Raw genomic sequence first — 57,671 nt, forward strand, 5'->3', positions numbered from 1 at the left:
TAATACCGATGCTTGTCCGAATGAAGCAGGAACCAATAATGGATGTACTTATACGCCAGTAGTTTTTAGCAATGAAAACTATGTGTTTAGTAGAACCTATAGAAAAGCAATGACAAGTCCATCAGAAATTACTAGTTCAAGCGATGTTTTAGAGAGTGTTGCTTATTTTGATGGATTAGGAAGAGGGAAGCAAAATATAGGTATCCGTCAAGGAACTAGTGGAAAGGATATTGTTACCCATATGGAATATGATGCATACGGACGTCAAACCAAAGAGTATCTGCCTTATGCAGCAACTACTCAAAACGGACAGATAAGAGCAGGGGATGTAGCAACAGAAACTAAAGGTTATTATCAAGCTAATTATAGTGAAGATTTTGCAGGAGTATCTTTACCTAATGTAAATGCCTATTCAGAAAAAGTATTAGAAAGTTCACCATTAGCCAGTGTATTAGAACAAGCAGCACCAGGACAAGATTGGCGTTTAGGAGGAGGACATGAAATAAAGTTCGACTACCAAGTGAATGTAAAGGATAAAGTAAAAGTTTTTGGAGTAGTAACAACGTTTGCAAGCAATACTTATACCCCAAGTTTAACAGGAGGAACCGCTTTTTATCCAGCAAGAACTTTGTATAAAACAGTTACCAAGGATGAGAATTGGACGTCAGGTTTAGATCATACTACCGAAGAGTTTAAGAACAAGCAAGGACAGGTAATTTTAAAACGTACCTATAACAATAGCCAAAAACACGATACTTATTATGTGTATGATGATTATGGAAACTTAACCTATGTGTTACCACCAAAAATGCAAGGTACTACAGCATTGTTAACTACAATAAACAATAAGTTAAACGACTTAGGGTACCAATATAAATATGATCATAGAAACCGTTTGATAGAAAAGAAGATACCAGGAAAAGATTGGGAGTATATTGTATATGATAATTTAGATAGACCAGTACTTACTCAAGATGCAAATTTACGAGCACAAAAGAATTGGTTATTTACCAAGTATGATGCCTTAGGAAGAGTTGTGTATACAGGAAATTATAACGATAATAGTAATAGAATAAGAATACAATTACAAGAGGTTTTAAATAACTTGACTTTAAATAATTTATATGAAGAGATTACAGGTTTAAATACTATAAGTGGTGCACCAGTATTTTATACATATAAATCATTTCCAAACACTAATGCAGTAACAATATATACAGTCAACTATTACGATACTTATCTAGATTTACCAGCAGGATTAACAGCTACAGTAACTACAAGTTATGGTAAAACATCAACAACAAATACAAAAGGATTAGCAACAGTAAGTAAAGTACGTGTATTAGGAACAAATAACTGGATAACTACAGTAACCTATTACGATGAAAAGGCACGTCCAATTTATGTGTATTCAAAGAATGACGAATTACAAACAGTAGATATTGTAGAGAGTAAGTTAGATGACTTTACAGGAAGAGTCTTGGAAACAAAGACTAGACATAAAAAGACAGGAAAAGCAGATATAGTAACAGTAGATAAGTTTTACTATGATAATTTAGACAGGCTAACCAAACAAACCCAAACTATAGGAAGTAGTACAGAGGTAATAGCAGAGAATAGTTATGATGAGTTAGGGCAGTTAGTAGAAAAGAAAGTAGGAGGAAAAATAACTCAGTCTAGATTGCAGGTAATTGATTACAAATACAATGTACGAGGATGGCTAAAAAACATTAATCAAGACACGAATAATGACAACGATTTATTTAACTTTAGCCTAAAGTATAACGACATAACAGATGCTAACAAACGTTTATATAACGGAAACATTAGCCAAACCAGTTGGAATACTTTAAATACAGATGCAAGTTCAAAAACATATACCTATACCTACGATGGATTGAACCGAATCTCAAGCGCAATCGGAGGTGGAAACTCAAATTACGACTTATCGAATGTTACCTATGATAAAATGGGTAATATTCTATCGCTTACAAGAAAAGGTCATTTAAATAGTGGAGCTACCTCTTTTGGGGTAATGGATAATTTATCATATACCTATGACAATGGGAATAAACTCTTAAAAGTTACTGATACAGGAAATAAAACCTATGGTTTTAAAGATGGTATAAACACAGGTAATGACTACACGTATGATATAAATGGTAATTTAATATCAGATACTAATAAGGGAATTACAAGTATAAAATATAATCATCTTAATATGCCTATTGAGATTAAGTTTAATAATTCTGATAATAGAAAAATAAACTATACTTATACGGCAGATGGTAAAACAATAAGAAAAGTTACTAATGATAATGGGAATATAACTAAAGTAGATTATGCAGGCAATTATGTATATGAAAATAACTCTTTGGACTTTTTTAATCACAAAGAAGGTTATTTTAATGTAACTTCTAGTAATAGTAATTTGAGTGGTAATTATGTTTTTCAATATTTAGACCATTTAGGTAATATAAGATTGTCTTACTCAGATTCAAATAACAATGGAGTAATATCTCAAGATGAAATTATTAAAGAAGATTCATATTATCCATTTGGTTTGAAAATGCGAGGTTTTAATAATATTACTACCAGTCATGGTAGTTCGATAGCTCAGAAGAAACTTTATAACGGAAAAATACTTGATGAAGATTTAGGCTTAAACTGGTATCATTATGGATTCAGAATGTATGATGTAGTTATAGGTAGATTCCCGAGTATAGACCCTGCTTCTGATAAATTCCCTCATGTTTCTACATATAATTATGCTGAAAATGAGCCTGTTGGTAGTATTGATTTATGGGGTTTACAAAGGTGGAAGGTTAATGGTAGGGAAAGGACTAGCCATTATAATAAAACTACAGTAAATATAAGAACAGGTGGTTTTGCAATGAGACATCCTCAAGCAGCTTTAAAAATAGGAAAGTATGAATCAGGCTCAAGTAATATCTCAACTACATCTGCTAATCTTGCTATAAATTCTGCCAAAGGAAAAAATATGTCTACTGGTATAGGAAGTCAAAGAAATGCTCTAAGACACGGAATCTGGTCTGCTTCAATTGCTGCGAAGTTTGGAGAAGGAATAGCAAAAAGAGCTACTAATGCCCATGAAGGTATAGGACTCTTAGCAAAATCAGAAATAAGCACAAATACAGGTTTCAATAGTAAAAATGAAGACTTTGCTGACAGTATTGTTGATTTATTAAATAATGAAATAGGAATTCAAATTGGTATTGATAATCCAGATGCGAGCCCTCAAGATTTAGCAAAAATAGTACTAAAAGAGTTCAAGAACGTTGGTTTTTATACTTTTACAACAAATAAAAAAGGAGAAATCAGAATAGCAAAAACTAGAATAACTACGAAGCAATATAATAATGCTCTGAAAACTTTACAACAAATAGAAGACAAAAAGAAAAAAGAAGCTTCCAATGATGAAAAAAAATAGCCTAATTAATTCAGTTAATAAGTATAACTTATTTATAATTATATTTTTAATAATTACTTCTTGTAGTAATGGATTTTGTGATGATATTTCTAAAACTATTAGTAAAGAGTATAAAGATTCTAAGGATATAAATATAATTGATATGGTAAATATATATCCTTTTGAATGGGATGAGTTAAGAATTTTTAAATCTTTTCATACTCCAAGAGATATTTCAGAAAGTTTAGGATTTGATTGTAATTGTGAACCTATATATGATGGGGATGCTATGTACTTATTTATAAAAAATGGACAAATAATCAGAAAAGGAACAGAGCAGTGCAATAATTTTATTTTTACTAATAGTAAAAACAGTAAAGTTTTTATAAATAAAGAAACATCAAAATTTGAAGTAAAAAAAGTTAAAGAAAATGGAAATTTCTTTTTTACTTTAACTCCATTAGTTAATGATTAATTAATAATTATAAAACCTATAAATCATACATATCCCCCCCGCTCCCGCACGATAGGTAAAGGAGTTAATTTTAATAGAGGTCATAATGATCATATACATATAGGTAAAGGAAATGGAAAAAATCGTTAAATTATCGTCATTATTTTTAATCATTTTAATTGCGTCTTTTTGTAGTAATGTTAAAAAAGAAAAAAAAGAAGGAAGTAGATTTGATAAATTTTACACAAAGAAAATAGGTTTTAAAAGTTTTAATTTAGATTCTTTGAATGTAGATTTAAATAGCTTGACAAAAGTTGATTCTTCAGATTCTATTTATAAAAAAGCAGGTTCAAAAAGTGCAGAATTTTTCTATTATTCAGTGTTAGATACTTCTCGTATTTTTGAATCAGTAGTTTATTTATATTCAAATGAAGGAAAAGAACAATGTTTAGAAATGGTCAATTATAAAAATGATGGAACTATTATTTCTACTCTCCCTTTATTTTGTTCTGGTGGTGATGCAGAAGAGTATTTTACTTTAGAGTCTGATTTTATTTCTAAAAATGAAATAAAACAAAGTAGAGCTGAAGGTTATTTTAACGATGAGGATTCTTTAATCGTAACAGATAGGTCTTTTTTTAAAGTTAGAATAAAAGATAACGGAACAATTAAAAAAGATTCTAATTAAAAGAATATTCGTTTGTTATAGTAACAACAATGGTATTATTACTCCAAGTACTGAAATTGTAGAAGAATCTAATTACTATCCTTTTGGATTAAAACATAAAGGGTATAACAATAACGTCTCATCCCTTGCAAACTCTACTGCGCAGAAGTTCGGGTATAATGGAGTAGAATTAAATGAAAGTTTAGGTCTTAACTTAATGGAAATGGACTTTAGACAGTATAATCCAGCTATTGGTAGATTTACTTCTATAGACCCAGTTGTGCATTGGAGTAATTCAACTTATAATGGATTTGATAATAATCCTGTATATTGGGCTGACCCAAGTGGTGCTGATTCAGCCAGTTCTATTATGGACGCATTTAATAAGTCTGGTAGTGGCACTACTACTTGGTACAATGATGGTAATGGTGGTTTAACAGATGAAGGACCTACTGACCCTAAAGAAGGAGAGTCAAGAGAGGTTAAAAAAGCGGTCTGTGGAGTAGGAAAAGATTGTGTTATAACATATACTGAATATTATCATAGTGGAGGAATAAAAGGTTCTAAGGCTGGATGGTATAGAGCAGGAGATTATATAGACAAAATTACTCCTTTAGCAATTACATTAGCTGGAGGAAATGATAATATAGGAGGAAGTTTAGCTTCTTTAAATTGGATTGATAACTTAGAAGCTTCTGATGGATTTTGGAATTTTTTAAATTCATATTCATCCTCTTTATCAGATTTTGTCCAAGTGAAGAAACACTTTATGACCACTGGAACAACTTATTCAATGGGGATAGATTCTCCATTTTTGTTAGGAGTTGGACTGTTAAAGAATATTGGGCTTGGTGGTGCTAGTGTAACTACAACAGATGGGTTTTTATTTAAAGGATTTACTATAAAAACACCAATTGATATACCTGTACAAAGATTTGGTAATTTAAATTTTGGAAGAGCAGATTTTTGGGGGTTAAGAATTGGAACTAGTCAGTTTGCTAATAGAACTTTTGGAGCTATTTTACCAGAATGGAATAGTCTTACTCAATTTACAAAAGGGGTAATACCTAAAGGTTCTCAAATTAAATTTGGATTTATTGGTCCTCAAGGATGGAAGTATCCAGGGGGTTCATTACAATTCATTGTTCGTTCAAAAGATGTAATAAATCAATCAAGTAAAATTATAAAAAGATGATAAACTTTGAAACTCCTATTGATTTTAATATAATAAAACAGGATGATGATACAAAAGTTGAATACTTTGACTTAATGGAATTATCTCAAGGAGGCCCAGAGGTAGGGGGAATAAAAATTAATAATGAAACAATTAAAAATTATCGTTTTGGAGGACCTTGTATTATCTCTAAAGAATATGTATATATTCCAGTTTATATAAAAAAGCTATGCGTATCTGGTTTTAGAATAGCTGAAATTAATATAAAAACACTTGAAGTGAGTTTTATAAGTAAAATTGAACGCTTTGTTGTGATAGATAAAGTAATAGATAATAATCTTTATTATTATTTAAATTTGGATAAAACTGTTTCAAAAACAATAAAATTAAAATAACACATCATGTCAGAATTCGAAATCAAAACAGATAAATCAGGACAATTTAGATTTAACTTAAAAGCTAGCTGGAAATGGACAAACTATTCTAGCTAGTGAAGCTGGTAGTATAGTAAAATAGGTCATGAGATATTTCATGATTGTAAAAGAATAAAAGTTAGTAGTTAGTAAAAATTCTAGCTACTGATTTTTCAAGTTCGTTGATATATAATGAGAGTTGAAAATTTCATAGAAGTGCTATAATCAGGGATTGTTATTCCAAGATGCAAATAAAGACAACGATCTATATAACGACATAACAGATGCTAACAAACGTTTGTATAACGGAAACATTAGCCAAACAAGTTGGAATACTTTAAATACAGATACAAGTTCAAAAACATATACCTATAGCTACGATGCGCTGAATAGAATTTTAGGAGCAACAGGAGTTAACGGATCTAATTATAATGTTTCGGGTATTACTTACGATAAAAACGGAAACATTTTAAGTTTGATTAGAAATGGACATACCAATGTAGGAGCAACTAGTTTTGGAGTAATGGACAACTTAGTGTATAGTTACGATAATGGTAACAAGTTAACCAAAGTATTAGACAATGGTAATGATGTTTATGGATTTAAAGATGGAGCTAATGTCACTACAGAGTATACCTATGATGACAATGGTAATAAGTTATTTATATTACATACTCTAGGTTAAAAGCATGAATAAATAAGAGAAAATGTAGGATTTAGTAGTTCCAATAATGTGTGTTTATATAAAATTTAATTTACATGAGATATATAGTCATTTTTTTACTCCTATTCACTAGCTGTAATAATCTAAAAAGTAAAGAAAATAAAAAAGAGATAGTAAATTTAAATAAGTCAAAAAAAGAGGATTGTATAAAAGATTTTGATACTTTTTTTGATAAATTCGGTAAGGATAGTGTTTTTCAAAAAAATAAAATTAAATACCCATTAAGATATTTAATAAGTGATTATGATTACGAACAAGAGAAAGATACTGTTGGAGTAGAATTAATTCGCAAGGAAGAAAATAAATATTTTGATTTTACTAAAGATAAAGACGCTATAAATAATGAATTTGATAAATATACTATCGAAATAGAAAAGAAGAGTGATAAAGAGATTTTGTATAAGCACTTAGGTTATGATAATGGAATATTTATTATACATAAATTTGTGTTTATTGATGGATGTTGGTTTTTAACTGAAATAGAAAATAAATCTTCTTAAATTTATTTTTTTAATGGAGTTATGGTAGCTAAGGAAAACCAATGTTTAAAACCTAGCTCTCGCATGATTGCATCGTGTGTCAAAAAGAAATAAAGAATTAATAAGATTAAATCTTTTATATAACTGAATAAGCGTAAGTAAGAAAAATGTTTGTGGTTATATAACCAGTAGTGAGGTTAAATCTTTTAAAATCAAAAGCTTTGTAGGTTATTTCAATAAAACTTCGTAAATTTGCACGCCTTTTTACAAGAACAGATTTATAAAAGGTGCAAAATATATTTATAAAAGTTTAATTTCTCTTTGAGTTGGTGTTGTTAAAAATCTGGCTAACAAAAAGATACAAAATTTATTTCAGACATGTCTGAAGAAACAAAAAAAGCTGCAGAAGCAGTAAACCCAGCAGAATTTTTAGCTAACTTTAACTGGCACAAATACGAAGAAGGTATTGATGAAGTTGATGAGTCTAAATTAAAAGAATTTGAAAAAGCCTTAGAAGGTACAGTAGGTTTCGTAAACGAGCGTGATGTAATCGAAGGTGAAGTAACAAGAATTACTGATAGAGATGCAATTATCGATATCAACTCAAAGTCTGAAGGAGTTATTTCTTTAAACGAATTCCGTTACAACCCAAATTTAGCTGTTGGTGATAGAGTTGAAGTATTAGTTGATAAAAGAGAAGATTCTTCTGGTCAATTAGTATTATCTCACAAAAAAGCACGTGTAATTAAAGCTTGGGATCGTGTTAACAATGCACACGAAACTGGAGAAATCGTTAACGGTTTTGTTAAGTGTAGAACTCGTGGAGGTATGATCGTTGATGTATTTGGTATTGAAGCATTCTTACCAGGTTCTCAAATTGATGTGAAGCCTATCCGTGACTACGATCAGTATGTAGAGAAAACTATGGAATTCAAAGTTGTAAAAATCAACCACGAATTTAAAAACGTAGTAGTATCTCATAAAGCATTAATCGAAGCTGATTTAGAAGATCAAAAACGTGAAATCATCGGTCAATTAGAAAAAGGACAAGTATTAGAAGGTGTTGTTAAAAACATTACTTCTTATGGTGTGTTTGTTGACTTAGGTGGTGTTGACGGATTAGTACATATTACTGATTTATCTTGGTCTCGTATCAACCACCCTAACGAGGTTGTTGAATTAGATCAAAAATTAAATGTTGTAATCTTAGACTTTGATGATAACAAGTCTAGAATCCAATTAGGATTAAAACAATTATCAGCTCACCCATGGGAAGCTTTAAATGCTGACTTAAAAGTTGGAGATAAAGTAAAAGGTAAAGTTGTTGTTTTAGCTGATTACGGTGCATTTGTAGAGGTTGAAGAAGGAGTTGAAGGATTAATTCACGTATCTGAAATGTCTTGGTCTACTCACTTACGTTCTGCTCAAGATTTCGTGAAAGTTGGTGATGAAGTAGAAGCTCAAATCTTAACATTAGATCGTGAAGATCGTAAGATGTCTTTAGGTATGAAGCAATTACACCCAGATCCATGGACAGATATTACTACTAAGTACCCTGTAGGTTCTACTCACACTGGTACTGTACGTAACTATACTAACTTCGGTGTATTCGTAGAATTAGAAGAAGGTATTGACGGATTAGTATATATCTCTGATTTATCTTGGACTAAGAAAATTAAGCACCCATCAGATTTCGTAACTGTTGGTGATAAGTTAGATGTTCAAGTATTAGAATTAGACGTTGAAAACCGTAAGTTAAACTTAGGTCACAAGCAAACTCAAGATAACCCTTGGGATGCTCACGAAGCTACGTATGCAATCGGATCAACTCACGAAGGTACTATTAAAGAAAAGAATGATAAAGGTGCTACAGTAGTATTCGCTGATGGAATTGAAGCATTTGCTCCAACTCGTTTCTTAGAAAAAGAAGACGGATCGAAATTAGCTAAAGGAGATACTGTACAGTTTATCGTAACTGAATTTAGTAAAGAATACCGTAGAATTGTTGTTTCTCATACTTCTATCTTTAGAGAAGAAGAAAAGAAAAACATCAAGGCTGCTGCTAAGAAAGCTGCTGATGTAGAGAAAACTACATTAGGTGATATCGGTGGATTAGCTGAGTTAAAGAAGAAAATGGAAGGAAAATAATTTTCTAAACATTTATACCTATAAAACCGCTACAATTGTAGCGGTTTTTTTATGCTCTTAATTGTAACATTTGTTACAGTTAAAGACGCTTAGTTTTTAAGTTAATTTCTTAAATACCATTATATTTGTATCCTAATAAAAATTAATATGACACTTATAAAATCAATATCAGGAATCAGAGGTACAATAGGGGGAGCTACAGGAGATAACCTTACACCGATTGATGCTGTCAAATTTGCTTCAGCATATGGAGCATTCATAAAAAAAAGAAATCCAGAAGCTGAAAAAATTAAAGTGGTTATAGGAAGAGATGCACGTATTTCTGGTAAAATGATAAGTAACCTAGTAGCCAATACTTTAGTTGGTTTAGGAATTAATGTAGTCGATTTAGGATTGTCTACAACACCAACGGTAGAAGTAGCAGTACCGTTAGAAAAAGCACAGGGAGGTATCATCTTAACTGCTTCTCATAATCCAAAACAATGGAATGCTTTAAAATTATTGAACGAAAAAGGGGAGTTTTTAAATGGAGCAGATGGTGAAGAGATATTAAAGTTAGCTGAAAGTGAAGATTTTTCTTTTGCTGAAGTTGATGATTTAGGTTCATACAAAAAGAATAAGAAGTATCTAAAAAAGCATATCAAAGAAGTTTTAAAATTAGATTTAGTAGACGTAAAAGCTATTAAAAAAGCTAAGTTTAAAGTAGTGGTAGATGGAGTTAATTCTACAGGTGGAGTGTTTATTCCAGCTTTATTAAAAGAATTAGGTGTAAAATGTATCGAATTATATTGTGAGCCAAATGGACAGTTCCCACACAATCCAGAGCCATTAAAAGAACACTTGACTGATATTTCAGAACTAGTAGTAAAAAAGAAAGCCGATTTAGGAATCGTTGTGGATCCAGATGTAGATCGTTTGGCATTAATTTCTGAAGACGGATCAATGTTTGGTGAAGAATATACACTAGTTGCTTGTGCCGATTATGTATTAGAAAGATTAGGTGGAGGAAATACCGTATCAAACTTATCATCATCAAGAGCATTAAGAGATGTTACAGAAAAGCACGGAGGAACATATACAGCATCTGCAGTAGGAGAAGTAAACGTAGTGCAAATGATGAAAGATACCGATACAGTAATTGGTGGAGAAGGAAATGGAGGAATTATTTATCCAGCTTCTCACTACGGAAGAGATTCATTAGTAGGAGTTGCTTTATTCTTATCGCATTTAGCACATAAAAAAATGTCTTGTAAAGAATTAAGAGATTCATATCCAAGTTACTTTATGAGTAAGAATAAAATCCAGTTAACACCACAAATTGATGTTGATAAGATTTTAGAAACAATGGCTGATAAGTATAAAAATGAAGAAGTAAATACCATAGATGGTGTAAAAATAGATTTTGCTGAAGAATGGGTACACTTACGTAAATCGAATACAGAGCCTATTATTCGAATTTATACAGAAGCAAAATCACAAGAAAAAGCAGATTCATTGGCCGAAAGAGTGATAGAAGAAATCAAAGCAATAATAAAATAAGAAAATAACAACGCGTTGAAATTAAGAATAGTGAGTTTATTAATGATGTTATTGACAGCATCATTAATAGTAGGGCAAGAGAAAGAAGAAAAAGTAAGAGAGAAAAAGAAAGTTACTAATAAAGGAAAGTTCTTTGTTTACTGGGGTTGGAACTGGGCAGATTATTCTGATTCTGATATCCGATTTAAAGGTGAAAACTACGATTTTACATTATCTAATGTAAGAGCAAAAGATAGACCAACTAAGTTTTCTTTTAGAGATTATTTTCACCCAGGGAGAATTACCATTCCACAAACAAACTATAGAATAGGATATTTCTTTAAAGAGAATTATACTATTTCTATAGGGGTTGATCATATGAAATATGTAATGGTAAATGATCAAGATGTAACCATAAACGGAAATATAAATGTAGGAAATGCAAAGTACGATGGTACTTATAACAATCAGACAATTAAGTTAACAGACGATTTCTTACGTTTTGAGCATACTGATGGTTTAAACTACGTAAATGTAGAAGTAAAACGATTTGACGATGTAAGTCACTGGTTTGGATTAAATATGGAGAACTTACAAATTAACTTAACAGAAGGAGTAGGTGCTGGTATTTTATTTCCAAGAAGTAACACAAAGTTATTAGAAAATGAAAGGTATGATGAGTTCCATTTATCGGGTTACGGAATGTCTATAGGAGCAGGTTTAAATATCGCTTTCTTAAAACACTTCTTTATACAAGCCGATTTAAAAGGTGGATACATCAATATGTCTGATATAAGAACAACAATGAATCCAGCAGATAGTGCTTCTCAAAGTTTTTACTTTTTTGAAAACACTATATTAATAGGAGGTAAGTTTAGACTATAATTAAACAAAAATTATTAATTGGTTAATATTCTAAATCTATTAGACTAGATAGTTTATTAATCTTAATTTTAACTGTAATACAATCTAATTATGAATTTAGAGCAATATTTTGATAAATTTAGAAAAAACATTGTAGGAATCGATCAAACCTACCAGTCGCCTTATGGTGAACAAAAAATGGTATATACAGATTGGACTGCTAGTGGTAGATTGTATAGACCTATTGAGGAACAGTTATTATACAAATTCGGACCATTTGTAGCCAATACACATACAGAAACATCAACTTCTGGTGCAGCTATGACCTTAGCATATCATGAAGCAAGAAATATCATAAAGCGTCATGTAAATGCATCAAAAGATGATGTTTTAATTACAGAAGGTTCTGGAATGACTGGAGTTGTAAACAAATTTCAACGAATTTTAGGTTTAAAAGTAACTGAAAGTTTAAAAGATCATACACAAGTTCCAGAGGAATTAAAACCTATTGTATTTGTGTCTCATATGGAGCATCATTCAAACCAAACATCGTGGATAGAAACAATTGCCGATGTTGTAGTAGTACCATGTAACGATGCGGGCTTGGTATGCTTAAAAAAGTTTGAAGAAACTATCCAGAAATACAAAGACAGACCAATTAAAATAGCTTCAATAGTAGCAGGTTCAAATGTAACAGGAATTAAAACAGAATATCATAAAGTAGCTGCATTGATACATAAATATGGTGGACTTTGTTTTGTTGATTTTGCTTGCTCAGCACCGTATGTTGATATCAACATGCACCCAGAAAAAGAAGATGAGTATTTAGATGCTATTTTCTTTTCTCCACACAAGTTTTTAGGAGGTCCTGGAAGTTCTGGAGTACTTATTTTTAATAAGAAATTATACAAAAATATGGTGCCAGATAACCCAGGAGGAGGTACGGTAAGTTACACAAATCCTTGGGGAGAACATGACTATTTTGATGATGTAGAAACACGTGAAGATGGTGGTACACCAGCTTTTTTACAAACAATTAAAATAGCTTTATCAATTCAGGTAAAAGACCAAATGGGAACTGAAAACATGAAAAAACGTGAGGATGAAATAAATCCAATCATTTTTGATTGTTTAGAGAACTTAGATGGCGTTCAAATATTAGCACCAAACCATAAAGATAGATTAAGTATCTTCTCGTTTTACTTTGAAAAGTATCACTTTAATTTAGTAGTAAAATTATTAAATGATCGATTTGGAATTCAAACAAGAGGAGGTTGTTCTTGTGCTGGTACTTATGGGCACTTTTTATTGAACGTAGATCAAAATACTTCACATAAAATAAAAGATCAAATATTAGAAGGATGTAACACAGAAAAACCAGGATGGGTACGTTTATCAGTACACCCAACCATTACAAATGAAGAGGTTGATTACATCTGTAATTCATTAAATACATTAGCTGATAATATAGAAGAGTGGTCGAAAGATTATACATATGATATGCAAAAAAACGATTACATTCATATATCAGCCACACCTATAGAAAAAGAGCTAGTGGCAAACTGGTTTTCTTTATAACAATATATGAAACAAATAGCATCTTCTTTTTTAGAAAATAATTATTCAACAATTAAAGAAAGTGAAATATCAGGTAGATGGATTACTTTAAAAGATATTGAACCACTATATGAAAAATTAACTACTTCTATTCAAAAGAAAGTAATAGGAGTATCAGAAGAAGGAAGAGATATTTATCAATTAAAATTTGGCTCAGGAAAAAGAAAAATTCTTATTTGGAGTCAAATGCATGGTAATGAGAGTACAGGAACCAAAGCACTATTTGATTTCTTAAACTTTATAAAAGATTTTTCAGATTCTGAAATAGTAAAAGCTATTGAAGAAAGCTGTGAGATAGTTATGATACCAATGTTAAATCCTGATGGAGCAGAGGTATATACTCGAGTTAATGCTAATAATATTGATTTAAATAGAGATGCTGTAGCGTTAGAAGCTAAAGAAAGCAAGCTGTTAAGAAAAGTATTAGACGCATTTAATCCAGAGTTTTGTTTTAATTTACACGACCAAAGAACCATTTTTGGTGTGGAAGGAACTAAAAATCCAGCGACAATTTCATTTTTAGCGCCATCGGAAGATATTTCAAGAAAAGTTACAAATGGGAGAAAAGAGACCATGAATGTAATTGTAGCTATGAATTCCTTATTGCAAGAGTTTATTCCAAATCATATTGGACGTTATACAGATGAATTTTACCCAACAGCAACAGGAGATAATTTTCAAAAGTTAGGGCACAATACAATTTTAATTGAAGCAGGACATTATCAGGAAGATTATGACCGAGAAATGGCGAGAAAATTTAATTTTTTCGCGCTATTACAGGGAATTTATCACATTTCTACAGCAAAAAACTTTGAAAATTATACCGATTATTTTTCTATTCCAAACAATATCAAGAACTTCTATGATGTAATTTATAGAACAAAAAATAATGAAAAAGATGTAGCATATCAGTATGTCGAGAAAGTAGAAAATGGTAAATTTGCACTCACCTTAACTAAAGAAAAGGAAGGAAATTTATCAACCTTTCTAGGTCATAAAGAATTCAATAAAAATAACTAAAAATTAAACTTTTGTTAAACTAAGTTGTTTTTATTTGTAAAAAAAACATATTTTAGCAGTATTACTTGAAGAAAACAAAAAAAATGAAGAAGTTCGTACTAGATGAAATCGATCACCAAATTTTAGACATTTTAATTGAAAATGCTCGTACTCCTTTTACAGACATAGCAAAGAAATTATTAGTATCGGCAGGTACTATTCATGTTCGTGTTAAAAAAATGGAAGATGAAGGAATTATTCAAGGATCTACATTAACCTTGAACTATGAAAAAATGGGATATTCGTTTATAGCCCATGTAGGTGTATTTTTAGAAAAAACATCTATGACACAACATGTTTTAGATAATTTACGCTTAATACCAAATGTAACAGTAGCATATGTTACAGCTGGTAAGTATAATATATTCTGTAAAGTAAGAGCTAAAAGCACAAACGATGCTAAAGATATTATTTATAGAATTGACGATATTCATGGTGTAAATCGTACTGAAACGATGATTTCTTTAGAAGAAAGTATCAATGACAAAAAGCGTTTAATGCACGCTATTTTCAAAGAAATTTAATTTTAGAATAAATTAATTAAAAAAGGGTTACATTTTAAATGTAACCCTTTTTTAATATTATTAGTTTTTAAATACTCCAATTAAACTTCTCGAAAAGAATATTCCAATCATTAGGAAGCTTAGTTTCTAATATCATTTCCTTGTTAGATATTGGGTGCTTAAATGTCAAAGAATACGCATGTAGAAAAAGATTCTCGCAATTAAAGTTTTCTATAAACATAGTATTATGATTCTTATCACCATATTTAGGATCACCAATTAAGGGGTGACTTATCTTATTCATATGAATACGCAATTGATGTAAGCGTCCTGTTTTTGGAGATAACTTAACTAAACTATATCTAGAAGTATCATAAGGCTTTACAGGGATGTCAAGAGTTATTTTATGAGTCAATTCTAATAAAGTCTCAGCATCTTTATGCACATTTGCATCTCTACCTTTTACTGGAGAATCAATTATTTTTGATTCAGGTGCATGTCCACGAACAATTCCATAATATGTTTTTTGAATTTCATTATTCGTAAACAATTCTTGGAATTTAGAAACATAAGAAGTTTCTTTTGCTAATAATATGATACCAGAAGTTTTTCTGTCTAATCTATGAATAGGGTAAAATTTCTTTCCAAATTGATTAAATAACAGTTGTAATAAAGAGTCTTCATCAGAAACATTTCTAGAATGATGTGCGTGATGTACAACAACATTATTAGGTTTAGATACACAAATAATATATTCGTCTTCAAAAAGTATGTCTAATGCCATAATTAGCTTTTTACCGCTTTAAGTTTAGTAGTTTTTAATAAAACTATTGATAAGGTACCACAAACTAGAAATCCAATAAATAGTGGAAGGGTAGTGGTAATAACAAATTTACCTATAAAAGTAGCTATAGGTACAGCCATTATTGTAGAAACAAATCCATTAATAGCCGCTCCAATACCAGCAATATGTCCTACAGGTTGCATAGCAAGTGCTCTTAAGTTTCCAAATAGAAAACCAATTGCAAAAAATTGTAAAGCAAAGAAGGTTAATAAAATTACAATACTTGGGTTTTCTTTTTGATAAAATAAAAAGATATATAAGATTGGAATTAAGGTAAAAACTATCAAAAAGACAGAAACCAATTTATACATACCAAATTTCATAACGAAAGTTCCATTTAAAAAAGTAGCAAAACCTACTGCTATTGCAAGTCCAGCGAAGATATATGGAAACTCATCTACTAAATGATATTGTTCTTGAAATATTTGTTGAGATGCACTTAAATACACCATAAAGGACCCAGTAATGAATCCAGAAATTAAAGTGAAAACAATGGCTTGTTTGTGCTTAATAAATTCTTTAGTACCAGTAATAAATAATTGGAAAGAAAATTTAATTTTATTCTCTTCCTTTAAAGTTTCTGGTTGACGTTTCCATAGCCAAAACATAACAATAACTCCAAAAATTAACTGACTATAAAATATAGATTTCCATCCGTAAATATCTAACATTAATTTACCTAATGCAGGAGCTACTACAGGAACCATGATAAAAATAACAACAATAAACGACATTATTTTAGCCATATAATCGCCACTAAAAGAGTCTCTAACCATAGCTATGCTTATTGTTCTTGGGGCAGATAGGCCAATTCCTTGAAGTATTCTACCAAAAACCATCATTTCAATAGAAGAGGCACTAACGCAAATAAAACTAGCAATGACAAAGAGTATAAAACCACCATAAATTATGGGTTTTCTACCTAAGCTATCGGAAATAGGACCAGATATTAACTGACCAAAACCTAAGCCTAAAAAAATCATTGTTACAAGTAATTGATTATCACTTGATGCTTGTTGGATATTAAGAGATAAACCTATTTGTTCTAAAGCAGGTAATAAAGCATCTATTGATAAAGCTACTAATGACATTAATGAGGCCATTAAAGCTATGAATTCTAATTTAGAATTATTTTCTTGTTTTTGCATTCGGCAAAAATACTGCGTTTATCTTCAGCATAATCATTTATAACCAAAAAAAGACCATTTTTATACAATGGTCTTTTTAAAACAAACAAATAGAAAAAACTACTCAATAATTTTTTCCAATAACCTAACTAAGTCTTTTATTTTTTCTTTATTTCTTACTGAAAGCTTTTTACCATTATACTTTAGCGTAGTGGTAGGTAAATCTCTGATTACTTCATTTTTTGTATTGAAATCTACTTTTTTAAGCTCTTCTTCAATTTCCTGTAATTGATTTTTAGAAAGAGAGAATTTATGTTCACCTTTTAAAGCTACATTTTGAAGCCCTTTATAAACTACTTCACCATTATTATAAATATACATATCAAATACAGGACATTTTCCCAAACATGATGATTTCCCGTAATATATAAAGGGAGTTTCTTTTATATTTTTAGAAACTGAACAGTTACTAAGAATAACAAAAAATAATATGTATAATAAGGACTGATTCATACTTAATAATTTAAAAAATGACGCCATCAAGAGGTAAATGATTGAAGGGTAGTGAAGGGTATTTACTCTCAACAGCGCCTTATAATGTATATTATTTAATGTCTACATTTAGTTTTATGAGGATTTCCAAAAGTGTTAGCTTGTTTCCACTTTCCAGGTTCAGGCAATTCAAATGCGTATGCTTTACCTTTTGCTCTTAGTTGTAAATTTTTTCTGATATGATTTCTAAATTCTAATAATTCGCTCTTTTCATACATTAGTAGAATTTTCTTTTCAGCAATTGAGTTTCCTGCTGGTTTTTCTTTTCTAGTAATGAAAGTAGCAAAGACTTCGGCAATGTCTTCAGGAGGATTTGTAGAAGCATATCGAGTCACAAATCTCTCTTGGTATTTACTGTAAAATTTTTGCTGAGAATCTTCATCTTTTTTTGCAGTTTGGAATTCTGTCCAGATATCTTTCCAATATTGTTTATGCAATTCATTTATATAAGAATTGTCTTTTGCACAACCTTCACCTGGAAAATAGTTTTTACAATTTTCGGCATTAATAGCCGCATTTAATTGTGTGTCGTTTAAAGTTAAAACATGTCCAAACTCATGAATTATAGTATAGGAAACTTCTCCACCTGCATTAAAACCACCTTGATAAGCATAATTAATGGCAATACCCATTTTCCAACTAGATAAATCTTTTTTTAATTGTACTACAAAACCAGCGCTTCCAGAAACTGAGCCATTGTAAATTAAAAATTCACCCATTTTTTTTCGTTGATTTAATGGGACTATTTTTTTTACCAAATCCCATATTTGTTTATGTTTAGCAACATCTTTCTGATATTCTAAATCTTGCCCAGTAACTTTATAATCTTTGATTTTTGAAATATTATCGCCATCAATTTTATATAAAGTAATTTCACCATCACTACCTTGTTCTTGACTACCAGTGTTTCCTGAATTTGAACCGTTAGAGTTACCAGTGGCATTAGAAGGGATTACAATAGTATCATCATTGTTACACGAGTTTATCACTAAAATTGATAAAACAATGAAAAGAGGTATAATTAATCTTTTGATTTTCTTCATAATGTTTAAATTTTAATTAGTAACTAAATCCGCGCGGTTATATAAGTTAAACAGCAATAACAAAATCTACCCTACTTAAAAAAATGCATCTATGATTTTTATCATAGAATAAAGAATAGTTTCTACTGAAATTTGTGCTTATAGATAATGTAAAATCGAATTATTATGAAAGTATTTAAATTTCTCTCAGCATTTTTACTGTTATTCTCATTAACAGGTTATGCACAACAATTACAAATTGATGCTGAAATACGTCCTCGTGCAGAATACAGACATGGTTTTAAAACGTTATTTCCAGATAACGAAAAAGCAGCTTTATTTACATCGCAAAGAACACGTGTAAATATTGATTATAGAATTGAGAAATTGAACTTTTATGTGAGTGTTCAAGATGTTAGAGTTTGGGGAGATGTACCTCAATTAAATTCAAGTGATTCAAATGGATTAAGTATACACCAAGCATGGGGAGAAATTATGTTAGACTCTAATTTTTCTTTAAAACTAGGGCGTCAAGAAATTGTTTACGATGATAGTAGAATGTTTGGTAATGTAGCTTGGGCACAGCAAGCTAGAAGTCATGATTTGGCGCTATTAAAATATAGAAAGAACACTTTTAAGTTAGATGTTGGTTTAGCGTTTAATCAGTCTAGAGAAAATATTATTGGTACAAACCTAACAACACCGAACACATATAAAGCATTACAGTATGCATGGATTCATAAAGATTTTGAGAATTTCTCAGGTAGCTTTTTATTCTTAAATAATGGACTACAGTCTACTTCTGGAATAAAATATAGCCAAACTGTTGGTACACATTTAAAAGCTAAAAGAAATAAATTAAATATAGCAGCTAATATCTTTTATCAGTTTGGAAACGATGTTAATAACAATGATTTAAGCGCTTATTTATTTGGTTTAGAATCAAACTACAAGGTAACAAACAAAACAACGGTAGGTTTAGGAATTGAGTTACAAAGCGGTAATGATTACAATATAGCAAGTGGAAAGAACAATGCTTTTAATCCTTTTTATGGAACAAACCACAAGTTTAATGGGTTTATGGACTATTTCTATGTTGGAAATCATATAAACAGTGTAGGGTTATTAGATATTTATGCTAAAGCAAATTTTAAATTAAATCCAAAATCTAATTTAACAGCATTTGTTCATAATTTTTCTGCTGCTGCCGATATCAATAGCACAGTTTCAAAACAGCTAGGAACAGAAGTAGATCTTGTTTATGGATATAGATTTACTAAAGAAATTGGAGTTAAAGCTGGGTATTCTCACTTATTTGCTTCAGAAGGAATGAGAGTATTAAAAGGAAACTTTGAAAATACCAACAACTGGGGATGGGTAATGGTAACTATTAATCCTGTATTATTTAAAACGAAAAATAAATAGTTATGGTAGTGTCAAGAGAAAAAACAGTAGCAGCGTATGTTACAGAAAATATTAAAACTGCACATATTTTCAAGAAGCATGGAATAGATTTTTGTTGTGGAGGAGCTGTTACAGTAGAAAAAGCTTGTAAAAAAAACAATGTTGACCAAGCAATTTTAGAAAAAGAGCTTTCTGAAGTAGATAAAGTGGTAGATAAATTACAAGACTTTGATAGTTGGAGCTTAGATTTTTTAATAGTTTATATCGAAAATCTTCATCATACATATGTAAGAGAAAGTCTTCCTTTATTATCTCAATATGCTAATAAAGTTGCAAAAGTTCATGGACATCATTATGAAGAAGTAGTTATAGTAAATAAGCTTTTTCATGAGGTAGCAAACGAGTTAATTTCTCACATGCAAAAAGAAGAGCAAATTCTATTTCCATTTATAAATCAGTTGGTAGATGCCAAAAAGAAAAAGGAAGTATATAAACGACCTCCATTTGGCACCGTAAATAATCCAATTAAAATGATGGAACATGAGCATGAAAATGCAGGAGGTGTTTTAAAGGAAATAGCTAGGTTAACAAACAATTATACACCACCAGAAGGAGCGTGTAATACGTTTAAAGCTTTATATGCTAAACTAGAAGAGTTTGAACAAGATTTACATCAGCATATACATTTAGAAAATAACATTTTACATCCAAAGGCTATTAAGTTAGAAAAAGAGTTAACAGCCTCTTAAAGATAAAAACAAAAGACTTGAATTTTAATCGCGAAATATTACCAAATAAAAAATCTAAATGGAGAAAAGTAGCTATTGTTTTAATAGGAATAGTTACAGGATTAGGTTTTTTTATGGCAAAAGAGGCTTCTTTAGTTTCTTATATGTCAGATGATCCCTTGGCATGTGTAAACTGTCATGTAATGACGCCTATGTACAATAGTTGGATGCATAGTTCGCATAGAGAGCAAGCTTCTTGTAATGATTGTCATGTACCACATGATAATGTTTTTAACAAATATTATTTCAAAGCTAAGGATGGTTTATTTCATGCTTCGGTTTTTACAGCAAGAGCAGAACCAGAGGTAATGTTTATGAGAGAAGCTTCACAAGAAGTAGTACAAAACAATTGTATAAGGTGTCATATACAACAAGTAACACAAGTAAAATACGACGGTTGGCTTGAAAATCATCAAGAAAATAGAACAGAACGTAAATGTTGGTCTTGTCATCAAGAACTTCCCCATGGTACGGTGCATGGAATTTCTACTATAAGAAATAACATTGCTCCAATACCCACAGATAATGTAGAAACGGTAATTCCAGAATGGCTTAATCAACAAATAAAAAAGTAACAAAACAATGAAAAACAAATTATTATTCTTAGTAACTGTAGTAGTCGTTTTTCTACTAGGGCTACTAGCTTCAAGCATTGTAAATAGAAAAAATGAAGCAAAGTATAAATACGTACCTCAGGTAGAAATTAGCGAAAATGAGCCTAGAAATGAAGAATGGGGTAAAAATTTTCCGGCAGAGTATCAATCTTTCTTACAAACTGAAAAAAGTGATTTTGAATCTTTTCAAGGAGGTTCAAAAATGAGAGATATGTTAGAAGAAGACACTCGTTTAGTAGTACTTTGGGCTGGTTATGGTTTTTCAAAAGATTATAGTCAAGGTCGTGGTCACCAAAATGCAGTGGTCGATTTACAAAACAGTTTAAGAACTGGGGGGCCTAAAGGAAAAGGAGATGGACCAATGCCAGCTACTTGTTGGACATGTAAAAGTCCTGATGTACCTAGGTTGATGAATGAAGTTGGAATTACAGAGTTTTATAAAGGAAAATGGGCCGATAAAGGACATGAAGTAATAAATCCAATAGGTTGTGCAGATTGTCACGATTCAAAAACAATGAAACTTACAATTACCAGACCAGCATTGGTAGAAGCTTTTGAAGCAATGGGTAAAGACATTAACAAAGCAACTCACCAAGAAATGCGTTCGTTAGTATGTGCACAGTGCCATGTTGAGTATTATTTTGATAAGAAAAAACCAGGTAAAGAAGGAGTTCCATATTTAACATTTCCATGGAAAAACGGAATGTCTGTTGAGGCAATGGAAAAGTATTATGATGATATGAATTTTAAAGATTGGACGCACAAATTAAGTAAAGCTCCAATGTTAAAAGCACAACATCCAGGGTATGAAACTTATTTAACAGGAGTACACGCAGATAGAGGGGTTTCTTGTGCCGATTGCCATATGCCTTATAAGAGTGAAGGTGGGCAGAAGTTTACCGATCATCATATACAATCTCCAATGAATAATGTAGCAAATTCATGTCAAGTTTGCCATAGAGAAGAAGCAGATAAATTAAAAGCAAATGTATATGAGCGTCAACAAAAATCTACAGAAGCAAGGTTAAAATTAGAAGATGCTTTAGTAAGAATGCATGTAGAAGCAAAAAAATGTTGGGATTTAGGAGCTACAGAAGAACAAATGAAAGATATTTTGATGGATATCCGTCATGCTCAATGGCGTTGGGATTATGCAGCAGCTTCACACGGGGCTTCTTTTCACTCGCCAGTAGAAACGGGTAGAGTTATAGCAAGTGGTTTGGACAAAGCTACAGAAGGACGTGTAAAATTAGCTCGTTTGTTAGCTGAATTAGGATACAATAAGCCTGTAGAAATGCCAGATATTTCTACTAAAGAAAAAGCACAAGCATATATAGGCTTAGACATGGAAAAACTTCATAAAGAAAAGGAAGAGTTTAAACAAAACTTACTTCCAAAATGGTTAGAAGAAGCAAAAGAAAGAGAAAAGACTTACGGAAGTAAAAAAGTTTCTTTGAATTAATTAAAACTTCAGTGTTTAGATGTTAAAAGATAATTTTTAGAGGTTAAACTTTAAAAATTATCTTTTTTAAATAAGTAAGATATGCAAAAACTATATAAAATTTTATCATCATCTTCATTAGCATTACTATTATTGCTAGTATTTGCAATTGCTATGGGAGTAGCTACCTTTGTTGAAAACGATTACGGAACAGCTGTTGCTTGGGCTAGTATTTATGATGCTTGGTGGTTTGAAATAGTAATGTTAGGACTAGCAATTAGTTTCTTTTTGCATATTTTTAAATACAATTTGTTAAGTAAGCGTAAGTGGGCTATTTTTCTTTTTCATCTTGCCTTTGTTATTGTTTTATTAGGAGCTGGAATAACACGCTACACTTCTTATAGCGGTATTATGCGTATTAGAGAAGGAGCAACTTCAAATGTAATTATTTCAGATACCAAACTATTATCAGCTACATTTATAAAGGACAATCAACGTAAAATGATTCAAGAAAAATTACAGTTTTCTCCTTTAAGAGATAATAGTTTTCATTTTCAAGAAAGTATAAAGAATACACCTATTTCAATTTCATTTAAAGAGTATGTAGCAGATGCATCTCCTGAAGTAATTACAGATAGCATTACAGGAGTTCCTTTACTTAAAATGGTTACAACGACAGGTAATGGAAGGAATACAATTTATTTGCAAAAAGGAGAAATAGAAAAGATAGGGAAACATCAGCATGAAGTTGGATTTGAAGCTAATAAAGAAGGAATTATTAATATTATAGAGGAAGATGGTAAGTTTAAAATGATTACTCCACATCCAATAGATTTCTTTATAATGTCAAATCAACAAGCTGGTAGAATTAAACATGATAGCTTACAAGAAATTAATTTAAGAACTTTATTTAGATCGGGCGATTTTTCATTTGTACCTACTTCATACCATCCAAAAGGGAAGTTTAAACTAATAAGTTCAGCAAAAAGCAAAACAGATAACGATGTTTCTTTAGACGATGCTCTTATTGTAAATCTAACTGTAGGAAAAGAAACACAAGAAGTAAACTTATTATACAGAGAAGGTTTTTTACCAATAAAACATCAAGTAGATTTTAAAGATGGAACGCAAGTTATTTTGTCTTACGGAGCTGGAGCAATTCAGACACCATTTTCTATAAAGTTAAATGATTTTCAACTAGAAAGATATCCAGGATCGTCTAGTCCATCAGCTTATGCAAGTGAAGTAACCGTAATAGATCAAAAAGAAAACTTTGATTATCGTATTTTTATGAATAACGTTTTAGATTATAAAGGATTTCGTTTTTTTCAAGCAAGTTATGATACAGACGAAAAAGGAACGGTACTTTCTGTTAATCACGATTTTTTAGGCACTTGGGTAACTTATTTGGGCTATTTATTAATGGGAATAGGGATGTTTTTTACTTTTTTTGGAAAGGCTTCACGTTTTCAATTTATAAATAAAAAATTAAAGAAATTGAAAACTAAAGCTACTATTATAGCGCTTCTTTTAATTACATTTAGTTCAACATTTGCTATAACTAAACAAGATTCTATTCCTAAAGAAATAACTATTGAAAGATTAGTTTCTTCCTTAGAAATAGATAAACAACAGTCAGAAATATTTGGACGTTTGTTAGTTCAAGATTTAGATGGTCGTATTAAACCTATTAATACATTGGCATCTGAATGTATTCGAAAAATTTCTCGAAAATCAAATTTTAAATACCCAATTGCTACTGGAACAACAAAATTGGATGTAAATCAAGTTTTTTTAGGAATGCACATGGTGCCACAATTATGGCAAAGAATTCCAATTATTAAAGCAGATGTTGATAAAACAGGAGATTTATTAAAAGATGTAATTCAAGGTAAGAATGGTTTATACTCATTTATTAGTTTTTTAGATAAAGAAGGAAATTACTTATTGTCAAATAAAGTAGAAGAAGCCAATAAAAAGAAACCAGCCGAACGTAATGAGTTTGATAAAGAGGTTTTAAAGATTGATGAGCGTTTTAATATTTTGTATAACTTATTTACAGGAAACTATTTAAAAATATTTCCTAAAAAAGGAGATGAGAATAATACATGGTATAGTTATAATCATCATTTTAATGATTTTACTGAAGAAGATGCACGTTTTACTAAAACAATTTTACCAAGCTATTTTAAAGATTTAGAGCAAGGAAAATATAAAGAAGCTTATCAAAAAATGCTTTATATTAAAAAGTATCAGGAAGTGTTAAGTGCTGATATTATTCCAACAGAAGAAAGAGTAGAAGCAGAGCTATGGTATAACAAAGCGAATATAAATTTTTGGTTGTTCCAAGTATTTTTCACTGTAGGACTTTTACTTCTAACCTTAGCCGTAGTAAAGATGTTTACTGAAAAGAGATGGATTAATTTTTTATGGAATGGATTAATTTTAATCACATTAGTATCTTTCTTATTCTTTACATTTAATATCATTTTAAGATGGTATATAGCTCAACACGCACCATGGAGTAATGGATATGAAATGCTCATTTTTGTAGCTTGGTGCTTACTTTTAAGTGGTTTGATAACTTTTAGAAAGTCAGATTTTTCATTGCCATTAGCTACTTTGTTTACTGGAGCTTTATTATTTGTAAGTTATTTGGATTGGTTAAATCCAGAGATAACTAACTTAATGCCTGTATTAAAATCGTATTGGTTAAAAATACACGTAGCTACAATTGTAAGTAGTTACGCACCATTAGCTTTATCGGCAGTTTTAGGAATCATGGCGTTGTTTTTAATGTTATTTAAAACAAAAAAGAACAAAACTATTATAGAGTTAAAAATTAAAGAACTTAGCTATATAAATGAACTTTCTATGACTATAGGATTGTTTACTTTATCTATAGGAACGTTTTTAGGAGGAGTATGGGCAAATGAAAGTTGGGGACGCTATTGGGCATGGGATCCAAAAGAAACCTGGGCATTAATTAGTATAATAGTTTATGCAATTGTTTTACACTTACGTTTTGTACCAAAGTTGAATAATTTCTTTGTTATCAATACAGCAAGTATGTTTGCTTTTTGGTCAATTATTATGACTTCTTTTGGTGTAAATTATTATTTATCAGGTTTACACAGTTATGCTTCAGGAGATCCTGTACCAATACCAAGTTTTGTGTATGTAATTCTATTTAGTATGATTTTATTAACTATTTTAGTAGTATACAAACGAAAACAATCGATAAAATAACATTATGAATTTCGAATTTTGTTAGAAAAATATAATAGAAAACTCCATAGTCAATAAAGATTATGGAGTTTTTAATTATAAGGGGAGGGGAAAAATGAAAAGTTTTATAACGAAAATCTTTTGGCAGCTTCTCGTTCTAATTCTTCTCTAAAATTTGGATGAGCAATAGAAATTAAAGCTTTTGCTCGTTGCTTTAAACTTTTACCAAATAAGTTAACTACTCCATATTCTGTTGCTACATAATGAACATGGGCTCTTGTTGTAGTAACACCAGCTCCTTCTTTTAAGAAAGGTGTAATTTTTGAAATTCCTTTAGGTGTCATTGATGGCATAGCAATAATAGCTTTTCCTTCTTTAGATAAAGATGCTCCACGGATAAAATCCATTTGACCACCTACACCAGAATACTGGTATTTACCAATAGTATCGGCACAAACTTGCCCAGTTAAATCAATTTCAATAGCACTATTAATAGCAGTTACTTTTGGATTTAATTTAATAAGTGAGGTATCGTTTGTATAACCAGCTTCTTTAAAGTGTACTAAAGGATTATCGTCAATAAAATCATATAGTTTTTGAGAACCTACAGCAAAACAAGTAACAATTTTACCAGTTTTAATTTCTTTCTCTTCACCTGTAATAATCCCTTTTTCTACTAAAGGAAGAATACCATCAGAAAACATTTCGGTATGAATTCCTAATCGTTTATGATTGGTTAGGTTATGAAGCACAGCATTTGGAATATTTCCAATCCCCATCTGTAAAGTAGCACCATCATCAATTAATCCAGCAACGTGTTTTCCTATTTGAGATTCAATTTCTGAAGGACTTCCAGTAATAGATTCATGTATTGGTGAATTTACTTCAACAGCATAATCAATGTTTTTAATATGGATTATTCCATCACCATGTGTTCTAGGTACATTTGGATTTATTTGAGCAATAACTACTTTGGCCGTTTGAATAGCTGGTAAAGTAATATCTACAGATACCCCTAAAGAACAGTATCCATGCTTATCTGGAGGAGAAACTTGAATAAAAGCTACATCTAAAGGATAAATTCCTCTTCTAAATAACCAGTGAATTTCACTCAAGAAAATAGGCACATAATCACCATTATTTGTGTTAACTCCTTTTCTAACATTGTTTCCTACAAAACAACTAATCAACTTAAAAGAATTAGAATAAGGTTCTTCTAAATATTTGGCTTGCCCATGTGTATGAATTTGAATAATTTCTACATTAGATAGCTCTTTATAACGCTCACATAAATTATCTATTAATACATTAGGAGTCATTGCTGCTCCTTGAAAAAATATTTTATCGTTAGATTTTACAATTGAAACTGCTTCTTCAGCGGTTACAATTTTCATCATATCTCTACTCATCATTTTGTTTTATTTATTGCAAAGTTCCGCCGAAAGCTGATGGTATAAAATGATAAAAATCATATTAGTTTTAAGATTATTTTTATCTCATATTCCGTATTTTTACAAGTATGCTATCATCAAATAATTTCTTGCAAAAACATAGTAAAATAGCTTTAGGTTATTTTTTTATCATAGCTTTTTTAGGCGTTTTATTGCGTTTTTTTTCTGTTTATGATTTATCGTTTACTTATCGGTTTGTAGTGCATACACACTCACATATTGCCTTATTAGGTTGGGTATATACAGCTATAACAACACTCATTTTTAAGATGTATTTGAGTGAATTAAATATAAAAAGTAAATATCAGAAAATATTTTGGGCAACTCAAGTAACCATCATAGGAATGTTAGTTACATTTCCATTTACCGGATATGCTTTATTTTCTATTATTTTTTCTACATTATTCTTAATTATTTCCTATGTTTATGCATATCTGATAATAAAAAACACATCTAAAGAGCAAAAAAGAACACAATCGTATAAATGTATTCGAATTGCTTTATGGTATATGATTATTTCTAGTATAGGTCCATGGGCTTTGGGAGTAATTATGAAAACAGCGGGAAGTGGTTCCGATTTATATAAGAACGCAATTTATTTTTACCTTCATTTTCAATACAATGGATGGTTTATTTTAGCATTGTTTGGTATTGGATTCTATATTTTAGAAAAACAAAATATTCGAATTTCTAAGAGCGTTTTTAATATATTCTTTTGGTTAATGAATCTAGGAGTTATTTTAACTTTTGGTATTTCATTATTATGGATGAAACCTCATCTTGGAGTTTATTTAGTTTCAGGATTAGGTGCTGTATTTCAATTAATATCATTTGTTTATTTAATATATAAACTAAGAGATTTTAAAGAAAAAATTAAAAAGTCATATTCAAGTTTTTTCCTTAAAACATTAAAAGTAGTAGTTCTTTTATTTTTCTTAAAACTAGTGTTTCAATTATTAGGAACAATTCCAGAAATAGCAAATAGAACTGCTTCGAACATAGATTTAGTTATAGGCTATTTACATTGGATTTTTTTAGGAGTAGTTAGTATTTGTTTACTACTGTTTTTGTATAGTTTTAAGCTTATAACATTGTCAAAAAGGAGTATTGTTTTTTATGTAGTTGGATTTCTTTTAACCGAAGTGCTAATTTTTTATAAAGAGCTAATTTCTTGGTTTAATCTATTACTAATTGATTTTTATTTCGAAGCTTTAGTTATTGTTAGTTTTATATTTTTTATAGCGATAACTTACATTTTTATGAGTCAGTTTAAACGAAAATAATAAAGACTAAAACATCTTTTTTATTACTTTTATATAAAAAAAGTGAATGTTATCAAATGCTTGTAAATACGCTATTCGATCAGTACTTTATTTAGCTATTCATAATGAAGAAAATAGTAGAGTAGGAGTTAAAAAAATTGCTGAAGAGTTAAGTGTACCTCAACCTTTCTTAGCAAAATTATTACAACAGCTTACAAAAAGTAAATTAGTTTCTTCTTCAAAAGGTCCAACAGGAGGTTTTTATTTGAATGAACTCAACTTTAAAAATACTGTTTGGGATATTATAAAAAGTATAGACGGAACCGATAAGTTTGATCAATGCTTTATGGGATTGTCTTCTTGTGACGATAAAAATCCTTGCCCCGTTCATTTTACAGTTGCTCCATTTAAAAAGAAATTAATGGACGATTTTAAAGACAAAACCATTAGAGAGTTTACAAAAGAGATAAAAATTAAAGGAAGACATATTTCTTTAAAACAATTAGATGTAAACTAATTCAAGTTAAAAGTCTTTCTTTTTTGATTTTAAAACAATTTTCCAAGTAGGTAAAACTACCCATAATATTAAAACAATACTTGAGAGTAACATTCCAAAGTTAGTTCCAAAGAACTTTTGAAACACAGCTCCTGTATAGCCTAATAAGGCTGAAATATCTAGTTTTAATAGAATTAATATTCTCGATAGGTCTACAGGATTAAAAAGTGTAGAGAATAGAGAAAATTGATCTAAAGGATACTCTTGAAAAACAATTAAAGAAATTAGAAATAAGCCGTCATAAATAACAGCTAAAAACAACCATAATAAAATAGCATAACCAAATCCTTTTATTTTGTTTTCATTAGCTAAACCAATATTAAATGCTAAAGCCACGAAAATAAAGGTTAAAAAAGCACCAATAGCTAATAAAGAAATAAAGTTAAAAATAGCAGAAGATTGTATTACTCCATAGGCTAAAAAAGGTATGCCTAAACCTAATACTAAACTTAGAGAAAGAGATAGAGAGACTCCAATATATTGTCCTAAAAATATGGTACTTCTTTTTAAAGGTTGTGCTAATAAAAGTTCTGTAAATTCCCTTGAATTATAATAGTACATAATTCCGAAAATGGTTCCTATTAAAGGAGTTAGTACAACTATAATATTCATTAAGGTAATCACAGCTTTAGAGGTGTCATTATTTAGAAATAATAAAACAAAACCAATAACTAGATAAAAGAAGAAATATACATAACTCCATCTACTTCGTAGTAAATCCGAAAAACTATATTTTAATATTTTAAGCATGTTCCTTAGTTAAAATGTTAGCAATTGCATGTTCTAAATCAGTTTGATTGGTTTGCTCTTTTAGTTGCTCAATTTTTCCTTTAAAGTGAATTTTTCCATCTAAAAGAAACACAATTTCATCAGACATTTCTTCAACAAAACTCATGATATGAGAAGTAATTAAAATGGTTTTTCCTTTTTTCTTTTCCCATTTAATCAATTCTTTTAAATGCAGTAATGAAATAGGGTCTAAACCAGTTGTAGGTTCATCTAATATTATTAAATCACTATTAAACATAAAGGTTAACACCAAGTTGACTTTTTGTTTGGTACCTCCAGATAAATTCCCAAGTTTTTGTTTTAAAAAAGGTTGCAACCCAAAGAGTTCTATTAAGCCAGAATCTAAAGCTTCTTTTGTACGAACATCTTTAATCATTTGAATTAACTCTGATACAGTAAGGTTCTCAGGGAAATTAGCAATTTGCGGTAGGTAATTTATGTTATTACGATAGGTGTGCTTTTTTAAAATATCCTTGTCGTTTATTTTAATAGTTCCCTTATCAGGAATTACCATTCCTAAGATACTTTTTATAAGCGTAGTTTTTCCAGAACCATTTGGACCTAGTATTGCAAAAATTCCTTTAGATTGAATATCTAAATCCAATTCTTTCAATACAGTAATTTTACCAAAAGTTTTATGTAAGTTTTTAATGTGTATCATTCTATTTTGTTCATTGATGGTTCTTTATCTACTAAATTATCTGGAGTAAATGCTGGTGATATTTTTTCAGAAAAATTGATAATATCTACAAACAAACTTCTTAACAATACTATTGCTTCTGGAGTCTTATTTACTACATAAGAAAAGAGTTTTACAGGTCTGTATGGTACATCTCCAATTCCGTTTTTATCTAAATCATAACCTGTATAAGAGCTCCAGTAATTGTTATTAAAACTATTGTCATTTAGTTTACTATTGTATGATAAATCGAAAGAATTGTTTAAAAAATTGTTTCTATAAAATTTATTAGCATAGCAAGCTCCGGCTATTTTTAAAGCCCATCCGTTACTAGTAAAAGTATTTTTAGAATAGTTAATTCTTGTAGATCCTTCAATATTAATTGCTGTAGTGTTTTCTTGAAAGGTATTGTTATTAATTTCAGCATCATAAATTTCTTTTAATAACAATCCATAGGAAGCTGTTCCCCAATTTTTTAAAAAGGTATTGTTGGTCATTGTTATAAACTTTGAAAACATTACTGCTACACCTGAACCGTTATTTTCAAAAGTATTATGATGATATTCATCGTTGTTAGAGAACATAAAATGTAACCCATATCGTAAGTTTTTAAAACTTGAATTATTAAGAACCTTACTATGGGTTACAAATTCAAAATAGATACCGTCTCTTAAATTATGAACTTTATTCTCTTCTATCAGAACATTAGAACTATGCCATAAGTGAATACCATTTCCCGATCCTGCTTCATCTTTAGCTTCACTAGAAATATGGTTATTTTTGATAAGTCCATGGTGAGATTTTTCAATTAAAATCCCGAAAAACACAGTTTTTAAACGAACATTTTCAATCTTAAAATACTTGCTTTTAGAAATATAGATAGCAGCAAAATCTTTGGTGTAACTTTTACCTACATTTTCTAAAGTAATTCCATTAATAGCAACACTATCTGAAGCTATTTTAAGAATGTATCCTTTTTTATTTCCATTAATAATGGCTTCTTTATTGCCTATAATAGTTAAAGGTTTATTTATAAATATATCATGTTCGTTATATACACCTTTTCCTAAATAAATGGAATCATGTTTAGAAGCTACTTTAACGGCTTCTTGTATTGTTTTAATTTTACAATTAGAACAAACACGTAGCTGTTGCGCATTCACAAACATTCCAGTAAATAGGAGGATACAAGTGATTATATGATATGTAACTTTTAGTTTCATTTAAAATAGTAAACCAGTTCTAAAACTAACTCCAACCAATACAAATAGAATACTTACAAGAGTAACTAGAATAATATGAGCAGCTAATGGTTTTAGTTTTCTTTTTGGGATTAAAAAAAAACGTGCATGAATGGCTAATGCTAATGTGGTTGCTAATAAGACTAGTTTTAGTATTATATGTTTAGAAAAATAAGACTCTAATGTAAACCAATTAGACAATTCAGGTACTCGAATTAAAGCCAATGATATACCACTAATAACCAGTACTAATAAAGCAGGTAAACCTATAGGTTCATAAGCCTTTTCAAAATTTTCAACTATTGAAAAATCATTCTTTTTTAAGGCTTTTGGGAGAAAACGAATAACCAAAATTAAATGGCCTCCAACCCAAATTGAAGCAGCAATAATATGTACAAAAATTAATAGTGAATACATTTTTAATGTGTTAAATAGCGTATTTAATACCTAACTGAAAAGATAAATCTTCGTCCATTTGAATACCATTGTAGTTTTCATAAATAGGAGCACCAGCTTCAATACCAATTCTAAAATTTTTAAGGCTCGAGTTTTGATTAAACATAAGATTAAAACCTAGAAATGTTTTTATTTTTTCGCCACCATAGTTATTGGTGTTTGCAGTAGGAACCATCATAGGGGTAAGCTCAGTATCTCTTCCTGATATTTTACCTTGAGAAATACCTAAAACTCTTCCGGAAATGCTAATCCAATTGGCAACTTTGTAAGCTCCCCAAATATTAATCTGTTGTGTGTTTCCTAATCTGTAATCTTGACTATTGGTTCCTGTTCTGAAGGTAAATAAAGGTTGTACTCCCCAAGAAATGTATTCGGTATTTCCTTTATAAGTTGCACCCAGGGTAATATCAAAAGTACCAGAACCTAGCTGCATAGCATAAGGAAGTTTGGCATTTTGCATCATAGGAGTATCATCTTTCTGTTTAATGTTACCAATTGGGATGTTTAATGTACCATTTAAGTGGATAGAAGTATTCATTTTATTATAAATGCTATACAATGCACCTAATTTTAAATCCCCAAATCCAGAAGAACTTGTAGAAAAATCTCTAAACATGGTATTACCGCCCATCATCATACGAGCTTTTAAATTCATCTTATTTCTAACAAAATTTTGCATTAGCATAAGAGTTAACTTATCAGAAGGGGCATACATTACTCCTAACATATACATATCCATAGTCATATTTTGTGGAGCAACCATGTATGTATTAAAAATAGAAGTGTTATTTATAGTAGAAGTTCCAGAACGATTCCCGTCCATTTCCATATTCATATAACGAAACGAAACCATAAACCCATTTTTTGAGTGTAAATGATCTCCCATTACACCAATTGGTGCATGTGCATCAGGTCTATTATGGTGCTCATGATGATGTTCTGTATCTCCAATTTTATTAGTATTAAAAGCATTTCTAATTTCTTGCCATGTATATAGTTTTCCTTTCTTAGTTTTTAGGATTAACTCAGCTTCTTTTTTAGTTTTAAAAGCAGATAAGTTAGCGCCCATAGGACTTTTAATAGCATTACTAATTAGATAAGTAGCTGTTATAGCATTAATTTGTTTACCACTGTTATAATCGGCAACTGTTAGGTTAGAAATAGAAGTTGTTTTTTGCTCTTTTAAATAATTAGCAAGGCATTCAATAGCATCAAAGTTTAGAACTTTATTAGTGTTTGTTGTTGCTTGAGCATTATGTAATTTATCTTTAATAAGCATATTACATTGAATACACTGATTATAAGAATCTTGGTTTTGAGAAATAGCTGTTTTATTTAGAAATAGAACAACAATTAGGCAAAACAAATAATATTTTGCTTTCATTTTTTTGATTGATTTTATTGTTGAATTCTAGTTATATTGTCTTAATTGAAGTGCTCTTTGATAGCTTCCCAATTAAATATGTTATTTCCATTAAGTTTAGCCTCGCTTTCAGTAGCGTAAGCTGATAAATATGCGCCCATAGGGCTTTTAATTTGTTTATTTATTAGATAAGTAGCCTCAGTAGCATTAATTAATTTTTCAGGCTTTGTATAGTCTGTTACTAAGATATGTGCTAAAGAGTTTTCTTCCTTGTTTTTAATATCGTTTAGCATACATTCCGTTGCATCGTATTTAGATGCTCTCCCTTTTTTAGTAACAATTTGTGCTGCGAATTTCTTCTCTACAATTGTCATCTTACAAAAGCTACAAGCGTCGGTACCATAATCAATTTTTTGAGGTTGCACTGTACAACTAGCTAATAAGAGTAAGGCAAATAAAAAGATAAAAGGCTTTATATAATTCATACTAATTCTTTTTGGTTTGTTTTTTTCCTATGAAATAAGAAGCAAGTGTTAATAACATACCTATAAACATAAAGTAAGCCCCTAATCTAGGATAAGAATGTGCTGTAAAGTTTAAGATTTCTTTAGTACCCAATAAAGGAGGTTGAAATCCCATAACAGAGCCATCAGGGTTGGTAAACTTCATAATTGCTTTTGGATCTAAATTATGCCCGTAGTCATATTCCCATAAGTAGAAATCGTACATACCCGCAATACCTAAAATAGTCATCACTATAAACCAACCTAAATACCATTTATAATTTGCTTTTAATCCTATAAGTACTCCTAAAGCTACCATAATTCCAATTACTATAGGAAAAACTTTAAATTCAGGAATAGTTTTAGGTATGTATTGCATTCCTACATAATGATTCATTAAATTGATATTTTTAATATCAAACTCATTAGTATCAGAAAACTTATTGATATAAATATCCATTCCAAGCGGAGTAGGGTATTGTGGAGCTTCTAAGGTAATATTCCAAAGAGGGAATATAAAGAGACCTAATAATAATAAAGCACCGGCTATCATTGTAATTTTAGGCTGTTTCATCTTTTGCTTATTTAATTTTTGATGAAAGGCTGCTTGAAAACATATTCAATCTCAAAACTCAAGCAGCCAGTCAATCAAAAAAAATTAATTACTCACCATCTAAAGACCAGGATAGTTCTATGTTAGAGCTTTTAGGGGATACTCTAACATATCCTTGCATCTCTTGATGCAGCGCCGAACAAAAATCAGTACAATAGAATGGCCAAACACCTACTTGTTTTGGTTCCCATAAAAATGTTTCAGTTTGTCCAGGCATAATTAATAATTCAGAAGTATTTGCACCAATCATGCTTACTCCATGGGGAACATCGTAATCTTGTTCTAAGTTGGTAATATGGAAGTATACTTTATCGCCTACTTTAATTCCTTCAATGTTGTCAGGGGCAAAGTGACTACGAATCATGGTCATGTATACATGTACAGTATTACCATCTCTAACTACTTTTGCATCTGCTTCGCTTTTAGTTACAAAAGGATGTTTATTATCTTCTAATTTGAAAAACTTTTTAGAACGTGGTTTTACTAAATCAGCAGGAATACCAGCAGCATAATGAGGCTCTCCAACAGTAGGGAAATCTAGTAATAGCTCCATTTTTTCTCCAGAAATGTCATATAACTGTGCCGACTGTGTTACTTCTGGACCTGTAGGTAAATAACGGTCTTTTGTTATTTTATTCATAACCAATACGTATTTACCAAATGGTTTGCGAGAGTTTCCTCCAGGAACCATTAAGTGTCCAGGTGAATAATAAGTAGGCTTTCTATCGATTACTTCCCATGAACCTAATTTCCATTTTACAACTTCAGAAGAAATAAAGAACGTAGTATAAGCATTTCCTTCATTATCAAACTCTGTATGTAAAGGTCCTAAACCTGCTTGCTTTACACTACCAGCATTAATAGCTTCAAAATTCAAAATTGGAATTCCGTATGCGTCACCATCAAAAGATTTATCTTCAATAGCTTTCATCATCTTACTGTAAGAGTGTACCGTTAAATCTGCTGATAATTTTCCACTACCTACAATGTATTCACCATCTGGACTCACATCACAACCGTGAGGAGATTTAGGGGTAGGTAAGAAGTAGATTGCTCCAGGTACTTCAGAAGGATCAATTACTAAAACTTCTTTTTTCATGGTAGATGTTGCTGAATGTGTATGCTCATCATATACATTATGGGCATAGTTAGCAGGCATCTTTTTTCCTCCTCCGTTTTTTACATAATCAGCTACTTTTTTCCAGTTAATAGCCGTAATAAAGTCTTTATCATTTTGTGAAGCATTTACTTCTAATAATGTATTTGCTTCTTCAGTATTGTAAGTGGTAAAGAAAAACCAATCTTTAGAATCTCCTCGTCCAGGATGTGCTTTGTCATAATCGAATCCAGGCATTAAAATTTGAAACTCTAAATCCATTCCTCCATCTTCTGGATTTACTTTAATAAATGATAAAGCTCCTTTAAAATTACCTTTGTATTCTTTAATAGGCATATCTCTTTGAGGGACTGGTATAGCAAAACGAGTTCCTGCTACTACGTATTCTGTATTTTCTGTTACATATGAGGAACTGTGGTTCCCTGCTGTATTAGGAATCTCAATAATTTCAGTAGTTTCAAAAGTAGACAAGTCTATCTTAGCAATACGAGGTGTATTGTTTCCATTGATAAATACAAATCGACCATCTAAAACACCATTGGTTTGAGAGATATCAGGGTGATGGGCATCATCCCAAGGAATAAAACCATGAGAAGTATTTAGCATTGGTTTTGTTTCTTCATTAAATCCCCAAGCTTTTTCAGCATCTACTGAAAATACAGGAATAACTTTAAATAATCTTCCAGAAGGTAATCCATAAACGGCTAGTTGTCCACTGAATCCACCAGAAACAAATGCATAAAATTCATCATGTTCTCCAGGTGCTACGTATACTTTTTCTGCATTATTTCCTGACAATACTCCTTTATTAGTTCCTTTTTTATTATTGTTTCCGCAACTAATCAAAAACAGTGATGATGAGATTATTGCAAGAAATATTTTAATTGTAGTTTTCATAAATTCTTGTTTTTGGTTATTATAAGGTTCTGAAATATTCTAATACAGCTCTTGATTCTTTTTCAGTTAAATTCTGATTTGCCATTGGAGAACCATTGAACTTGATTAGTAATTCTTTAGCTATAGGATCTTTTTTTACCATTTCTTCTGGGTTTAAAATCATATTCATAACCCATTCTGGAGAACGTCTTTCTAAGATACCTGTAGGGTTTGGTCCTATAAATTTTCTATTTACTCTATGACATGATGAACACTTATTTTTAAATAATAGTTTACCTTCTTCAGCCATTGCTGTATTAATTGTAGGATCTAATTTTAAAGATTTAACAGGACCTATTCCTTTGTTGTTTAAATCAATTGTTCCGCTTTCAGTAGCTTTTTTTACTACTTTTTTAGCAGGCGTTTTTTTTACTGCTTCTTTAGATACTGTTGAAGAATTATAAGAAGGTCTTTTTTTATCATTACCACCACAGCTTATGAAAACTATGATTAGAAGCGTTGTTAGTAGGTTTTGTAATTTCATATGCTAAATTGATTTTAGAGTTAGTTATCTTTAGGTACTAAGACATCTCCAATAACATGGACCCATCCGTTACTTACTTTTACCGATTTTAAAATTTTTGTATTTCCCACATACAAATCGTCACCTTGTTTTGTAACATCTAAATATTTACCAGATGCCATATATAGCTTTCTGTTTTTTCTAACATTTTTCTCCAAAGTTTTTATCGGGTAATTAGCTGGAGCTACATGGTTTTTGAGCACAAAAGCTAACTGTGATTTGTTTTCTGGTTTTAATAATGTTTCTACGGTTCCTTCTGGAAGTTTATCGAATGCTGTATTTATGGGAGCGAATACAGTTAATGGACCAGCATTTACAAGTGCATCTTCTACACCTGCGGCTTTTACAGCTACGACCAATGTTTTAAAATCATCTAAGGATTTTGCTACTTGTAAAGCATTAGCTTCAGAATCTTTATCAACTACTGCTGCTTGTCCTTTATGTACTGTTGTAGTAGCTTTTGTATCATTATTAGAAGCTTCATTTTTAGTCTCTTTACATGAGATAAAAAAGACCAAAAGTATAAATGATAGTAAGGGAATTTTTATTTTCATCTGTGTAAGATTTATAATTCTTGTACAAATTTATAGAGCAGTTTTAAGTTAAAATATGATTAATATCATATTAAAAGACTTTTTTATCTTTTATTGATTTATAATTAATCTATTTCGTGTAATTTTTTTAACTGTTTGTCTAAATACTTCCAACAATTCATATTAATTGTATCGAAAATATCAATCATTTTTTTTCCATAGGGGGTAAGTTTAGTTCCACCACCTTTTGAGCCTCCAGTACTTTTTATAACAATAGGTTTGTGGTTTGATTTATTAACAGAATCTATTAAATTCCAAGCCTTTTTATAAGACATTCCAAGTTCTTTAGCCGATTTTGATATAGAGTTAGTCCTATGAATAGATTTTAATAATTTTATTCTTCCTTCCCCTAAAAACATCTTGTTATCAGCCTCAATCCATATCCTACTTTTTATTTTATATATCATAATCAAATGTTTAATAGCTCAAAACTATTTTAAATAGTAAAAGCTAACTATGATATATATCACTCTTGCTTATTCTTATTTATACTAAAAATAAATTAATAAAATATTAAAGGTTTTACGCTTTACTAAGTGATTGAAATTTAAGATTCTGTAAGGGTTTCGTTATATTTATGGAGATATAACGTTTTGATAAACTGTTAGTTATGATAAATGTCATATGATTCCTATTGAGTATTTCTGTAATTTGTTAAACAATTAAATATCAATTTTCTATGCCTATTAAAAGTTATTTAGCACATCCACACGAAGGAAAAAAAGAAGAGCTTCAACAAGCAATTTCTGTTTTAAATGGCTGTGAAATTATACCTGCTGAAAATCAAAATGTTCTTGTAGTTGTTACAGAGACTAAAGATGATGCAGAAGATAAAAAGTTAAAAGAAGTTATAGAAACCATAAAGAGTTTAAAATTACTAGCCTTGGTTTCAGGATTTAATACACCAATAAAATAGATACCATATGAGCGCCTCATTATCAAGTAGACGAAGTTTTATAAAAAAAATGGCTGCTACTGCAGCAATGACAGCTGCAGCAGCTATGTTCCCTGGAATTATTTTTGCTAACGAGCAATTAGAAGGAGTAGAGGGAAGAAGTTTAGATTGGAAAAAAGGACCATGTCGTTTTTGCGGTGTAGGTTGTGGAATTCTAGTCGGAGTAGAAAATGGAAAAGCAGTTGCCGTTAAAGGTGATCCAAATTCTACAGTAAATAAAGGATTACTATGTGTAAAAGGATACCATCAAATAATGTGTATTCAAGCAAAAGATAGATTAGAGCATGCTTTAGTTAAGAAGAATGGAACCTATGTAAAAACACCACTTAATGAAGCTTTAGATATAGTAGCAAATAAGATGAAAGAAACCATTGAAAAACATGGTAAAGATTCTGTTGCAATGTATACTTCTGGACAATCTACAATACCCGAAGGCTATGTAGCTTCTAAATTCATGAAAGGAGCTATTGGTACTAATAATTTAGATTGTAATGCTCGTTTATGTATGGCAAGTGCTGTTGCTGGTTTCTTAACCACGTTTGGTGCAGATGAGCCTATGGGATGTTATGAAGATTTCGATTATGCTGATTACTATATAACTTGGGGTAATAATATGGCAGAAATGCATCCAGTTTTATTTTCTAGAATGTTAGAGCAAAAAAATATTAGAGGTGCTAAGATTATCGATTTTGCTACTAGAACAACGCGTTCGAGTATGGCAGCCGATAGATCTATATTATTTGAACCTCAAACAGATCTAGCAGTTGGTAATGCTATTTGTTATGAGATCATAAATAATGGTTGGGTAAATAAATCTTTTGTAGAGAAGTACTGTAACTTTAGTAAAGGACTTACCAAGATGGGCTATGGATTAGAAGATAAATATAAGTTTAACGATAAACCCACAAAAATAAACTTCGAAGAGTACAAGGCTTTTTTAGAAGACTATTCTCCAGAGAAAGTATCAAAACTAACGAAAGTTTCTGTAAAAGATATTAAGTATTTAGCTTCAATATATGGTGATCCAAACAAAAAAGTAATGTCATTATGGTGTATGGGAGTTAATCAACATACTAGAGGTACATGGATGAATAATATTATTTATAATATTCATTTATTAACAGGTAAAATTTCACAACCAGGTAATAGTCCTTTCTCTTTAACAGGTCAGCCTTCAGCTTGTGGTACTGCACGTGAGGTAGGAACATTTACTCACAAGTTGCCTAAAGGAGTTGTAATGAACCCTAAGCATAGAGCTAAAGCAGCTAAAATATGGAAAGTTCCAGTGGAGAAAATTCCAGCTAAACCTACATATCATGCTACGGAGATGTTTAGAGCCGTTGATAGAGGTGATATTAAATTTATATGGACACAGGCCGTAAATCCACTAGTGTCTTTACCAAGAACAAGTAGATTCCGTCCAGGTATGGAAAAAAAATCTTGTTTTGTAGTTGTATCAGATGTATTTCCAACTCCAACATCTGATGTTGCAGATGTTATTTTACCAGCATCTTGGCATATAGAAAAATCTGGGTTGTATGGAAATTCAGAACGAAGAACTCAACACTGGGATAAAATGGTAGAAGGACCTGGAGAAACAACTCCAGATGCTTGGATGTTTATAGAAGTAGCGAAACGTATGGGCTATGGTGATTTGTTTCCTTACTCAAGAGAAAACCATGTTGAAGAAATTTATAATGAATACCGTCAATTTCATGCAGGTAAAAAACATAATATGGCTCCAATTGAAGTTCTTAAAAAAGAATCAGGAGCAATATGGCCTTATGTAAATGGAAAATCGACACAATGGCGTTTTAATTCTAAATATGATCCTGCTTGTAGCAATGGAGAAGAATTCCATTTTTACGGAAAGCCAGATGGTAAAGCTGTAATATGGCAGCGTCCATACGAACCAGCGCCAGAAGTACCGGATAAAGAATATCCGTTTTGGTTAAATACAGGACGTGTAATTGAGCATTGGCATACAGGTTCTATGACACGTAGAATCCCTGTTTTGCATAAAGCAATGCCAAATGCCTATGTTGAGTTTCATCCAGAAGATGCAAATGCCTTAGGAATTAGAAATGGAGAAAAAGTTAAAGTTTCTTCTCGTAGAGGATCTTGTGTATTACCTGCATCAATAAACGAAAGAGGTTTACCAACTAAAGGTCAGGTTTTTGTTCCTTTCTTTGATGAAAACATGTTAATCAACGACGTTACTTTAGATGCTTTTTGTCCTATTTCTAAAGAGCCAGATTATAAAAAGTGTGCAGTTAAAGTAGAAAAAGTATAAGGTCATGAGAAAACGATTAGGTATTATATCTTTATTTGTAATTCTTTTTATTGCTTTTATTGCAATATGGAATTATAGCTATCAGACTGGAAGAGAGGATACATATGTTCTCATAAAAGAAAGGGGGTTAACTCCAATTATCCCATTAGAAAAAGGTGTTTTTAAACGTTCAGAGCATGCTTTAGATTATGTTGAAATGCCTGTAGATGAAACGCATCAACGAAGCATGAAAAACTATTATAATAATAGAGCCTTCTATGGTGCGCCACCAAGTATTCCTCATGATGTAAATAGTGAGAGAAACATGGGAGACAATAGTTGTTTAAAGTGTCACGAAAATGGAGGATATGTAGAGAAATTTAAAGCATACACGCCTGTTACTCCTCATCCCGAACTGGTAAATTGTCGTCAATGTCATGTTCCGCAGAAAAGTAATTCATTATTTGTAGCAAATAACTTTAAAAAAGGCACTATTCCTACAGTAGGTAATAATAATGCTTTATTGGGGAGTCCACCAGCAATTCCACATCAATTACAATTAAGAGAAAATTGTTTAGCGTGTCATGCAGGACCTAGTGCACCTAAAGAAATTAGAGTATCGCACCCAGAAAGAATTAATTGTCGTCAGTGTCACGTACCCAATAATAAAGTAACAGTAGATATAGGAAACTTTATCAGAAAAATGGAAAACTAATGAAGAAAAACAAATACATAAAATTAGTTAGTTACTTGTTTGTCATTGCTTTTTTAATGATTTCATGTAAACACAAAGAACACGAATATCATAGTATTACAGATAAGATAGAGGCAGAGAGTAAGCATTATAAAGGAGTATCGGTTTCATCAGAAAATTTTATTGATGGTTTAAACATGATTGAAGTAACAGAAAATGAAATCACGTTTAAAATACCTACAAGAAAAGATAAAATTAAATCTTTTAAATGCACAGAATGTCATACACAGCCTTTGGCTAAGATGAAATCTGGAGATATCAAAAAGGCGCATTGGAATATTAAACTAAATCATGCAAACTCTAATACAATGAATTGCATTACATGTCATAATAGCGATAATATGGATGAGTTAAGAAGTATTACTGGACATGGAATAGATTTTAATAAAAGTTACAAACTATGTAGTCAATGCCATCAAAAACAATATAAAGATTGGACTGGTGGAGCACATGGAAAAATAATTAATAGTTGGGCGCCACCTAGAGCATCAATGACATGTGTAAACTGTCATAATCCGCACTCACCGAGTTTTCATACTAAGTGGCCAGCACGATTTAATACACAAAAAGTTAAAGAACGTAAATAATTTAGGCATGAGCAATAACAATAAAAAATGGTTTACTCTAAACCTAAATAGCAGACATAAACAAAAATCAAATTCTTGCGGATGTGGTAAGACAGAAGGAGGATGTAATTCTAATTCTTCAAAGAAGGAACTTAGCAAAGAAGAATTCTTTGAAGCTGCAGTTGATGCATCTATAGGGGAAGAACGTCATAGAGATGGTTTTGAACAAGTTTTTGATGTGAAAATGGATAGGCGTAGTGCTTTTAAAAAGCTAACAGCAAGTTTATTAATAGGAGCTGGAGCGGTAACAACTTCTTGTAGTGTAACAACAAGTAGTGACACTAAAGAGAAAGCTCAAATAGACTGGGAAGAGCAATTTAAAGGAAACTATAAATTGATGACGGATGAAGAGAAGGACGCAACAGTGAATAGATTGGTTCGTTCTTACCAATTACGTACAGGAAAAACAATAAACATGTCTTCTAAAAATGCAGAAGAAGATGTGTTATTTGGATATGCATTTAATATATCAAAATGTCAGGGATATATGGATTGTGTAAGTGCCTGTGTTGAAGAAAATAATCAAGATAGAAATTCTCAAATGCAGTATATCCGAATTCATGAAATGAAGGATGGAAAAGGTTTTAATTTTAATGAAGCTGATGATAATTATTATCATGAAGTACCAGCAGAAGGACATTTCTATATGGGAACTCAATGTTTTCATTGTGATAATCCACCATGTGTTGAGGTTTGCCCAGTACAAGCAACTTGGAGAGAAAAAGATGGCTTAGTAGTAGTCGATTATGATTGGTGTGTAGGATGTAGATACTGTATGGCAGCTTGTCCATATGACGGACGTAGATTCAATTGGAGTAAGCCTGAAGTTCCTGAAGAAGAGATTAATAAAAATCAACATTACTTAGGAAATAGAATGCGTAAAAAAGGAGTCATGGAAAAATGTACTTTCTGTGTACAGCGTTCTAGAGCTGGTAAAAATCCAGCTTGTGTAGAGGCATGTCCTACGGGAGCTAGAATTTTTGGAAACCTATTAGATCCAAATAGCTCTATACGTTGGGTGCTAGAAAATAAAAAAGTATTCAGATTAAAAGAAGATTTAGGTACAGAACCAAAGTTCTGGTACTTCATGGACTAAAATATATAGTATGAGAAGACTTAAAGTTTTTACAAGTTTAGTAAAAGACAGTTTAAATATAATTACACAAGGTTCTAAAAAGTACCACTTATGGATGGCTTTTTTAACTTTAGTAATGCTTGTTGGAATGTATTGTTATTCAATTCAACTAGAACATGGACTTAGTGTAACCGGAATGACGGATAGAGTTAGTTGGGGATTGTATATTTCTAACTTTACATTTTTAGTAGGAGTAGCGGCTGCGGCAGTTATGCTGGTAATGCCAACCTATGTATTAAAGGATATTGATTTTAAACAAGCGGTATTAATAGGAGAGGGGCTTGCAGTAGCAGCTCTTATTATGTGTTTAGCTTTTGTCGTTGCAGACATGGGAGGACCTTCTGTATTATGGCATATGATACCAGGTATTGGAGTTTTTAATTTTCCAAACTCAATGTTAACTTGGGATGTAATTGTTTTAAATGGATATTTATTTTTAAATATTACAATTCCATTTTATATATTATTTAAGCACTATCAAGGAAAAGAATCTAAAAAGAGTGTTTATGTACCAGGAGCAATATTATCGGTTTTTTGGGCAGTAGGAATACACTTAGTAACAGCATTTTTATATCAAGGATTACAAGCACGACCATTTTGGAATAATGCCTTGTTAGGACCTCGCTTTTTAGCATCTGCATTTGCAGCGGGTCCAGCTTTAATTATTATAGTATTGGCTATTATAAGATCGTTTACAGCATTTAAAATTGAAGACAAAACTTTGAAGAAGTTAGCAATGGTAGTTACTGTTGCTGCTCAGATTAACATTATCATGTTAATTTCTGAATTGTTTAAAGAGTTTTATGCGCCTACACACCATAGTGAAAGTGCTTATTATTTGTTTTTTGGATTGGATGGAAAAACAGCTCTGTTACCTTGGATATGGACAGCTATTTCTTTAAATGTATTAGCAACTGTAATACTAACGTTTCATAAGCTACGTAACAATTTAAAAGTATTATACTTTGCTTGTTTTATTCTTTTTATAGCAATTTGGATAGAAAAAGGTTTTGGCTTAATAGTACCAGGTTTTATTCCAGGACCTTATGGTAAAATAGCAGAGTATACACCAACAGCAATAGAAATAGGAGTTACGCTGGGTATTTGGGCAATGGGAGCTTTAATTTTTACAGTTTTAGCAAAAACAGCCATTGGTATAGAAACTGGAAAGTTGAGGTATAAGAAATAGCATAAAATAATAGGAAACAATTTATTTATAGAAGAGTGGTTTTTTAAAGAAAATCACTCTTTATTTATACAGTGATTTTTTTGTTCTATTAATTTTGTCTATCAAAATAAACTTGTTATTTTCGTTCTCGAAATGTCAAAATTTAAAGCCGGGGGGCTTTTGTTAAGACTAACTTCGAAAAGGAACTGAAAGTGTTCCTTTTTTTTTTGCCTATTTGTAGCAAAATCATATCTAAGTAATTCAGAAAATAAAAATAATGTAGCATTAAACTCTGATTAAATTTAATGCTACGTGTTATATAGTTCACTTTTTTTAAGCCTCATAAGAATAATTTTTAACTTAAGAAATAAGAATTAGACAAGTAAAAGTTAATAATAAAAGAAGGAATAATAAAAAGGATTTAATTTTTCTCATATCGCATTAGTTTTAAATAATAACGGTTGAATAGAAGAAAACCCTACCTAGTTTATTAAGAAACTTTATAAGAGGCCATAAAAAAACGAACCGAAGTTCGCTTAAATTTTATCCTGGAAGACATCTTCCTCTGTGACAAATAGCATAAGGATCGTTCCAAGCTACAGCACACTGCTTGTCTGTACTACAAGAAAGACTTCCTCCGTTAATAAATTTCTGTTCTTTTCTATTTAAAATAGAACCTAAGTTTGATACACTTTTAATCATAGTAATAAATTTTTATTTGTTTCAAATTTAAATATTGAAAGAGAATAAACTTTAAGAAAAACCATAAAATAAGTAAGGAATTACCTTGTAATTTGTTATGAAATAGGTTTTTAATAAATATTTTGATTTGTTGGTCAAAAAAAAGAAGTGAATTGTGAATAATAAAAAAGAAGAAGTTATCACCTCCAGACACTTCTTCTTTTAAAACTAACTAATCTATCAAATTGTAAAATGAAAAATCAAATTCTTAAATTATATTTCAAAGATAGTTTAGAGGTATACTTGTTTTTTGAAAAATTAGATGAAGAGAAATAAAGTATCGATGAATTACCTTGTTTTATAAGCTAATTGAATTTTTGTTTATTAGAGATAAAATCAAGACGAAAGTCAACTGAAAAAAAGTTGGTTTTTTAATTTTTTAGTGTTATATTGTACTTATCTTATTGAGACGTCAATAAGATTTCTTTTTCATAGCAATTTTCCCACTCAATTTTTTGAGTGGGTTTTTTTATTTACTAGAATAATTTACTTACAATTAGATTTAATACCTTTAAAGAACATTAATCTGTAGGCAGTTTCATGACCAATTTTTTGAGACATCCATTGCTTCCATTCATTAGAATTTTTATCAGTTGGTTCGCTACCTAATACACAATCACCAGTTAACATGGTATACATATATGCTCCTGTAGCTTTATCTAAGTTTCCATGCATATGCCAGTTATCACTATAAGCAGATTGTGAAGGAATAGCTTCTTTAAGTTGAGCATATAAAGTACGAATTGGTATAGCACGAGCACTAGGTAATTCAGATTTTCTAACCATATATAATGCAGTGCCTAAATCAGTACTATTATTTGTTTCGTTATAACGTTTATCTAAACCATAAAGCATTGATGTATTACCATGATTACCATTGTCTTGCATAGGGAAACCAAAAGAAAAATCAAATTTAGTTGGATCTATGTCATAACGTTTGTTTGGTTCAAAATTTGTGTTAGCTCTTCCGTAATTAAAATTAATAGGTGGTGTACCGTTTTTTTCAAGACTTCTACTTGATTTATTTATCACCCATTTTAATCCATTTAAAATACCATTTTCAGAACTAGTCCCTGTATGATTATAATTTAGAATATTATCATTTATATCACAATTCATAAAGGGAGATATAAAAGTAGGATTACCAGAATAATGCTCTTTATTCTTTTCTTCATTTTTGGTTTTTAAAACAATATCAGCAATACTATTGTCATATTCATAGTTAGAAGTACTAGCATTTTTATCAAGAATATGGGTATAGATAGCAGCTGCTGCTAAATAAGCTCCATTAGGAGTTGGGTGTTCTGTGGCTTTATCTTTTTTTGAACTTGGTAATTTTTTCCAAGACAATCCAGCAGGAATAGTTTCAATAGCTGAACCATCAGCTGTACGATAGGTATATTCTAAAAAATGATTTATTGAAGCAGTTAAACCTTCATCTTTAGGCCACTGCATTAAAAGTAATGGTTTAGCACTACCTTCGGTAACTTTTTTAACGATTTTGTTTACACCTAAAGCATAGTACCCTGGTAGTTTAGCAATAATATATGGGTCTGCAGAAATTATAACATAATCCCATTTTCTTGTATTGTTATTAGATAAGTATTTAAATCTTTGTTCTTGATTTTCTGGCCAGTAATAGTATTGTAATAAAGAATGAGTATAATGATTTTCATTATATGTATTACCACTTTGCCCTAAACCATATGCAATAACTTTACTTTTATAAATATTTTCAAAAGCAACACTAACTTCTAAGTTATGAGAATTATCTTGTGCTAAGATTTTATTTAATTCATTAGCAACTTTATCTGATAAAAAAGGAGCAATATTAGAATTTATAGATTTATTTGACCCAATAATTAAAATATTAAGTTCACCATCATTATTTATATCAAGCATAGAGTTTGAACTTAGAGAAGGATTGTCATCAGGTGGTATAGGAGATTTATCCGAACAGCTAATCAGAAAGAATATAGCTATAAAATAAACAAACTTCAAGGGATTGTGTGAAAAAGGGGATTTATTCATAAGTTTTTAAATTTTGGACAAATTTAAAAGCTATTTTCAAATTTATGAATATGACAAAGTCCTTTTTTTAAGTATTAAATACCCGTAAAAATTAAAACAAGAGTTCTTATAATAAAAGTAAATACAAAAGTGTAATAAATATGTGTATTAAAAGATAAAAGAATGTTTTTTTTATCGTAATACATTATGCGTACACCAGTAGAGATAAACATCAATAAAATTGAGAAATAAAATATAATATTATGAAAATATGTAGCTGTATTAATCAATAATATCGTATAACCTATGGCAATTATAATACAAATTAAAATATCTAAAATATTACAAACTTTTCGACTAAAACTAGTTTTATTAACGTTTAGTTTTTCAGATTCATTTTTAGATAAATTGAGTAGGGGGAATAAATTAATCATAGAGTAAAAATTTAACTCATGTAATAAATAGCTTTTAAGAAGCTGGATTTAAACGATTAAATATATCTTTAGTACCATTTCCAGTAGTAGAAAATATTTTTTGATTTTTAACAGCTATAGCTCTTAATTTTTTGATAGCATTTAAGCCATCAGAGTCAATCTCTTTTATTTTATCTAAATTAATTACAGTCTTCTTATTTTTTGAAATATAGTGTTCAAAATAAGTAACAAAAGATTTAACAGTTGTACAGTTAATTTTACCTTTTAAATAAAAAATTCCTTTTTTTTCTGAGATTTGTAAAGCCATGGATGTATTTTTTAGTGTTTGTATACGTAAATATCAGCTATAGATATCTAATAAGTTTATTTCTTTCGGTAAAACGCAATTTACTTTCGATAAAAAGATGAAAAATAATAGATAAAATAAACTTAATTAATTGTTTTTATATTAGATAGTTAAAAGCTTTTTAACTAATTTATAATGTTTAAGATAAAGTTCAAATAGTTAATTACCTGATAAATGAAAAGGAAAAACACTGATTTGATAAAGAGGGATTTAGATTTAATAAAAAAGCTCCCGGAGGAGCTAATAAAAAAGGGAATTAAACTGTATAAATCAAATCTAAAATCTTTATAAGATAATTTATTTAAATGAAAAATATGAGGGCGCAAAAATATATGTATGTAAACTATTTTTTTGAAAAAAAACCGTAAAAAAAGTAAGGAAAAACCGTAATATTTAAAGAAGTAAAAATTAAAAGCGAAATAAGTTTAGAACGTAAATATTAAAATCTTTTAAAAAGAAAAGAAACACTATTATATAGATAATAAGAATAGCTATTCTATGATATTTTAAGTTCTTTTCAACTCTAAATACTTTTACATAAAAATAAGCAATTATCCTAGGAGGAAAGTACATTAAAGAAAAAAAGATTATACAATAGAGAATAGCAAACATATGATTAACAATTTTTTACCTCAAAAATAATAAAAATATTACAATACAATAAAAAAGAAGCGTCCCCCCGGATAACTTCTTTTTTAACTAACTAAACTATAAAATGAAAAACAAAATCTTAATTTATACTTCAAAGATAGAGTAGAGGTTGGGGTGAATTTTACTTTTTTAGATAAAAAGAATTAAAGTATCGTTGAATAGTATTTTTTCACAAGTAAAAAGGAAATAATATAATTTAAGGAAAGAAAAAGTTAATTAAGGTATTAGTTGAGAATAATAAACTGTCTATTTTAGCTGAAAAATAAAAAAGAGATTAATATTCATGGGAATTTTATCATTCTTTGGTTTGGGATCAAAAGGTCTATTACCAAAAGAAACAGAATTAGTTAATAAGCTAGATTTTAATGTCGAGCTAATGAAAGAGTTAAAAAATGAAGTAAAAAGTGAGTTAATTCAGTTACCATCAATTGACGAAGAAACTGCAGATATTATAGACGGACTTTATAATGGAATTTTCACAAGTACTTCAGAAGATAGAGTAAATTCTATTGTCAAAAAATTTAAGGAAGTATTTAGAGCAAAAGGTTATTTGATATTTGCTTTTACAGGTGAAGATGATATTAAAAGTATTGGGGTCATAAAAGGAACTGATGATCTTGATATTTTAAAATATAGAAGAACGAACGGAATAAATCACGATTATGAAAATGAAGATATAATTGCAAAAATATCAGAATGGAATGAAAGATATGGATTAATAGTAATTGGTTGCGGACAAGATTGGGTTGAATTAGAGTTCAAAAAATTACCTTCTGATTTAAGTATTTTTTCAGAAGAAGTTTATGAATTTTGTCCAGATTCTGTTGATCAAGGAGTTGGAGAAGTAGAAAATTTGAAAGAGTTAATAAAAGAAATGAATGGAATATGGTTGTGGTGGGATTAAAAAATATAGTAATAAAATAAAAAAAGAAGCGTCCCCCCGGATAACTTCTTTTTTAACTAATTAAACTATAAAATGAAAAAACAAAATCTTAATTTATACTTCAAAGATAGAGTAGGGGTTGAGTTGAATTTTGCCTTTTTAGATTAAGCGAGATAAAGTATCGTTGAATAGTATTTTCCTATAAGTAAATAGAATATTGAATGTGATTTATAAAAGGAAGAAGTTGAAGCTTTCAGAAATAAAAAATCTGTATACCATTATTTATAAATGATATACAGATTTTTTTCTGTGCACATAGCGGGAGTCGAACCCGCACGTCCTTACGAACACTAGCCCCTCAATTTAGAAGACATATTTTTTAAACTTCTTTAATGTTAGTTATCAGGTTATTATGTTTTTACTATTTATGTTTTTTGTATTAATTATAGGTACTTTTTTTAATTTAATTAATATAGTAATGTAGTTATAATCAATGTTTTAGATGATAAATGTTAAAAATAAGTGATATTAAAACTTCTGTAATAATTGTTAATAAAAAAGCACAATCTCTTAAACGGTTGTCAATGTAATTATATTAAAGTTATTAGAATTATTAAATAAATTAAGAGGAATTATAGAGGAGATAGATATCCAGTTCATTTAAACAAAATATTAATAAACTGTAGTTATCGCACAAGATTGTTATTTGGTGTAATTGATATAATAGGAAAATAATATATCTAGACTTGTGCTGAACGACTTAAACGCCAAAACCACGTTAAGAATTAATGATATGACTAATGAAAATACATTAATAGACTAATAAAGATGCCAATAAGACCTAAAACAAAACCTAGTAACTTACTGGAAAAAGTTTCGGGATAAACTTTGGTACTATTTTTTGGATTAGGATCTAAAGGCTCCACAATCGAGTGGATTAAACAAAATAAACCTAATAAAAGTACACTTATAAATGACATGCTTTCACTTATAAAAGCATCATACATCACAGATAAAAAGACACAGGTATAGAATAAATTTTTAAAAGCAGTAAGAGTCTTTTTCATAAATCAAATCTAGTAAAAATAAAGTAAAACAGTAGATTCTGGCTTTACTTGAAAAGAAGTTTTGATTTGAGTTTCCAAAGAATGTGAGTTGTTATAGTACTTATGCTTCCAATAAATAAAAAAGCTAAATGTATAGCTAAAATCGGCATTCCACATTTAATACTGCCATCTTGGTTTGGATAAAAAAAACGTGGTAAAACAAAATTATTTAAAATAATAAAAAGAAGAAAAATTAAAAAATCAGGAATGTAAATTCCTTTATTATTTGATAATAAATTAATCATTTTCTTTTTGAAATAGTAAAGTGAAAATTGAATCAATGAAACACCAAAAAAGAAAAGGTAAAGTAAAAACATAGACAATTTAATTAAAACAAATATAGTAAATCAATAAACCTGGAGTATGGTGAATATAAGAAAAGAAAAGCGAACCGAAGTCAGTTTTGAAATAAGTTGAGAATCTTAACAAGTAAGTGGAATTTCAAACATGTTTTCAAAAGGAACACACATACTAAAATCGTCGTAACAACCATCGCAGCCTGGTTCACCATTGTTACCTCCTTTAATAGATTGTTGTTCTAATTTGTTTAAGGTTGTACCTAAGTTAGAAATGTTCTTTAACATAGTATAGATTTTTAAGTTCCTCAAACATATAAATAAAAGAGTTGAACAGATAAAAACCGTAATAAAAGTAAGAGATTTACTTAATTAAAATTAATAAATAATATTCAAACATGTAAACATAAAAAAGCGAACCGAAGTTCGCCTAATCAAGATTGTTAGAATTTAAGCACATTCAGCTATACAATCTGCAATTGAATCTGCTTCACAATGATATACACCGTTACAATAACAAGCAAAAGTATCAAGAGATTTAAATTTTCCACCAGTTACTCCCTTTTGTTCATTGTTGTTTAATACAATACCTAAGTTTGAAATGTTTTTTAACATAATTTGAGTTTTAAATTTCTCAAATCTAAGTAGTAAATGATAAGAAGATTAATTAAAAACCATAAAAAAAGTAAGGATATACCTTACTTAACTAAAATTAACAAAATAAAGTAAAAGTGTAATTTTTTTAAACTTACTATATAGTCGCTAAAGTGATTTAAGTTATAAGTGTTCAAAAGTCCAACTAGCAATACAAGTATGTTTTTTAGAATTGGTGTAGAAACATATTATAAGAGAGTATAGAAATTTGAAAATTGTAGGAACTTTTTTATCAAAAACTTAAGTAAAAAGGGCTTGTTGTTTGTTTGTGTTTATTTGTTTGATTTATAGATGTGTAAAGCTTTTTTGCATAAGGATATAGGTACTGTTACAGGTACTTTTATGCTTTTTTTCTTGAAAGGCTAGGAGTGAAGTATAAAAAAACACTTATAAATATGTTTATAAGTGTTTGATAATTAAGGTTTTATTTTCTGTGCACATAGCGGGAGTCGAACCCGCACGTCCTTACGAACACAAGCCCCTCAAGCCTGCGCGTCTACCAATTCCGCCATACGTGCATAAACTAAAAAAGTTAAGCAAATGCTTAACTTTTTGGTGACCGGGCTGGGGCTCGAACCCAGGACCCTCTCCTTAAAAGGGAGATGCTCTACCAACTGAGCTACCCGGTCATTGCTTCCTTGCAAAAGCGGTTGCAAATATACAACTGTTCTTTAACCTAAAAAAGCTTTTTTGTAATAATTTTTACTCATATTTGTAACTGCTTAATTATTAGTTTATGAAAATTGTTTTATTAGGGTATATGGCAAGTGGAAAATCTACAATTGGTAGGTTATATGCCAAAAAAATGGGAATTTCTTTCATCGATTTGGATGATTATATTGAAGAAAAAGAACAAAAGTCTATTTCTGAAATTTTTGAAACTAAAGGAGAAATATATTTTAGAAAACAAGAACACTTCTATTTAAAAGAACTATTAGCTCTCGATGCAAGTTTTATTTTGGCTCTAGGTGGTGGAACTCCTTGTTATGCGGGTAATATGGATTTATTATTAGCCGATACAAATGTAAAAACTGTATATATGCAAACAAGCATTAATACAATAGTAGAAAGGCTAAAAAATGAAAGAAACAAGCGTCCTTTAGTAGCAAGACTTAGTGAAGAAGAATTGCCAGAATACATAGCTAAGCATTTATTTGAAAGAAGTTACTTTTATAACAAAGCAACGATGAAACTTAAAATAGACGATAAAAAAGAAGAAACACTTCTTACTGAATTAGAGGAATACGTTAATCCAAATAAGCAATAGTTTCGTTTTCTTTAAACTCAACAGTAACATGTTCTTTAATAGAAGTAGATAAAGAAATTCCTTTAAAATCAGCTTTTACAGGATATTTTTTATGATTCCTATTTACTAATACAGCTGTTTTAAAACGTTTTAAAGGTACGTCTAAAAAATGCTTTACACCATATATAAGAGTCGTACCTGAGTTTAAAACATCATCTACTAAAACTAATGATTTGTTTTCATACTCATTTACTTTTAAAGATGTTGTAATAGGAGAAATAGGATTTTTCTTATCTATAGAAACTTTACATAATATAGGTTTCAAAGTAGAAATATTAGATAATACCTCCACAATTTTTTCAGCAAACAAATAACCATTATTGGCAATCCCGGCTATAATAATCTCAGTTTCATTACTATTACTCTCATAAATTTGAAAAGCAATTCTACGAGTTTTTTGTTCTATTTGAGTATTGGTTAAAATAATAGTCTCAGCTGATGTCATGTTTGTTGTAAATTTTTGTAAAGTTATTATAAATTAAACTCTTTTTCGCTAGAATCTTCATAATAATCGTCAATATCACGTCGGTCTTTTTTAGTTGGCCTTCCTGTACCTTTTTTTCTATAATAATCTTTAGAATATTTTAATAGCTCAGTCTTCTCAAACTCTTCTTTAGGAGTTAAGTCTTTCCTATATAAATCAACCAACTTTGCACCAACTCTATTAGGTGGTATATCTAAAACTTTAATTTTATAATTAATTTGATTTTTTCTAATCGTTATTTCTTCGTTTCCAAAGATATCTTTAGATGGTTTTAAATTAGTACCATCTATCTTTACATGTCCTTTTTTACAAGCTTCTGTAGCTATGCTACGTGTTTTAAATAAACGAATACACCACAAATATTTATCAATTCTCATATAAAAAGGTTAAAATTTAAAATACATTTTTTACAAAGGTATAAAAATGGTAAATTGCGCGTTAAAATTTCAAAACTAAATGATAAAATTTAAACATTTTTTTTATACGGCCATAGTAAGTGTTATCTTATATTCTTGTGGAACAGGTTCTGGTAATACTATTGCAGCTTTTGATCACAAAGGGCAGGCAGTAAAAGATAAAGACTCTATTATAAAATTTTTAAATAATTATTATTATGATGATACTAAAGACTCAATTAAGCCTTTAGTTTCAGGTAAAACTCCATTATCTCAAGATAGTAGGGTAATAAAGAAAAGTCACACTGTAAACGATATTGAATATGATTTGTATCATATTGTGGTTAAAGAAGGTGAATCTCCAAAAGGAAGTCCAACAGCTGTAGACTCTGTATTAACTAAATATCAAGTTTGGTATAGTACAAAAACTAGTGAATTTAAACTAGCAGAAACAGGTGCTACTGCACAATGGTGGAGTTTAGCCGTTACTACAGGAGCAGGATTTGCCCCAAGTCCAATAAGAGGATGGGCTTTTGGTATACCTAATTTTAAAGCAGGTATTAATGATCCTATTAATGGACCTATTAATTATAAGAAATTTGGTAAAGGAATATTAATAATGCCTTCAGGTTTAGCATATCAAAATAGAAGTGCTAATAGTGTACCAGCAAATGCGCAATTAATATTTTATATAGATTTATTAGATTTTGCTGTAAATACAGATCATGATTTAGATAAAGTCCCTACTATATTAGAGGATATTAACAAAGACGGCATATTTATTAATGATAGAACAGATGATGATGCCTTACCTAATTATTTAGATTCAGATGATGATGGTGACGGTAAATTAACTAAAGATGAAGATGCTAATGGTGATGGTGATCCAACTAATGATTTTAGTGATCCAAACAAACCTACTGTACCAGATTATTTAAATAGAGATATTAAATAAAATAGATATAAAAAAAACCGAAGTTTTAACTTCGGTTTTTTTTATATGCTAGATTTATATTTTTAGAATCTATATGATAAACCTACAATAATTTGATTTACTCTTGTATCAAAATTAACAGTACTTGTATTTAGTAAACTACTTTCTGTATCAGAAAAAGCTCTTTCCCAGCGTACATCTAAACCTAATTTTCCTATATCAACACCAGCTCCTAATTGCATTCCTACAGAAAAACCATCAGCTTTTACATTAGTTATATTACTAATGCTAAAATCTCCATCTAAAACATATTGGAATGAAGGTCCCGCAAAAACACGTCCAATGCCAAAAACCTTTTTCCCTAATAATACAGGTATATCAATTTTTCTAAACTCATAACTAGTAGTACTTGGATTTGCAGATTTAGGTAAATAAACAACTTCATTACTTAATTGTGTATACACTAATTCTGGTTGAATAAATAAACCAAGCACAGGGATTTTTCCACGTAACCAAATACCAGCATGAAATCCTGTTTTACTTTTTGCTCCGCTAAGAATATCACTACTTACATTTGAAATAGATTTAGAATTGTAGTTAACACCTCCTTTAATTCCAAAATGTATTTGACTTTGTGCAAACTGAATACTTCCTATAAAAAGAAGCGCCATTAAAATTACTTTTTTCATCTTTTTTTTGATTTGAATGTATGTATAAAACTTATTTTTAATTAATATATTGGATGAGTATAAATAAAGAAGCATCATTTTAAGACTAAAATGATGCTTTTTAATTTTATGTTTTGAAAGTTTATTTTCTAGAAATTACTTTTTCAACAGCTTTAATGATTGCTTTATCGTTTATTTCGTATTTCTCCATCAATTCAGCTGGAGTAGCAGATTCACCAAAAGTATCATTTACAGCAACAAATTCTTGTGGAGTAGGGGCATTAGTAGCTAAACAACGAGCAACACTTTCACCTAAACCTCCATATTTGTTATGCTCTTCAGCAGTAACAATACAACCAGTTTTTGCAACAGATTTTAAAATAATCTCTTCATCTAAAGGCTTAATTGTATGTATATTGATTACTTCAGCAGAAATTCCTTTTTCTTCTAATTGCTCAGCAGCTTGTAAAGCTTCCCAAACTAAGTGTCCAGTAGCTACAATAGTAACATCGTTTCCTTCAGTTAATTTAATTCCTTTTCCAATTTCAAAAGGTTCATCAGTCATAAATACTGGTACTTTTGGTCTACCAAAGCGTAAATAAACTGGTCCTTCAAAATTAGCAATAGCAATAGTAGCTGCTTTTGTTTGACTGTAATCACAAGTATTAATAACTGTCATACCAGGCAACATTTTCATTAAACCTATGTCTTCTAAAATTTGGTGTGTAGCTCCATCTTCACCTAAAGTTAATCCTGCGTGAGAAGCACAAATTTTTACATTTTTATCTGAATAAGCAATAGATTGACGAATTTGATCGTAAACACGACCAGTAGAAAAGTTTGCGAAAGTTCCTGTAAAAGGTATTTTACCTCCAATAGTTAATCCAGCTGCAATTCCCATCATGTTTGCTTCTGCAATACCAATTTGGAAAAAACGCTCAGGATGATTCTTCTCAAAATCTCCCATTTTTAACGATCCAGTTAAGTCTGCACATAATGCAACAACATTTTCGTTTGTTTTTCCTAATTCAGTTAAACCATCACCAAATCCAGATCTGGTATCTTTTTTTTCAGTATAAGTATATTTTTTCATCAGTTATGTTGTGTGAAATACGGGTCAAAAATAATCTTTTATAAAAATGTATGCTACAAATTTATCAATTCTTTGTAAAGTTTATGAACAGGAAAGCCCATAACATTAAAATAACTACCTTCTAACTTTGTAATTCCTATTTTTCCAATCCATTCTTGAATACCATAAGCCCCAGCTTTATCAAAGGGTTTGTAGGTATTTATGTAATAGTTAATTTCATCATCGGTAAGTTCTTTAAATGTTACTATTGTTGTATCATTTAATATATGTTTATGTTCTTTTCCTGATAAACATATAGAAGTTATTACTTGATGTGTATTATTTGATAATTCTTTAAGCATTTGAAAGGCCTCTTCGTAATTTTTAGGCTTACCAAGCGCTTTGTTATTAAACCAAACAATAGTATCTGATGTAATTAATAAATCATTTTCATTTAATTCATCTATAAAAGGCTCAGATTTTAAATTGGCTAAAAAATCAGTTATTTCGGTACCTAATAATTCAGGTGGATAAATTTCTTCAACTTCTTTTGTTCTTATTTCAAAATCGAAATCTAAATCTTTAAGAAGTTGTTGTCTTCTAGGTGAATTAGAAGCCAAAATAATATT

General features: G+C 30.0%; 56 protein-coding genes and 2 tRNA genes (2 of these 58 running past the window's edge). 29 read left to right on the plus strand and 29 right to left on the minus strand.

The window, feature by feature from the left end; all coding sequences use genetic code 11:
• The 13 genes from Q0958_RS06100 to Q0958_RS06160 form a co-directional block, all read left to right on the plus strand.
• Window positions 1-3,451, plus strand: the 3' portion of a protein-coding gene (locus Q0958_RS06100; RefSeq protein WP_299121065.1) for a DUF6443 domain-containing protein. Its footprint begins 2,300 nt before the window's first position; the window shows 3,451 of its 5,751 coding nt (coding positions 2,301-5,751); the start codon falls outside the window, past its left edge; the stop codon is at window positions 3,449-3,451.
• The gene (locus tag Q0958_RS06105) at window positions 3,435-3,905 is read left to right on the plus strand and encodes a hypothetical protein (RefSeq protein ID WP_299121068.1); all 471 of its coding nucleotides are present in this window, start codon (window positions 3,435-3,437) and stop codon (window positions 3,903-3,905) included. Before Q0958_RS06100 ends, Q0958_RS06105 begins: the two co-directional genes overlap by 17 nt.
• A gap of 112 nt (window positions 3,906-4,017) precedes the next feature.
• Window positions 4,018-4,572, plus strand: coding sequence for a hypothetical protein (locus tag Q0958_RS06110; RefSeq protein WP_299121071.1), 555 nt, complete (start codon window positions 4,018-4,020; stop codon window positions 4,570-4,572).
• A gap of 55 nt (window positions 4,573-4,627) precedes the next feature.
• Window positions 4,628-5,746, plus strand: coding sequence for an RHS repeat-associated core domain-containing protein (locus Q0958_RS06115; RefSeq protein ID WP_299121750.1), 1,119 nt, complete (start codon window positions 4,628-4,630; stop codon window positions 5,744-5,746).
• Complete coding sequence (locus Q0958_RS06120) at window positions 5,743-6,120, plus strand: hypothetical protein (RefSeq protein ID WP_299121074.1); 378 nt, start codon at window positions 5,743-5,745, stop codon at window positions 6,118-6,120. The genes Q0958_RS06115 and Q0958_RS06120 overlap by 4 nt, the downstream gene beginning before the upstream one ends.
• Before the next feature lie 250 nt (window positions 6,121-6,370).
• The gene (locus Q0958_RS06125; RefSeq protein WP_299121076.1) at window positions 6,371-6,823 is read left to right on the plus strand and encodes a hypothetical protein; all 453 of its coding nucleotides are present in this window, start codon (window positions 6,371-6,373) and stop codon (window positions 6,821-6,823) included.
• A gap of 74 nt (window positions 6,824-6,897) precedes the next feature.
• On the plus strand, window positions 6,898-7,362 hold the full coding sequence (locus Q0958_RS06130; RefSeq protein ID WP_299121079.1) for a DUF4348 domain-containing protein: 465 nt from the start codon (window positions 6,898-6,900) through the stop codon (window positions 7,360-7,362).
• Between the two features lie 357 nt (window positions 7,363-7,719).
• A complete protein-coding gene (rpsA, locus tag Q0958_RS06135) occupies window positions 7,720-9,489 on the plus strand; it encodes a 30S ribosomal protein S1 (protein ID WP_150898782.1) in 1,770 nt (589 codons plus the stop codon).
• A gap of 147 nt (window positions 9,490-9,636) precedes the next feature.
• Complete coding sequence (gene glmM / locus Q0958_RS06140; RefSeq protein WP_299121083.1) at window positions 9,637-11,028, plus strand: phosphoglucosamine mutase; 1,392 nt, start codon at window positions 9,637-9,639, stop codon at window positions 11,026-11,028.
• Window positions 11,029-11,043: 15 nt separating this feature from the next.
• Complete coding sequence (locus tag Q0958_RS06145; protein ID WP_299121085.1) at window positions 11,044-11,892, plus strand: hypothetical protein; 849 nt, start codon at window positions 11,044-11,046, stop codon at window positions 11,890-11,892.
• A gap of 90 nt (window positions 11,893-11,982) precedes the next feature.
• Complete coding sequence (locus tag Q0958_RS06150; protein ID WP_299121089.1) at window positions 11,983-13,449, plus strand: aminotransferase class V-fold PLP-dependent enzyme; 1,467 nt, start codon at window positions 11,983-11,985, stop codon at window positions 13,447-13,449.
• A 6-nt stretch (window positions 13,450-13,455) separates the two neighbouring features.
• Window positions 13,456-14,508 carry a M14 family zinc carboxypeptidase gene (locus Q0958_RS06155; protein WP_299121091.1) on the plus strand — a complete coding sequence of 351 codons (1,053 nt, stop codon included), beginning with the start codon at window positions 13,456-13,458 and terminating at the stop codon, window positions 14,506-14,508.
• 83 nt (window positions 14,509-14,591) lie between these two features.
• On the plus strand, window positions 14,592-15,071 hold the full coding sequence (locus Q0958_RS06160) for a winged helix-turn-helix transcriptional regulator (RefSeq protein ID WP_150898774.1): 480 nt from the start codon (window positions 14,592-14,594) through the stop codon (window positions 15,069-15,071).
• 67 nt (window positions 15,072-15,138) lie between these two features.
• On the opposite strand, the gene Q0958_RS06165 is transcribed toward Q0958_RS06160, so the two are convergent.
• The 4 genes from Q0958_RS06165 to Q0958_RS06180 form a co-directional block, all read right to left on the minus strand.
• Window positions 15,139-15,834 (minus strand): pseudouridine synthase, encoded by a 696-nt coding sequence (locus Q0958_RS06165; protein ID WP_299121095.1) that lies wholly within the window; start codon window positions 15,832-15,834, stop codon window positions 15,139-15,141.
• 2 nt (window positions 15,835-15,836) lie between these two features.
• On the minus strand, window positions 15,837-17,042 hold the full coding sequence (locus Q0958_RS06170) for a multidrug effflux MFS transporter (protein WP_299121098.1): 1,206 nt from the start codon (window positions 17,040-17,042) through the stop codon (window positions 15,837-15,839).
• Window positions 17,043-17,141: 99 nt separating this feature from the next.
• On the minus strand, window positions 17,142-17,534 hold the full coding sequence (locus Q0958_RS06175) for a DUF6438 domain-containing protein (RefSeq protein ID WP_299121101.1): 393 nt from the start codon (window positions 17,532-17,534) through the stop codon (window positions 17,142-17,144).
• A gap of 95 nt (window positions 17,535-17,629) precedes the next feature.
• On the minus strand, window positions 17,630-18,616 hold the full coding sequence (locus Q0958_RS06180; RefSeq protein ID WP_299121104.1) for a hypothetical protein: 987 nt from the start codon (window positions 18,614-18,616) through the stop codon (window positions 17,630-17,632).
• 165 nt (window positions 18,617-18,781) lie between these two features.
• Here Q0958_RS06180 and Q0958_RS06185 point away from each other — a divergent pair, with 165 nt between their 5' ends.
• The 5 genes from Q0958_RS06185 (at window position 18,782) to ccsA (ending at window position 26,091) form a co-directional block, all read left to right on the plus strand.
• Window positions 18,782-20,020, plus strand: coding sequence for an alginate export family protein (locus tag Q0958_RS06185; RefSeq protein ID WP_299121108.1), 1,239 nt, complete (start codon window positions 18,782-18,784; stop codon window positions 20,018-20,020).
• Between the two features lie 2 nt (window positions 20,021-20,022).
• The gene (gene ric / locus Q0958_RS06190; protein WP_299121111.1) at window positions 20,023-20,748 is read left to right on the plus strand and encodes an iron-sulfur cluster repair di-iron protein; all 726 of its coding nucleotides are present in this window, start codon (window positions 20,023-20,025) and stop codon (window positions 20,746-20,748) included.
• A gap of 17 nt (window positions 20,749-20,765) precedes the next feature.
• Window positions 20,766-21,362, plus strand: coding sequence for a cytochrome c nitrite reductase small subunit (gene nrfH / locus Q0958_RS06195; protein WP_150898761.1), 597 nt, complete (start codon window positions 20,766-20,768; stop codon window positions 21,360-21,362).
• A gap of 7 nt (window positions 21,363-21,369) precedes the next feature.
• Window positions 21,370-22,863 carry an ammonia-forming cytochrome c nitrite reductase gene (gene nrfA, locus Q0958_RS06200; RefSeq protein ID WP_150898760.1) on the plus strand — a complete coding sequence of 498 codons (1,494 nt, stop codon included), beginning with the start codon at window positions 21,370-21,372 and terminating at the stop codon, window positions 22,861-22,863.
• A gap of 81 nt (window positions 22,864-22,944) precedes the next feature.
• The gene (gene ccsA / locus Q0958_RS06205; RefSeq protein ID WP_299121118.1) at window positions 22,945-26,091 is read left to right on the plus strand and encodes a cytochrome c biogenesis protein CcsA; all 3,147 of its coding nucleotides are present in this window, start codon (window positions 22,945-22,947) and stop codon (window positions 26,089-26,091) included.
• Between the two features lie 104 nt (window positions 26,092-26,195).
• On the opposite strand, the gene Q0958_RS06210 is transcribed toward ccsA, so the two are convergent.
• A complete protein-coding gene (locus Q0958_RS06210) occupies window positions 26,196-27,479 on the minus strand; it encodes an acetyl-CoA hydrolase/transferase C-terminal domain-containing protein (protein ID WP_299121752.1) in 1,284 nt (427 codons plus the stop codon).
• A 110-nt stretch (window positions 27,480-27,589) separates the two neighbouring features.
• On the opposite strand from Q0958_RS06210, the gene Q0958_RS06215 reads away from it, so the two are divergent.
• Both Q0958_RS06215 and Q0958_RS06220 read left to right on the plus strand, forming a co-directional pair.
• Window positions 27,590-28,804 (plus strand): hypothetical protein, encoded by a 1,215-nt coding sequence (locus Q0958_RS06215; protein WP_299121122.1) that lies wholly within the window; start codon window positions 27,590-27,592, stop codon window positions 28,802-28,804.
• A 46-nt stretch (window positions 28,805-28,850) separates the two neighbouring features.
• A complete protein-coding gene (locus Q0958_RS06220; protein WP_150898756.1) occupies window positions 28,851-29,300 on the plus strand; it encodes an Rrf2 family transcriptional regulator in 450 nt (149 codons plus the stop codon).
• Between the two features lie 6 nt (window positions 29,301-29,306).
• Here the strand turns inward: Q0958_RS06220 and Q0958_RS06225 are convergent, their stop codons facing one another.
• From Q0958_RS06225 to Q0958_RS06275, 11 genes are all read right to left on the minus strand, one after another.
• Complete coding sequence (locus Q0958_RS06225; protein ID WP_150898755.1) at window positions 29,307-30,089, minus strand: ABC transporter permease; 783 nt, start codon at window positions 30,087-30,089, stop codon at window positions 29,307-29,309.
• Window positions 30,082-30,789: an ABC transporter ATP-binding protein gene (locus Q0958_RS06230; protein ID WP_299121129.1), complete on the minus strand. Its 708-nt coding sequence runs from the start codon at window positions 30,787-30,789 to the stop codon at window positions 30,082-30,084. Before Q0958_RS06230 ends, Q0958_RS06225 begins: the two co-directional genes overlap by 8 nt.
• On the minus strand, window positions 30,786-32,030 hold the full coding sequence (locus Q0958_RS06235) for a nitrous oxide reductase family maturation protein NosD (protein ID WP_299121131.1): 1,245 nt from the start codon (window positions 32,028-32,030) through the stop codon (window positions 30,786-30,788). Before Q0958_RS06235 ends, Q0958_RS06230 begins: the two co-directional genes overlap by 4 nt.
• Complete coding sequence (locus Q0958_RS06240) at window positions 32,031-32,465, minus strand: CopD family protein (protein WP_299121134.1); 435 nt, start codon at window positions 32,463-32,465, stop codon at window positions 32,031-32,033.
• A gap of 10 nt (window positions 32,466-32,475) precedes the next feature.
• Window positions 32,476-33,888: a nitrous oxide reductase accessory protein NosL gene (locus Q0958_RS06245; protein WP_299121138.1), complete on the minus strand. Its 1,413-nt coding sequence runs from the start codon at window positions 33,886-33,888 to the stop codon at window positions 32,476-32,478.
• A gap of 41 nt (window positions 33,889-33,929) precedes the next feature.
• Window positions 33,930-34,352: a nitrous oxide reductase accessory protein NosL gene (locus tag Q0958_RS06250; protein WP_299121142.1), complete on the minus strand. Its 423-nt coding sequence runs from the start codon at window positions 34,350-34,352 to the stop codon at window positions 33,930-33,932.
• 1 nt (window position 34,353) lies between these two features.
• Window positions 34,354-34,944 carry a hypothetical protein gene (locus Q0958_RS06255; protein ID WP_299121145.1) on the minus strand — a complete coding sequence of 197 codons (591 nt, stop codon included), beginning with the start codon at window positions 34,942-34,944 and terminating at the stop codon, window positions 34,354-34,356.
• A gap of 88 nt (window positions 34,945-35,032) precedes the next feature.
• Window positions 35,033-36,997: a Sec-dependent nitrous-oxide reductase gene (gene nosZ, locus Q0958_RS06260; RefSeq protein ID WP_299121147.1), complete on the minus strand. Its 1,965-nt coding sequence runs from the start codon at window positions 36,995-36,997 to the stop codon at window positions 35,033-35,035.
• Window positions 36,998-37,016: 19 nt separating this feature from the next.
• On the minus strand, window positions 37,017-37,520 hold the full coding sequence (locus tag Q0958_RS06265) for a cytochrome c (RefSeq protein WP_150898744.1): 504 nt from the start codon (window positions 37,518-37,520) through the stop codon (window positions 37,017-37,019).
• Between the two features lie 20 nt (window positions 37,521-37,540).
• Window positions 37,541-38,113, minus strand: a complete 573-nt coding sequence (locus Q0958_RS06270) for a fasciclin domain-containing protein (protein WP_299121152.1) — start codon at window positions 38,111-38,113, stop codon at window positions 37,541-37,543.
• Between the two features lie 104 nt (window positions 38,114-38,217).
• The gene (locus tag Q0958_RS06275; protein WP_235275447.1) at window positions 38,218-38,559 is read right to left on the minus strand and encodes a LysR family transcriptional regulator; all 342 of its coding nucleotides are present in this window, start codon (window positions 38,557-38,559) and stop codon (window positions 38,218-38,220) included.
• A 272-nt stretch (window positions 38,560-38,831) separates the two neighbouring features.
• Here Q0958_RS06275 and Q0958_RS06280 point away from each other — a divergent pair, with 272 nt between their 5' ends.
• Genes Q0958_RS06280 through dsrP form a run of 6 tightly spaced genes read left to right on the plus strand, consistent with a single transcriptional unit; the run spans window position 38,832 to window position 45,083 of the window.
• Window positions 38,832-39,068 carry a hypothetical protein gene (locus tag Q0958_RS06280; protein ID WP_150898740.1) on the plus strand — a complete coding sequence of 79 codons (237 nt, stop codon included), beginning with the start codon at window positions 38,832-38,834 and terminating at the stop codon, window positions 39,066-39,068.
• A gap of 7 nt (window positions 39,069-39,075) precedes the next feature.
• Window positions 39,076-41,400: a molybdopterin-dependent oxidoreductase gene (locus Q0958_RS06285; protein ID WP_299121158.1), complete on the plus strand. Its 2,325-nt coding sequence runs from the start codon at window positions 39,076-39,078 to the stop codon at window positions 41,398-41,400.
• A gap of 4 nt (window positions 41,401-41,404) precedes the next feature.
• Window positions 41,405-42,094, plus strand: coding sequence for a nitrate reductase cytochrome c-type subunit (locus Q0958_RS06290; RefSeq protein WP_299121161.1), 690 nt, complete (start codon window positions 41,405-41,407; stop codon window positions 42,092-42,094).
• Window positions 42,094-42,720 (plus strand): cytochrome c3 family protein, encoded by a 627-nt coding sequence (locus Q0958_RS06295; RefSeq protein ID WP_150898735.1) that lies wholly within the window; start codon window positions 42,094-42,096, stop codon window positions 42,718-42,720. The genes Q0958_RS06290 and Q0958_RS06295 overlap by 1 nt, the downstream gene beginning before the upstream one ends.
• A gap of 7 nt (window positions 42,721-42,727) precedes the next feature.
• Entirely contained in the window at window positions 42,728-43,855 is a 1,128-nt protein-coding gene (locus Q0958_RS06300; protein WP_299121165.1) for a 4Fe-4S dicluster domain-containing protein, read from the plus strand.
• Between the two features lie 10 nt (window positions 43,856-43,865).
• Complete coding sequence (gene dsrP / locus Q0958_RS06305; RefSeq protein ID WP_299121167.1) at window positions 43,866-45,083, plus strand: sulfate reduction electron transfer complex DsrMKJOP subunit DsrP; 1,218 nt, start codon at window positions 43,866-43,868, stop codon at window positions 45,081-45,083.
• A 522-nt stretch (window positions 45,084-45,605) separates the two neighbouring features.
• Here the strand turns inward: dsrP and Q0958_RS06310 are convergent.
• From Q0958_RS06310 to Q0958_RS06320, 3 genes are all read right to left on the minus strand, one after another.
• Window positions 45,606-45,764, minus strand: coding sequence for a hypothetical protein (locus Q0958_RS06310; protein WP_299121170.1), 159 nt, complete (start codon window positions 45,762-45,764; stop codon window positions 45,606-45,608).
• 525 nt (window positions 45,765-46,289) lie between these two features.
• Window positions 46,290-47,834 (minus strand): hypothetical protein, encoded by a 1,545-nt coding sequence (locus Q0958_RS06315; protein WP_299121173.1) that lies wholly within the window; start codon window positions 47,832-47,834, stop codon window positions 46,290-46,292.
• A gap of 447 nt (window positions 47,835-48,281) precedes the next feature.
• On the minus strand, window positions 48,282-48,554 hold the full coding sequence (locus Q0958_RS06320; RefSeq protein WP_299121176.1) for an STAS domain-containing protein: 273 nt from the start codon (window positions 48,552-48,554) through the stop codon (window positions 48,282-48,284).
• A gap of 973 nt (window positions 48,555-49,527) precedes the next feature.
• Between Q0958_RS06320 and Q0958_RS06325 the strand changes: the two genes are divergently transcribed.
• Window positions 49,528-50,148, plus strand: coding sequence for a DUF4253 domain-containing protein (locus Q0958_RS06325; protein WP_299121179.1), 621 nt, complete (start codon window positions 49,528-49,530; stop codon window positions 50,146-50,148).
• A gap of 1,090 nt (window positions 50,149-51,238) precedes the next feature.
• Here the strand turns inward: Q0958_RS06325 and Q0958_RS06330 are convergent.
• The 5 genes from Q0958_RS06330 to Q0958_RS06350 all read right to left on the minus strand — a co-directional run bounded on the left by Q0958_RS06330 (window position 51,239) and on the right by Q0958_RS06350 (window position 52,812).
• Window positions 51,239-51,478, minus strand: a complete 240-nt coding sequence (locus tag Q0958_RS06330) for a hypothetical protein (RefSeq protein ID WP_299121181.1) — start codon at window positions 51,476-51,478, stop codon at window positions 51,239-51,241.
• Between the two features lie 177 nt (window positions 51,479-51,655).
• Entirely contained in the window at window positions 51,656-51,817 is a 162-nt protein-coding gene (locus Q0958_RS06335; RefSeq protein WP_299121184.1) for a hypothetical protein, read from the minus strand.
• 162 nt (window positions 51,818-51,979) lie between these two features.
• Window positions 51,980-52,144, minus strand: coding sequence for a hypothetical protein (locus Q0958_RS06340; protein WP_299121187.1), 165 nt, complete (start codon window positions 52,142-52,144; stop codon window positions 51,980-51,982).
• A gap of 473 nt (window positions 52,145-52,617) precedes the next feature.
• Window positions 52,618-52,701, minus strand: a tRNA-Leu gene (locus tag Q0958_RS06345).
• 35 nt (window positions 52,702-52,736) lie between these two features.
• Window positions 52,737-52,812, minus strand: a tRNA-Lys gene (locus tag Q0958_RS06350).
• Window positions 52,813-52,919: 107 nt separating this feature from the next.
• Here Q0958_RS06350 and Q0958_RS06355 point away from each other — a divergent pair.
• Window positions 52,920-53,450, plus strand: a complete 531-nt coding sequence (locus Q0958_RS06355) for a shikimate kinase (RefSeq protein WP_299121190.1) — start codon at window positions 52,920-52,922, stop codon at window positions 53,448-53,450.
• Here the strand turns inward: Q0958_RS06355 and Q0958_RS06360 are convergent.
• Window positions 53,431-53,934: a phosphoribosyltransferase family protein gene (locus Q0958_RS06360; RefSeq protein WP_299121193.1), complete on the minus strand. Its 504-nt coding sequence runs from the start codon at window positions 53,932-53,934 to the stop codon at window positions 53,431-53,433. The two genes, Q0958_RS06355 and Q0958_RS06360, sit on opposite strands and share 20 nt — an antisense overlap.
• A gap of 26 nt (window positions 53,935-53,960) precedes the next feature.
• Window positions 53,961-54,350, minus strand: coding sequence for an RNA-binding S4 domain-containing protein (locus Q0958_RS06365; protein ID WP_299121195.1), 390 nt, complete (start codon window positions 54,348-54,350; stop codon window positions 53,961-53,963).
• Between the two features lie 79 nt (window positions 54,351-54,429).
• Between Q0958_RS06365 and Q0958_RS06370 the strand changes: the two genes are divergently transcribed.
• A complete protein-coding gene (locus tag Q0958_RS06370) occupies window positions 54,430-55,323 on the plus strand; it encodes a peptidylprolyl isomerase (RefSeq protein ID WP_299121197.1) in 894 nt (297 codons plus the stop codon).
• A gap of 62 nt (window positions 55,324-55,385) precedes the next feature.
• On the opposite strand, the gene Q0958_RS06375 is transcribed toward Q0958_RS06370, so the two are convergent.
• The 3 genes from Q0958_RS06375 to Q0958_RS06385 all read right to left on the minus strand — a co-directional run.
• Entirely contained in the window at window positions 55,386-55,991 is a 606-nt protein-coding gene (locus Q0958_RS06375) for a porin family protein (protein ID WP_299121199.1), read from the minus strand.
• 121 nt (window positions 55,992-56,112) lie between these two features.
• Entirely contained in the window at window positions 56,113-57,063 is a 951-nt protein-coding gene (locus Q0958_RS06380; RefSeq protein ID WP_299121201.1) for a transketolase family protein, read from the minus strand.
• A 53-nt stretch (window positions 57,064-57,116) separates the two neighbouring features.
• Window positions 57,117-57,671, minus strand: partial view of a Maf-like protein gene (locus Q0958_RS06385; RefSeq protein ID WP_299121205.1) — the 3' portion only. Its footprint extends 27 nt past the window's final position; the window shows 555 of its 582 coding nt (coding positions 28-582); its start codon lies beyond the right edge, outside the window; the stop codon is at window positions 57,117-57,119.

The organism is uncultured Tenacibaculum sp., from assembly GCF_947499065.1.
Taxonomy (GTDB): domain Bacteria; phylum Bacteroidota; class Bacteroidia; order Flavobacteriales; family Flavobacteriaceae; genus Polaribacter.

Bases quoted from the DNA above. Each gene is read 5' to 3' on its own strand.
- Q0958_RS06230 (WP_299121129.1), bottom strand. From the start codon at position 30,789: ATGATACACATTAAAAACTTACATAAAACTTTTGGTAAAATTACTGTA.
- Q0958_RS06220 (WP_150898756.1), top strand. From the start codon at position 28,851: ATGTTATCAAATGCTTGTAAATACGCTATTCGATCAGTACTTTATTTA.
- Q0958_RS06120 (WP_299121074.1), top strand. From the start codon at position 5,743: ATGATAAACTTTGAAACTCCTATTGATTTTAATATAATAAAACAGGAT.
- Q0958_RS06360 (WP_299121193.1), bottom strand. From the start codon at position 53,934: ATGACATCAGCTGAGACTATTATTTTAACCAATACTCAAATAGAACAA.
- Q0958_RS06290 (WP_299121161.1), top strand. From the start codon at position 41,405: ATGAGAAAACGATTAGGTATTATATCTTTATTTGTAATTCTTTTTATT.
- Q0958_RS06380 (WP_299121201.1), bottom strand. From the start codon at position 57,063: ATGAAAAAATATACTTATACTGAAAAAAAAGATACCAGATCTGGATTT.
- Q0958_RS06130 (WP_299121079.1), top strand. From the start codon at position 6,898: ATGAGATATATAGTCATTTTTTTACTCCTATTCACTAGCTGTAATAAT.
- Q0958_RS06320 (WP_299121176.1), bottom strand. From the start codon at position 48,554: ATGGCTTTACAAATCTCAGAAAAAAAAGGAATTTTTTATTTAAAAGGT.
- Q0958_RS06110 (WP_299121071.1), top strand. From the start codon at position 4,018: ATGGAAAAAATCGTTAAATTATCGTCATTATTTTTAATCATTTTAATT.
- Q0958_RS06310 (WP_299121170.1), bottom strand. From the start codon at position 45,764: ATGATTAAAAGTGTATCAAACTTAGGTTCTATTTTAAATAGAAAAGAA.
- Q0958_RS06240 (WP_299121134.1), bottom strand. From the start codon at position 32,465: ATGTATTCACTATTAATTTTTGTACATATTATTGCTGCTTCAATTTGG.
- Q0958_RS06330 (WP_299121181.1), bottom strand. From the start codon at position 51,478: ATGATTAATTTATTATCAAATAATAAAGGAATTTACATTCCTGATTTT.
- Q0958_RS06285 (WP_299121158.1), top strand. From the start codon at position 39,076: ATGAGCGCCTCATTATCAAGTAGACGAAGTTTTATAAAAAAAATGGCT.
- Q0958_RS06215 (WP_299121122.1), top strand. From the start codon at position 27,590: ATGCTATCATCAAATAATTTCTTGCAAAAACATAGTAAAATAGCTTTA.
- Q0958_RS06280 (WP_150898740.1), top strand. From the start codon at position 38,832: ATGCCTATTAAAAGTTATTTAGCACATCCACACGAAGGAAAAAAAGAA.
- Q0958_RS06355 (WP_299121190.1), top strand. From the start codon at position 52,920: ATGAAAATTGTTTTATTAGGGTATATGGCAAGTGGAAAATCTACAATT.
- Q0958_RS06105 (WP_299121068.1), top strand. From the start codon at position 3,435: ATGATGAAAAAAAATAGCCTAATTAATTCAGTTAATAAGTATAACTTA.
- Q0958_RS06160 (WP_150898774.1), top strand. From the start codon at position 14,592: ATGAAGAAGTTCGTACTAGATGAAATCGATCACCAAATTTTAGACATT.
- Q0958_RS06155 (WP_299121091.1), top strand. From the start codon at position 13,456: ATGAAACAAATAGCATCTTCTTTTTTAGAAAATAATTATTCAACAATT.
- Q0958_RS06225 (WP_150898755.1), bottom strand. From the start codon at position 30,089: ATGCTTAAAATATTAAAATATAGTTTTTCGGATTTACTACGAAGTAGA.
- ric (WP_299121111.1), top strand. From the start codon at position 20,023: ATGGTAGTGTCAAGAGAAAAAACAGTAGCAGCGTATGTTACAGAAAAT.
- Q0958_RS06210 (WP_299121752.1), bottom strand. From the start codon at position 27,479: ATGAGTAGAGATATGATGAAAATTGTAACCGCTGAAGAAGCAGTTTCA.
- Q0958_RS06325 (WP_299121179.1), top strand. From the start codon at position 49,528: ATGGGAATTTTATCATTCTTTGGTTTGGGATCAAAAGGTCTATTACCA.
- Q0958_RS06150 (WP_299121089.1), top strand. From the start codon at position 11,983: ATGAATTTAGAGCAATATTTTGATAAATTTAGAAAAAACATTGTAGGA.
- Q0958_RS06295 (WP_150898735.1), top strand. From the start codon at position 42,094: ATGAAGAAAAACAAATACATAAAATTAGTTAGTTACTTGTTTGTCATT.
- Q0958_RS06255 (WP_299121145.1), bottom strand. From the start codon at position 34,944: ATGAAACAGCCTAAAATTACAATGATAGCCGGTGCTTTATTATTATTA.
- dsrP (WP_299121167.1), top strand. From the start codon at position 43,866: ATGAGAAGACTTAAAGTTTTTACAAGTTTAGTAAAAGACAGTTTAAAT.
- Q0958_RS06335 (WP_299121184.1), bottom strand. From the start codon at position 51,817: ATGTTAAAGAACATTTCTAACTTAGGTACAACCTTAAACAAATTAGAA.
- Q0958_RS06270 (WP_299121152.1), bottom strand. From the start codon at position 38,113: ATGAAAATAAAAATTCCCTTACTATCATTTATACTTTTGGTCTTTTTT.
- rpsA (WP_150898782.1), top strand. From the start codon at position 7,720: ATGTCTGAAGAAACAAAAAAAGCTGCAGAAGCAGTAAACCCAGCAGAA.
- Q0958_RS06275 (WP_235275447.1), bottom strand. From the start codon at position 38,559: ATGATATATAAAATAAAAAGTAGGATATGGATTGAGGCTGATAACAAG.
- Q0958_RS06170 (WP_299121098.1), bottom strand. From the start codon at position 17,042: ATGCAAAAACAAGAAAATAATTCTAAATTAGAATTCATAGCTTTAATG.
- Q0958_RS06175 (WP_299121101.1), bottom strand. From the start codon at position 17,534: ATGAATCAGTCCTTATTATACATATTATTTTTTGTTATTCTTAGTAAC.
- Q0958_RS06300 (WP_299121165.1), top strand. From the start codon at position 42,728: ATGAGCAATAACAATAAAAAATGGTTTACTCTAAACCTAAATAGCAGA.
- Q0958_RS06365 (WP_299121195.1), bottom strand. From the start codon at position 54,350: ATGAGAATTGATAAATATTTGTGGTGTATTCGTTTATTTAAAACACGT.
- Q0958_RS06250 (WP_299121142.1), bottom strand. From the start codon at position 34,352: ATGAATTATATAAAGCCTTTTATCTTTTTATTTGCCTTACTCTTATTA.
- Q0958_RS06265 (WP_150898744.1), bottom strand. From the start codon at position 37,520: ATGAAATTACAAAACCTACTAACAACGCTTCTAATCATAGTTTTCATA.
- Q0958_RS06340 (WP_299121187.1), bottom strand. From the start codon at position 52,144: ATGTTAAAAAACATTTCAAACTTAGGTATTGTATTAAACAACAATGAA.
- Q0958_RS06180 (WP_299121104.1), bottom strand. From the start codon at position 18,616: ATGAAGAAAATCAAAAGATTAATTATACCTCTTTTCATTGTTTTATCA.
- glmM (WP_299121083.1), top strand. From the start codon at position 9,637: ATGACACTTATAAAATCAATATCAGGAATCAGAGGTACAATAGGGGGA.
- Q0958_RS06235 (WP_299121131.1), bottom strand. From the start codon at position 32,030: ATGAAACTAAAAGTTACATATCATATAATCACTTGTATCCTCCTATTT.
- ccsA (WP_299121118.1), top strand. From the start codon at position 22,945: ATGCAAAAACTATATAAAATTTTATCATCATCTTCATTAGCATTACTA.
- Q0958_RS06245 (WP_299121138.1), bottom strand. From the start codon at position 33,888: ATGAAAGCAAAATATTATTTGTTTTGCCTAATTGTTGTTCTATTTCTA.
- Q0958_RS06185 (WP_299121108.1), top strand. From the start codon at position 18,782: ATGAAAGTATTTAAATTTCTCTCAGCATTTTTACTGTTATTCTCATTA.
- nosZ (WP_299121147.1), bottom strand. From the start codon at position 36,997: ATGAAAACTACAATTAAAATATTTCTTGCAATAATCTCATCATCACTG.
- nrfA (WP_150898760.1), top strand. From the start codon at position 21,370: ATGAAAAACAAATTATTATTCTTAGTAACTGTAGTAGTCGTTTTTCTA.
- Q0958_RS06370 (WP_299121197.1), top strand. From the start codon at position 54,430: ATGATAAAATTTAAACATTTTTTTTATACGGCCATAGTAAGTGTTATC.
- Q0958_RS06315 (WP_299121173.1), bottom strand. From the start codon at position 47,834: ATGAATAAATCCCCTTTTTCACACAATCCCTTGAAGTTTGTTTATTTT.
- Q0958_RS06375 (WP_299121199.1), bottom strand. From the start codon at position 55,991: ATGAAAAAAGTAATTTTAATGGCGCTTCTTTTTATAGGAAGTATTCAG.
- Q0958_RS06165 (WP_299121095.1), bottom strand. From the start codon at position 15,834: ATGGCATTAGACATACTTTTTGAAGACGAATATATTATTTGTGTATCT.